Genomic DNA, 57,671 nt, shown 5'->3' with positions numbered 1-57,671 from the left:
GTTTTGCCGGGGATGTTGATGGCAATGACGGCTTTTACAAGAATCATTATTGTACTTTCTATATTACGCCAAGCTATAGGCTTGGCGCAGACTCCTACGAACCAAATCTTAATTGGTATTGCGTTATTCATGACTTATTTTGTGATGAATCCTGTTTTTAATAAGATCAATGATACAGCAGTGCAGCCTTATCTTGCAGAGACTATGAAATTCCCACAAGCTTTGGCAAATGCACAGGTTCCTTTGCGTGAGTTTATGTTAAATCAAACTCGAAAAAATGATTTGTCGTTGTTTGAAAAATTTGCTCAAAAAAATCCGGCGAACCTTAACGAAGTGCCAATGAGTGTAGTGATTCCCGCATTCATTACCAGTGAATTAAAAACAGCGTTCCAGATTGGCTTTATTTTGTTTTTACCTTTTTTAATTATTGATATGGTGGTATCCAGTGTTCTGATGGCTATGGGTATGATGATGCTTTCACCTTTGATTATTTCATTACCCTTTAAGATCATGCTTTTTGTTATGGTTGATGGGTGGACACTTATTTTGGGATCGCTGGCGTCGAGTTTTGCTATGAGTTAAATGCCTCATTTTGCGTCCAGATTAGGAATTATAGGGAAATAAAAATTATAGGGAAATAATATGACCCCAGAGTCTATAACTTCTATATTTAGCGAAGGTGTGTATTTGATGTTGTTATTGATCATGGTACTCATTCTTCCTGGCTTGATTGTTGGTGTGATTGTTTCGATGTTTCAGGCAGCGACACAGATTAATGAAACGAGTTTAAGCTTTATACCTAAATTATTTATTACTTTTTTAATGCTCGTATTTGCCGGTCCTTGGTTATTGAAGACTATGGTGAATTACACTGATTCTTTAATTACCAATATTCCTTATTTAATCGGTTAACTGAATATGAAACTGGATTATCCAACCATAATACATATGATAAGCCAGGTTATTTGGCCAATGGGGCGCATTGGTGGGTTACTGCTTACCGTACCTGTTTTTTCTTCTGTCTTATTACCTGCCCGTATTAAAATTATTTTACTGTTTGTTTTAAGTTGTGTCTGTGCCTTTATGGTTCCGAAAGAGCTTTCTTTTCTGAATTTTAATGGACTGTTCTTAGCTTATATCATTCAGGAAGTACTCTTTGGACTATTAATGGGATTTGTTTTGCAGCTTGTGTTTCAGGTTTTTGTTTTGGGCGGACAAATTATTGCAATGCAGGCAGGTCTTGGTTTTGCGGTGATGGTGGATCCTGCAAGCCGGGCAAGTGTTCCCTTGGTTAGTCAGTTTTATTCAATGATGATGACCTTAATATTTTTGGCGCTTAATGGACATTTAACTGTTTTTGAAACTTTATTAGATAGTTTTACAGTTATGCCTGTAGGACAGTTATCTGTAACTCAATCGATGGTCTGGAATGTTGTTTTATTTTCGGGATGGATGTTTAAACAGGCACTATTGATTTCAATCCCTGCTTTATTGTCTTTGCTTATTGTGAGCCTTGCATTCGGAATTATGTCTCGAGCAGCCCCACAATTAAACATTTTTTCTCTAGGATTTCCCATTACCTTAATTATGGGGATAGTAGTGATTAAGGTAGGTTTGTCGAGTATTGCGGTACAAATGACAGATCTTATCAAAGAAGGAGTGCGCTTTATGATAGGGATGTTACCCCGATGAGTGATCAAGAACAGGCTCAAGAAAAAACGGAACAGCCCTCGGCCAAGCGCCTTAGAGACGCGCGTAAAAAAGGTCAGGTTGCACGATCAAGGGATTTCAATAGCACAGTAACGTTACTTTTTACGGCGGTAGGATTCCTTATTTTTGGAAAGCAATTGGCGCTGCAATTAGCAGTCATGATGCGCCATGCTTTTGAATTCGACACGCGAGTTATACTTACTTCTGCTGTGGGCGTGGAGCGTTTATATTTTCTAGTTAAGATGGGATTTTGGTCCTTAATGCCTTTGTTGGTGATTATATTTCTCGTTACCCTGGCAGCACCCCTGCTTATGGGAGGCTGGGTGTTTAGTGGCCAAGTGTTACAGCCTAAATTTTCGCGACTCAATTTCTTTCAAGGAATCAAACGTATGGTTTCGTTGAAAGGTTTTGTCGAGATGTTCAAATCATTGTTTAAGTTTCTCTTGGTCGCAGTGGTGGCCATAGTAGTACTTAAAGCACAAATTCCTGCATTACTCAATTTGGCACATGTTCCTATAGAAACAGCGATTAGTACCGGCAGTCTGGTCGTAGTGAAATCTTTTGTATTGATTGCTGCTAGTTTGATTTTGATCGCTGCTTTTGATGTACCTTTTCAATTGTATGAGCATCATAAAAACATGAAAATGACGATGCAAGAATTGCGAGATGAATACAAAGAAATGGAAGGTAAACCCGAAGTAAAAAGCGCTATTCGTCGTGCTCAGCAAGAGATATCGAGACGACGCATGATGAATGAAATACCTAAGGCAAATGTGGTTCTAACAAACCCTACCCATTATGCTGTAGCGATCAGTTATAAAGAAAAGAGCCATAAAGCACCGATAGTTGTGGCAAAGGGTAAAGATTTGATTGCTTTTCAAATAAATAAAATTGCGACATCACATAAAATTCCCATTATTTCAGTACCGCCTTTGGCACGAGCGCTTTATTTTTCTACAAAGTTAAATGCAGAAATACCGAGAGGGCTTTATGTCGCTGTAGCTCAGGTTTTAGCTTATGTATTTCAACTGCGTGACAAGGAACGTTATGACTATAAACCTTCTGTATTACAGAATGTTCCTATTCCAGCAGAGTTAGTGCGTGATGCAGAGGAGGCTGCTAATGAATAAAGCATTACAGTATATGCAATATTGGATGCATCAAGGTTTGGGTACCCCCTTGGTACTAATCATCATGCTCGGCATGATGATGTTACCTATGCCACCATTTTTATTGGATATGTTCTTTACTTTTAATATCGCTTTGTCACTTGTAGTCTTGTTAGCGGTGATTTATAGCGAACGACCTTTGGATTTTGCTGTATTTCCAACCGTTATATTACTCGCAACGTTACTACGTTTGTCGTTAAACGTAGCCTCAACGCGAGTCGTTTTATTAAATGGTCATAAAGGTACTGATGCAGCTGGGCATGTGATTCAATCCTTTGGTGAGGTCGTTATTGGCGGAAACTATGCTGTAGGTCTCGTCGTATTTATGATTTTAGTAGTCATCAATTTTGTTGTAGTAACCAAGGGTGCTGGGCGTGTATCAGAAGTAAGTGCTCGCTTCACTTTAGATTCTTTGCCTGGAAAGCAAATGGCGATCGATGCGGATTTGAATGCCGGTTTAATTAACCAGGAGCAGGCGGTAAAACGTCGATTGGAAGTGGCACAAGAAGCAGATTTCTATGGTTCGATGGATGGTGCTAGCAAATTCGTTCGTGGTGATGCAATTGCCGGGATTTTAATTCTGGTTGTTAACATTATCGGTGGATTGATTATTGGGGTTTTTCAGCATGGGATGAGTATTTCTGATGCATTGCATAACTATATTTTATTAACTATAGGTGATGGTTTGGTAGCGCAAGTACCCTCGTTAGTTTTATCAACCGCAGCGGCCATCATTGTTACTCGAGTTTCAAGTGCACAAAATATGGGACATGCGGTGATTTCTCAGTTACTTGCTAATCCACGTTCATTAATTATTGCATCAGGTATTATTGGATTGATTGGTATTATTCCTGGAATGCCTCATGTAGCATTTATTCTCCTTTCTGCTGGTTTAGCAGGAATTGCTTATTTGTTTCTTCAGCAAGATAAAGCAAAACAGAAAGAACAGATTAACCAGGAAAATGAATCTCTGGCAGTTCAAAATCCAAATATCTCCACGGAATTGTCATGGGATGATGTGAATCCTGTTGATGTAATAAGTCTTGAAGTAGGATATCGCTTAATTCCTTTAGTGGATCAAGCACAAGGAGGACTTTTACTTGCTCGAATTAAAGGGGTGCGAAAGAAAATATCACAAGAATTGGGTTTTCTAATTCCTTCAGTACATGTCCGTGATAATTTGGATTTAAAACCTAACCATTATCGAATTAGTTTGGCAGGGGTAGTAATGGGGGAAGCGGCGATTCATCTTGATCGTTGCTTGGCTATAAATCCTGGGCAAATTTTTGGCGAAATTGAGGGGATAAGAACTCGTGATCCAGCTTTTGGTATGGAAGCCGTTTGGATTAATGAAAGTCAAAGAGAGCAAGCACATACCTTAGGTTATACGGTGGTCGACTCTTCGACGGTTGTTGCCACACATTTAAGCCAAATATTAGAGCAAAACAGCCAGCAATTGTTAGGTTATGAAGAAACTCAACAGCTTTTAGACAAGCTTGCAGTTAGCTCACCTAAACTAGTGAAAGAATTAGTACCCGATGGTCTTTCTTTAGGAATGGTTAGTAAAGTGTTACAAGGTTTATTAACGGAGCATATCCCTCTAACAGATATTCGCACTATAGTCGAAACTTTGGCGGAATTAGCGCCAAAATCTAAGGATACGGAGTATTTAATCAGTCAAGTCCGTATTGCTTTATCTCGATTAATTACCCAAAAAATCAGTGGTGTTCATGAGGAGCTACCAATTATTACGTTAAAACCTGAGTTGGAACAATTATTGCAAAACATTATTCAAAGTAGTGGATCTGGAGGCGTAAATTTCGAGCCTGGAATGGCAGATAAAATACAACATTCTTTGACACAATTAGCAATGCAACAACAGGCGAAACAAGAAAGTTCAGTATTAGTAGTACAGCCAGGAATTCGAGCAGTATTGGCACGATTTGTGCGTAATATATCTCATGACTTTCATGTTTTGTCTTATCAGGAGATCCCTGATAATAAACAAATAAGAATAGTAGGCACAGTAGGATAAAAATGATAACTGAAGACAAACTTCTCAGTTTTCTTACAAGCGAGCTACAATTTCTAAAGAGGCATTGCGTGAATAGTGACAAATTTCTTCATAAGCAGGAGGCTTTATGAAATTAAAACGTTTTGTTGCGGCCGATACACGCAGCGCTATGAAACAAATTAAAGAGACACTTGGTGCCGATGCCGTCATTTTGTCCAGCCATCATATTGATGGTGGTGTAGAAGTCGTGGCTGCAATTGATTTTGATGAAACAATTCTTTCAACTTCAGCAGCAGTGGCATGTGCTGAGCCAACCAGTCAGACTAATAAATTTCAAATGCAAACACCGCTTGATGATATGCGTCAGGAAATTCAAACACTAAGAGGTATGCTTGAAGCACAATTAAGAGGAAATGTTGGAGTCTATGAACCTTTACATACTATTTTGCTCCAAAAACTTTTGTATCTAGGGGTAAGCCACACCACCGCTGCGACTTGGGCGTGTTCTGTGCGCTCTGATTTAAATCAACAAAGAGGCTGGGAATCTGTATTGAATCTTATTTCGGATCAATTAGCCATTTGTGATACACGTCGAATAGAAGAGGGTGGGGTTTATGCTTTTGTTGGACCAACTGGTGTTGGAAAAACGACAACGTTGGCTAAAATTGCAGCGAGATTTGCTTTGAGGTTTGGAGCAGATAAGTTAGGTCTAGTCACAATGGATACTTATCGAATAGCGGCACAAGAACAACTCATGATGTATGGAAAAATCTTGGGGGTTAAGGTGTGTGTTGCTCAAGATGAGGTTTCTTTGGCACGCGTGTTACGGCAATTAAATGATAAAAAATTAATTTTGATTGATACAGCGGGAATGAATCCAGCAGATGAGCGAGTTGTAAAACAAATGCATGTATTAGGCACTTATTTGCAATCGATTTCCAAGGTTTTGGTTTTACCTGCAACAAGTCATTACCAAGTGTTAATTGATGCTATAAGACGTTATGAAGCAAATCAAATTGATCAGTGTATTTTGACAAAACTGGACGAGTCGCTCGCTGTGGGTGGTGCACTAAGTGCACTTATTGAGTCGGGTTTAGGTGTGAGCTATTTGACGCACGGGCAACGTGTACCTGAAGACATTAAAATGGCAACACGCCATCAGCTTGTTGAATTATTTGCTGAACAGGAAGCACAACTGTTTCGGACAGATAATGTTAGGAAAGCACATCAAAGTGCTGGGAGAGAATATCATGTCTAAAGTGAGACGAAATATAAGTGATCAAGCTTCAGGTCTGAGAAGTCTATCGCGTGCGAAGCCGATCAAGGTAATTGCAGTCTCTGCCGGAAAGGGCGGGGTTGGCAAGAGCAATGTTTCTGTTAATTTGGCAGTTGGTTTGGCTCAACTCAATAAAAAAGTAATGCTACTTGATGCTGATTTGGGATTGGCAAATATCGATATCATGCTAGGATTACATACTAAATATAATCTGTCGCATGTAACTCAGGGAATTTGTCATTTAAGTGACATTATTTTGCCAGGACCTAATGGTATCAGTGTCATTCCTGCAGCTTCCGGAACCGAGTTTATGACTCAACTCTCTCCAACAGAGTTGGCTGGGATTATTGATGCATTTAATGAGCTTACTGATGATTTGGACTACATGATTATTGATACCGCTGCTGGCATATCTGACACGGTTTTGAGTTTTACTCGTTCATCTCAAGAATTAATTGTAGTTGTATGCGATGAACCTACCTCATTAACCGATGCATATGCTTTAATTAAAGTAATGAGTAAGCGTTATGAATGGACACGTTTTCATATTTTAGCCAATATGGTAAGAAATGAGCGAGATGGACGAGAATTATTTAACAAATTATTTAAAGTTTCCGAGCAATTTCTTGAGGTTCAGCTAGACTATTTAGGAGCAGTTCCTTTTGATGAACACATACACAGGGCAGTGAAAATGCAAAAACCCGTATTAATTGCTTATCCTGATTCTGCCGCTGCACTGGCGATGAGGCAGTTAGCAGACGAAGTATCTGAATGGCCACCTAGTTCTCTACTGGGGGGTAATACCAGTTTCTTTTTAGAGCGTTTAGTCGCGGGTGAATTTTAAGGAGATTAATGTGGATGCTTTGGCTGCCTATAGCAAAGTGAACCAGCAAATTCAAGAAACGCTGGTAAAAACTCACGCCTTGTTGGTTAAGCGCATAGCACATCATTTATTGGGGCGTTTGCCACAAAGCGTACAACTAGATGACTTAATACAAGCGGGAATGCTTGGTTTGCTGGAAGCAACAAGACATTACGACTCTTCCAAGGGGGCTTCATTTGAAACCTATGCGGGGATCCGAATCAGAGGATATATGCTTGATGAAGTAAGGCGTAATGATTGGGTACCTCGTTCGGTGTATCGTAATGCAAGAATGATTTCTGAAGCAGTAAAAATTGTTGAGCATCGATTAGGAAGAGAGGCCAAAGATTCAGAAATAGCAGCTGAACTTGGAATATCACTTAATGAATACCATGAAATGTTACAAGACTCAGTGAGCAGTCATTTATATGGTTTTGAAGATTTGGGTGTTACTGATGATGCTTTACAGGTCGAAGATGGATACGCCTCTACCGAGCCTCATGTTAACGTATTTCATAATGATTTGATGCGACGTTTATCTGAGGTAATTCGTGGATTGCCCCATAAAGAGCGAATGGTGCTCTCTTTATATTACGAACAAGATTTAAACCTAAAAGAAATTGGAGAGGTTATTGGCGTTAGTGAGTCACGTGTTTCACAGATCCTCAGTCAGGCAACACATCGTATTAAATCACGATTACCGGAATAACAAGAATGGATGCTTTAACTTTAATAGGGATGTTAACCAGTTTTTTAGCTATTACTTTAGGTCAAATGTTAGAGGGTGGAAGCATGCAGACCCTACTGAACTTTTCTGCATTGCTCATTGTGCTGGGAGGAACTATCGGTGCTGTTATGGTGCAAACACCACTAAGTACCTTTAAACGTGCATTTAAAATCTTGCCCTGGGTTGTTGTCCCTCCCAAACTCGATTTTGAACCCTGCCGCAACAAGATGTTCGAGCTGGCGCGAAAAGCCCGTCAGCTGGGTTTACTTTCCTTGGAAGAGCATTTAGAAGTTGAAAAAAATCCACTTATTAATAAGGGATTAGAGTTGTTAGTTATTGGTGTAGATAAACTGACGATAAGACAAGTTCTTGAGGATGAGATTGATCGTGTCGAAGCACTTGACTCTCATGCCGCACAGGTTTTTGAAAGTATGGGGGGATACAGTCCAACCATAGGAATTTTGGGTGCGGTATTGGGATTGATTCAAGTGATGCGCCATTTATCAGAGCCAAGCGAATTAGGTTTAGGTATTGCAGTAGCGTTCGTAGCTACTATTTATGGAGTTGGAATGGCTAATCTTATTTTTTTACCGGTGGCGAATAAATTAAAAAGTTGTATCGCTCGCCAAGTGCATTATGACGAAATGATTGTAGAAGGGGTAGTTGCCATCGCATCCGGAGAAAGTCCAGGAATTTTGCTGTTAAAACTTAATAATTTTGGCCAACAGAAGAAAGATGAAACAAAGAAAAAAAAGAAATGAACAGCAGAACGATCATCATCGTTGGGTTGTCTCTTATGCAGATTTTATTACCTTGCTATTTGCATTCTTTGTAGTGATGTATGCTATCTCCTCCGTAAATATTTCAAAGTACAAATCCCTTTCAGAGGGAATGAAATCAGCGTTCAATAAAAAAGATGAGGCTCGGGCACTCACATCAACGAAAAGTATAAAAGACGGACCGCAAACCAAACAATTTAAAGGACCTTTTAATGATGGACTTGATGAATTAAATCAATCATTGGCTGATTTGGAAGATGGAAATTACAAGATCAATCGACAAGAAGGTTGGGTTGAATTGGATATTAACTCAGGTGCTTTATTTGACTCAGGTGAATCAGATTTAAAACCAGAAGCTTTTGTTAAATTAATGCGATTAGCCACAAAAATTAAAAAATCATCTTCTATTGTTGCCGTAGAGGGCTATACAGACAATATTCCTATAGAGACGCCACAATTTCCCTCAAATTGGGAGCTTTCAGCTATGCGTGCAGCAGTTGTTGGGCGTATTCTAAATTCCTTTGGAATTGAAACACAGCGCATTTTAGTGACGGGTTATGGAGAACAATATCCGGTTGCTGATAATGTTACAGAACAAGGGCGAGCTGCAAATCGTAGGGTGACAATCATAATTGCGTTAAATCGTAATATTCCTCGTCTTTTAAATCCATCGCTAAGTCAACCAGCAGCCCATCGTGTAGTCATCGGGGATAAGGATATAAAATGATAACTTTTCTTTTAAGTTTAAATGTGCTTATTTTTGTATTCGTACTGAATTACTTATTTAATCAGCGGAAGAAATTAATTGATTTTCAAGAAAAATTGGATATCCAGCAAAAATTAATAGAGCAAATCACAAAAGATCATCCTGTGTTGATTCATGCTGATTTATTATTTTCTAAACAATTAAAAGAGATAAATACTCAATTGATTAGTATGGATAATCAAATCCAGGATTTGGAAAATAAACGAGCTAATGATGGCGGATATCGCCATGCTTTGCGTATTTTAGAAATGGGGGGTAATCGAGATGAAATTGTTGAAAGTTGTCATTTATCTCCTGCAGAAGCTGATTTATTAATGAACTTGCAAGCCTATCGGACCGCAATGAAGACTTCATAGTCTGTTTTTTTGCCTACTTTCACGGTAAAATCGCAAACTTATTTTTTTACATAGTCGCGCTTTAGTTGAATTTAGCTCGAGTGCAGCGTAGTCACTCTGCTTTTAAGTTAAGCGAAATTCCCTTCTCCCCAAAAGGGAGAAAGTGCTCGTTAGGACGGATGAGGATATTTATTAGCTCATTCTCCCCCTAACCCCCCTCCCAGTAATGGGAGAGGGGAGTTTATTACTAACTTAAAAGCAGAGTGACTACGCTGCATCCAGACTACATTGAGATTAGGGCTGGGATCTAATTACTAATTTTAAAGAGACACTTATGTTAGAAGTAAACCAAATTAATCTTAATCTGGTGGATCTTATTAAGCGAGTAGACGCGCTTAGGGGGTATCTTTGACTTTGACGCTAAGAATGAGCGTTTAGAAGAAGTCGTTCGAGAATTGGAGTCATCTACAGTTTGGGATAATCCGGAGGTTGCTCAAGCCCTGGGTCGTGAACGAACACAGTTGGAAGCAGTTGTTTCAACTTTAACTCAATTAGGTCAATCCATTACTGATTTAAATGAATTATTTGAAATCGCGCGTGAAGAAGGCGACGAACAAACCATTAATGAAATTGGTGAAGAGTTAATTTCTATTGAGAAAAAAGTCGCTGATTTAGAGTTTCGTCGGATGTTTTCTGGGAAAATGGATGACTCAAATGCTTACTTAGATATTCAATCAGGTTCTGGTGGTACTGAAGCTCAGGATTGGGCCGAGATGTTATTGCGTATGTACTTACGTTGGGGTGAGCAACATGGATTTACTACGGAGCTGATTGAGTGTTCTCCGGGTGAAGTTGCTGGTATTAAAAGTGCTACTATTTATTTTAAGGGAGAGTATGCTTTTGGATGGTTGCGTACAGAAAGCGGAGTGCACCGTTTAGTGCGAAAATCTCCTTTTGATTCAGGAAATCGACGACATACTTCTTTTGCAGCAGTATTTGTTTCACCTGAAATCGATGATGATATTGATATAGAAATTAATCCTGCTGATTTACGTATTGATACGTACAGGGCTTCCGGGGCCGGAGGGCAGCATGTTAACCGAACTGACTCAGCAGTGCGTATTACTCATGCACCAAGTGGAATTGTAGTACAATGTCAGAATGATAGAAGTCAGCATCGTAATAAAGATCAGGCAATGAAACAGCTGCGTGCTAAGTTGTATGAGCTGGAAATGCAAAAGAAAAATGCAGAGCAGCAAGCGTTAGAAGCCAGTAAATCAGATATAGGTTGGGGATCCCAAATTCGTTCATACGTTTTGGATCAATCTCGTATTAAAGATCTGCGAACCAGTGTTGAAACAAGCAATACACAAGCAGTTTTGGATGGGGCGTTGGATCAATTTATTGAAGCCAGTTTAAAGGCAGGAGTAGGGCAGCATGAGTGAAGAACATATTGAACATATAGATGAAAGCGAAGTTTATTATATTCGTAAACAAAAATTGGCTGAATTACGTACAAAAGGTTTTAATTTTCCAAACCAATTTCGTCGTGAAAATTTAGCTCAAGAAGTCATAAAACATTATGACTCATTAGATAAAGAAACTTTAGCACAACAACATATTAAGGTTACTGTTGCCGGCCGCATCGTATTGAGGCGTATTATGGGCAAGGCCAGTTTTTTCCATATTCAAGATTTTTCTGGACGGATTCAAGTATATATCCGAGCTAATGATCTTCCCGAGCAATATGAGGAATTCAAGCATTGGGATTTAGGTGATATTGTTGGGGTTCAAGGTGAGTTATTCAAGACAAATACGGGTGAGCTTACCGTAAATGCGGAGCATATTGAGTTATTGACGAAATCATTGCGCCCCTTACCTGATAAATTTCATGGGTTAGCCGACCAAGAAGTTAAGTACCGTAAACGCTATGTGGATTTAATTGCTAATGATGAAAGTCGCCTTACATTTTTAACACGTTCGCGATTAATTCAAGCCTTTAGACAATTTATGGATCAACACTATTTTCTGGAAGTAGAAACACCCATGATGCATCCCATCCCGGGTGGGGCTATGGCACGTCCTTTTGTTACGCACCATCATACTTTGGATATGACCATGTATTTGCGCATCGCGCCTGAGCTTTATTTAAAACGTCTCGTTGTAGGCGGATTTGAGCGCGTTTATGAAATTAATCGTAATTTCCGTAATGAAGGAATTTCAACGCGTCATAATCCAGAATTTACTATGGTTGAATTTTACCAAGCCTATGCAGACTATCAAGACTTGATGAATTTTACCGAGGAATTATTGCGTTACCTCTGTGATACGGTTATGGAAAAACGGCAGGTGGAGTATCAAGGTCAAATGATTGATTTTAATAAGCCATTTGCACGCATGACGGTTAAAGAAGCAATTTTATATTATCATCCAGAAATCAATGCTCAACAGTTAGAAAGTGTAGCAAGTTGTCGTGAGATATTGCAGAAAAAAGGGTTTCCTTTTAAAGAAACGGATGGCTTAGGCAAACTGCAAATCATATTGTTTGAAGAAACTGTTGAACATCAATTATTTCAGCCTACTTTTATTACGAGTTATCCTACTGAAATTTCTCCTTTGGCACGCCGTAGTGATCATGATTCAGATGTTACGGATCGGTTTGAGTTCTTTATTGCTGGTCGAGAAATTGCTAATGGATTTTCTGAGTTAAATGATGCAGAAGATCAGGCAGAACGTTTTCGTAAGCAAGTTGAAGAAAAGGATGCAGGTGATCTAGAGGCTATGCACTTTGATAGTGACTACATCGAAGCACTGGAATATGGATTGCCTCCTACAGCAGGAGAGGGTATAGGTATTGATCGCTTGGTCATGTTGTTTACCAACTCTCAGTCAATTCGAGACGTTATTTTGTTCCCACATTTGCGCCAATAATAAGAGCAATATACCAGAGATATAGCCTGACTATCGTGGAACCATAACCCAGTTTTTTGTGACGATCACAAACACCGGTATGGTTTCGCGATAGCCGGGCTATGTTTTAAGAATTCATATTGGGTATTGAGCCCAATCTAAGGAATAATAATAATTTATCAGGTGGCTTATGTTTGTTACTCACTTCCAGAAGGCGATTACATACATTAGAGAAACTCAGGAAATAGCTTTATTTGCTACAATGGCTGATGCAAGACTATCAGCGGCATTTAGTGCATCCCCTTTGTTTTATATCATTTTGCCTTTTATTGGTTTCTTATTGACGGTAAATGCCTTAATTAATGGATTCCAACTTGCAAAAGCCAGCAATCGCAATGTTGATCGATGGTTACTTTTTGCTACTTCTGCGATTTGTGCTGCTTTAGCAAGTGTATCACTTTATGGAGCTGCACTATCAAAGATTCTTGGTTTTAGCTTTGCTGCAGGCCCTTGGTTTTTTTTTAGTAGTTTACTTGTGGCATTGACTCATCAGTTCATGATGTTTGGAATCAATTTATATAGAGCCTTTGAATCCCCCAAAGACAGTATTCAACGTATGCATTATATGCAGGCAGCTTTAAGTAACGCCTTTGCCATGGCCTTTTTAGCCTCAGCTTTAGGTGCCGTTGTTTTTGTTTTACTTTTTCCTATGGCTCCAGTTCTAGGTGCTGGATTTTCAATTACTGCAGTATTATTTACTGGTGTTGATTTATTATGGCGTATGGCTCCTTATTCTGTAAAACAACTCATCAAAGGTTGGCTCCACTTGAGCAAGCCAGATGTAACGCAGGATGCAGTGGTGAATCAGGCGGCCATTTTTAACTCTAAAACTAATGAAGAAGAGCCTAAACATCACAGGATGTTTACGTGTTGTGATTACAGTGCAGTGATTCGGAAAATGGATAGTGCAGCAGTTAAAGCTTATCTTTTAGAGCTGATTCAGAACAAATTGAAGCTGTTAGAGTCAAAATTTGATCCTAAAAATGAAAAAATAAATGATAAGATTTCATTATTAAAAACACTATTAAAAGCAATTGAAAATCCTCAAAAAATTTCCAAAAAGAATGTTAGAGCTACATATCCTTTAGCTTTTCAAAGTTTTTGGGCAGACAAAGGCGATGTGGAGCAGATATTGGATGCTGTTATTGCGTTTCAGGATAAGGACCGACTTGAAAAGCATACTCGATTGAGTCTAGACATGGGATAAAAATCTATCAACTGAGTGAAGTTGATTGCAATATAAAAGTTTCACTCTTAATCGAGTAAGAAGTGGGGAGGGCAGAAAGTAGATTGTTCCATGGTTATCCTATAATTTTATCTCACCTTGCTATGGTCTATATTAATCGATATATATTTACAAAATGATCCATCAATGTGTTGTGAAGAGATTTTTCTAAATTATGATGAGAGTAATCTACTCTAAATAAATATAAATTATTAGGTTAAAAGATATGGTTTGGGAAAACACCCTAAAAAAAATCAGCAATAAAACAGCTTTGAAAGCCGCTTTGCAATGGGTAGATAATCCAGTTAATTTACAACTGGTTAACAACCAAATCAATTGTGTTTATCGTTTTGAGTCTGAGGGTAAAGGATTCTATTTACGCATAACGCATGAGAAAATTCGGCCACAAAAAGAATTAATTGCTGCCATCGATTTTCAGCAACATTTGTTTCAAATGGATGCGCCAGTTTGTGACGTGCTTATATCGAAAAATGGATGTTATATTGAAACTGTAGTGCAAGAAGAACTCCATTTTTTAACCCAGGTATGTTCTGAAGTACCGGGAACTATTATGCATTTTGGATATCAGGATAAAAATGTATACGTACACTGGGGGCAAGCATTGGCTCGTTTACATCGTGCTGCAGGAAGTTATCAAGCGGATGGCCATCATTTTAGAAGCTGGAACGATTTATGGAACGAAACGGCAGACTACCTTGCTCATGAGGATTCTGCTATTCAGGATTTATTCCACACCATTGATGAGCACTTCAAAGTTTTTACAATAAATAACATTAATTTTGGTTTGACACACGGGGATCATCGTCCAGGAAATGTGCTGTTTGACGGCAAACTAATTCACTTTATTGACTTTGATGAACCGGTTTATCATTGGTTTATGGCTGATATTGCCAAACCTTTTTTAGATTTATGCGGCAGTCCATATTCCGAATGGGCCACGAAATTTGCCTGGATGATAGAGGGATATCAGCGTATTTTAGCTATTGATGAACAGTTATTACATGCGATCAATGATTTTAGCCAAATGAAAAGCCTGGATATCTATCTTTGGTGTAAAAATAATTGGCATGAACCTACAGCACCAGGTGGAAAACCAAGGGAACAGTGGCTTAATGAGTTAAGGCATATGGCATTTACACCACTATTTCAATTTTAAACTACATGGCTTCCCAAGAAGAATTAATTAATAAGCCTGGGTACAGTGCAGCGAAGCCTAGGATCTAAGAGGATATTTTTAAGCTACCATTATCTATGGATGTGAACCATAATAGCCTTCGAGCCAAGCCAGTTGTCCGCAAGCACATATTCAAACATCACCTTATTGGTAATGGCCTGGGCAATATATTGATTTATGTGTTCGTATTGAAGTTCCTTTAGATGTTTCTTTGTGCTGAAGAGTGTTACGAGATTTTAAAGAGGAAAAAAGAGGGAAAAGGAGCTTATGAACGAGTTGGAGTTTTATTTAGAAAAAGTGAGGCCTTTATTTTCTTTAGTCAAAGGAAAAGCAGATAATGCAATCAAATCCTATTATTGAACTGAATCTTTGGTTGGCAAGAGAACGGGAGACTGGGGCACCTAACCCAAGTCACGCTGTTTTATCGTCTATTTCATTAGATGGTGTCCCGCATAGCCGAGTCGTTGCTGTTCGTGAAATTTCAGATGAAGGGATTTTATTTTTTACGCAAAAAAGGACTCGTAAGGTAAATGAATTAAAAAACAATCCTCGAGTAAGTCTTGTTTTTTGGCTGGAGCTTTTGCAGCGAGAAGTGATTATTGAAGGTAACGCTCTATTTCTAAATCATGCTGAGAATAAAAAATATTGGGATAATTATCCTCAATGGGCTCAAATTCGCTTTTTAAGCTATGCTCCGAATTCAATGCAATTAATTGAGAGTAAAGAATTTCTCGAAAAAAAACGTCAGAAGTTAGAGGAGTCATTTTTGAATAAACTAATCCCTCTAAGCCCTGAATATTGCGGTTTCCGTATCAAGCCGGAACGCATGGTATTCTATGCATACCGGCAAGATGAACTGTCCGATGTTTGGGAGTATGTTTTAAAAAATAATGAATGGAATTTACAACGTTTATCGCCCTAAAAATATCTGAGTAAAGTGGATGCATAAACGAATTCAATTATTCTTTACACTAAGTGTAAAAATTTACCGTTAGCAATAGAAGACAATAGTTGGTTTTTATTACTCCTACCTCCAATAAGTCACACATTTTGATATTTATTTGATCTCATGGGGCGTTCTCAACTACACTTTCCCAGTTTTTATAATTTAAGGAAGAGCATTATGAAAAAACATCCTGAAAGCAAATCCCTGCCGTCATCTCCGCGCAAGTATGAACCGCCCAAGCCTCCTAAAAGCAAATCTGGACCAGCATCTCCGCGAGAAATTAATGTGCCTGATTCTCAAGGGGAAATAAGGGTAGGGGACCCTCCGTTTACTGACAAATCAAGTAATGAGAAGAACGGGCACACAGAGACGCCCACAGGCAAAGGTTCAATTACCCAAGCTTTAAAGTTTTTCCGAAGTGGAAAATCCACATCCTTCCCAATCCTACCAACCGCTCCAGCGACTCCACCTGCAACTCCTCGAGCAACTTCTTCTAATGCGCCACCAGGTATTTCTCTAGCACTAAGTAGTGAAACTATAAAAATCAAGAAAAAAACTGCTAAAGTTGCAGAAGCCAAAGAAGCAGAAGAACCAATATTAAAAAGAGCTGAATCTCATAGAACTATGTTTGGTGTGCTTTGTCTGGATAATTTAATTTCTGAAACAAAGCATCCAGAATTATATCGTCGAACGATTGCATGTACTGTTTTGGCGCAACATTATAATACCTATATCGACTTGCTGGTTAAGTCCAAGTGGCATACAGCAGGCAGTTTAAAGTCTCTTCACACTGAAAAAGCGCAAAAGCTGCTTCAACACACGCAAGGAGAGCAGGTTAAACTAATGAAAGAGCTTTGCCAAATCCTAGATAAAGCATTAACTGTTTATTTAATAGAGACAAGTGATGACGCAGGACAAGTTGATAAACTCTGTGAATTCCTAAGAGAACGCATCGATGCAGTAATGGGGATCACCCAATTTGATAATTACCCATTTGTTAAGGGGCTTTCTTATAAAGACAAACGTCATTTTTTTCCTAAAGAGATAAATTGTAATTTAATGACGATGAAGAGGATACAAAAGAAAGAGTATGAATTAAGAGCTGAAATTCAAACAGCGGCTTTGGACTTCTTGCAAACAGAAAAATTTAATGAACCACTGGCAATAGTTTTGCCGTTTTTGGCGCATTATGTGAACGTTTATCATGGGCGAGAATACGGTGAAACCTTAGAAAAATTAGGTCATACAATAGTTCAAGTATATGGTTATCTGGAAGAATTGCGAATCATGGAAGCTAATTTTGATTCTGCTATTAAAAATAAGTTTACTCCTCCAGGATTCATTAGTTTCAACTCCTTGTTACCTGATCATGCTGAATTTCGTAGACTTCTGGTAAGTCAAATAAGTTGGGTCTTAAAACAAAAAAACTCTAAACCTTCATGCAATCCTTCTGAGTCAGATTTTTTCATTTGTGATGGCAGTGAATTACTTTCAGCAATAAAGATGGAAATTTCTTCTTTTACGAAAGGATTTAAAAAAATATCCAAGGAGGTTCCAAAGGATTTACCAAAATTAGCGAAAAGGTTGGCTGAAAAGATGTTGGAAGCGAATCTAGCATTAGAGTCTGAAGAAACCCACGATAAGGTAGAATCTCGAGCTTTTGGTTATTAACTAATTGATTTAGAGATTAATAATCAGAAGTTATGTGGGTGAAACGAAGTGCGCTAAGTGAACTTAACCAGATGAGTAAATGTCCACTTCGTTTCACCAACTTCAGGAATTAGTTGATATAGCTATACTGTGAAATGAAATTCAGCAGCATTTTGCTCAACTAGCTTGTCATGCGCTTGTACTAGACCATCAACAAAGAATTCTGTTACTTTTTCATAATCATCAGCCGGTAATACTGTTTCAAAATGTTTAAATAATTTTTCGACTATTTCATGGATTTCTAAGCCTCGAAATGAAATATTAGAAGGCGCTTCAGAAGCAAATTGCATTCTTAAGTGGCTAATGAATTTTTCCGGTGGAACATGAAGAAATGAACGAATAAACGGTTTCAAAAGAGGAGAGTAAGTATTTGCTAATAAGCTTTGTTTTTTTAATGCTTCAAGCTCTGATTGTGTTCCTATTCCACAAATAAATAAAAGGAACTGCACCGCGACTTGAGCTACGGGATTGAATTGTTCATCCTTAAATATAGCGCTTTCTTTTTTTAATCCTACGGCGGCTAACAATAATGAGTGAGCGATTTTCTCGAGAGATTTGTCATTTATTTGCTGTTTTGAATAATTGCTATGAAGAGCAAAATATACTTTAGACCATTCTTGAAACTTGTTCAGAAAGGTTTTACTGTCTTCTACAAATCGAGGCAGAGAAGGTTGAGGCATGTATGGAAAAATTATCTCATGCGGCTTATGAACTTCCATCGGGCCTGTATCAGCCACAACAGCGGTTAACGCCGCCAAGTCATCCCACTCAGACCTGGAGTTTCCATTATCTAAATTTATTTGTTGTGATTGTGTTGAACTTACTTGTGTTGATGTACTATTGTTTACTTCGGCGCGCTTCATTTTTTTTCTTTTCGGCGTATCTTGAGTACTTTTCTGCTCAGCAGAGTTACTTTCCGAAATAGTTTCAGAGAAACGACGTTTGGGGGCTTGTTGTGGTAATTTTTTTAATAAATCATTTGCCAGTTCAAGTCCCGTTTCAATAGAATCCAAGAGGTTGTTATTTATTGAGAGTTGAGCTCTAAGAGTCCTATCTTTATATTTACTCTCTAATATTCCTTTAAAATTAGTGTATTCATCAATAATATTTGTTAGTTCTTTTCTTATTAAAGCTGCATTTGGCATATTATTCTTTTCTTCTTTTTCAATATAAAAAAGCCGCATTTCAGCCTTAAGTAATTTAATTTTATGCAACTGAAAGTTGGCTTTCAGTATGTGTCCTGAGTGTATTTCATTCAAATGAGAAGGATGGAGTAATGTATGCGAATGAATAATTTTCTGAAAACAATCATTCGCTTTGTCTAACATAATAAGCGAGTTTTCCAGAGTTGTATTTTCTTTATTTTCATAAGAGTAATGGATATAGCTATAGGCAATAACTAATAGAGCGTCGTTATTTTTTGCATAATCAAAGGCAGACATATTATTATAGAGTTTTTTCAAATAGCGAGCTGGTATTTGTTCAAACAGCTTAATATTTTCAGCTAATAACTGGAATTGATTTGTGTCTGATACATAATCATTAAAATTGGCAAGCACTTTTTTATGTATTTTTGTTAATCTGGACATAGGTACCCTTTAATGTGATTTCATTGTCAATAAATAGCCTGAGGCTTTTTCGAGGGCGAATTATGATAGAGAATGATTAAAAAAACACTAATAAAATGGCATTTTTTTGAAAGAATGCTCAAAAAATGAGTAAAGCAGGTTGAGTTGTAAACACAACCTGCTTCGGTTGTTACATCCCGGAATAATTTGGTCCACCGCCACCTTCTGGGGCATGCCAAACAATATTTTGTCGAGGGTCTTTGATATCACAAGTTTTACAATGAATGCAGTTTTGAGCATTAATTTGTAATTTGGGGCCATGTTCTTCTTCAATAATTTCATAGACCCCTGCAGGACAATATCGACCTTCAGGGAATGCATAGGTTTTTAAATTAATATCTATTGCCGATTGAGGTTTTTTCAATACGAGATGGCAGGGTTGATTTTCTTCATGATAGGTATTTGACAAAAAGACAGATGACAGCCTGTCAAAAGTAAGCACGCCATCGGGTTTGGGATAATCTATTTTCTTTGCTTCATTGGCCGGAAGCAATGCATTGTGATCCGCATGATTTGACAGTGTCCATGGGGAGTATCCACGTGTAATGTATGTTTCAAAAGCCGCATTGAGCAAGCCTGGAATTAAACCGTATTTAAATCCTGGTCTTATATTGCGAACAGCGTAGAGTTCCTTTTCTAGCCAGGATTTTTTGACTTTTTCCGGATAACTAGTTAATTCAAATTGGGCTTCGCTTTCTTGTTGTAGCGCCTCAAAGCATGCTTCTGCTGCAAGCATACCCGATTGCATTGCTGTATGTATTCCTTTGATTTTAGGGACATTAAGGAAGCCTGCGGCATCACCAATTAAAGCGCCACCTGGAAATGTAAGCTTTGGTAAAGATTGCCACCCACCTTCATTAAGCGCACGTGCACCATAACTGATTCGTTCGCCTCCCGTTAAAACAGGTTGAACTAATGGGTGCGTTTTGAAACGTTGAAACTCTGCAAAAGGATTTAACCAGGGATTTTTATAATCCAAACCAACTACAAAACCAATGGCAACACGTTGTTTAGATAAATGATATATAAATGAACCGCCGTAGGTTGCGAAATCCATGGGCCATCCCACAGTATGAATTACTTGTCCGGGTTTATGATGTTCTTCTTTGATCTGCCATATTTCCTTTATCCCCAATCCATAAGTTTGCGGATTTGCTTTATCCCTGAGGTGATAGCGTACCATCAGGCTTTGGCTAAGTTGTCCACGACACCCTTCAGCAAGCAATGTCTGCTTAGCAAGTAAATGCATTCCAGGTTGATAGTTGTTCGTTTTCTCTTTATTTTTATCGAGGCCTACATTCCCGGTTGCAACGCCAATAACTTGATTTTTATCGTTATAAAGGGCCTTAACTGCAGCAAAGCCAGGATAAATTTCGCAACCCAGAGATTCTGCTTGTTGGGCAAGAAACATGCAAAGCTCGCCCAGACTAATAATATAATTACCTTTATTATGCATGGGTTTGGGGGTGGGAAGTTTATAGAAATTTTTTTGAGTTAAAAAATAGAATAAATCTTCAGTTACCGCAGTATCAAGAGGCGCATCTTGCCAGGTATCAGGGAGTAGTTCTTTAAGGCTTTTCGGCTCCAGAACCGCTCCAGAAAGAATATGAGCACCAACTTGAGCTCCTTTTTCTAAGATACAAACAGATAATTCTTTTTTTGCAGCCAAAGCCAGCTGCTTCAATTTAATCGCGGCAGATAACCCCGCCGGTCCAGCACCGACGATGATTACATCAAATTCCATGGTCTCGTGTTCCACACGCGCTCCTAACTGTGATTATAAAAAGATAAAATAATCGCTTTTCCAGGCGCTAATATCAAGATTTATATTGAAAATTATGTTTTGGAGCCTGAGTGAAGCGTATCAGAGCGCGGCATCGATTATATTACTTTCTTGGGTTCCGCCATATAGCTTAAAATGAATTGCTAAATTGATAATTGTCATCACAGCCACCAGTTGTTGCTGAAATAGCGGTGGCACTGAAACGAGTACAAGGTGAGATAATGCTGTGTGGAATGCTGAGAAGAGTCAACAACAGACCTGCTGCAGTTCCAAGAAGCGTTAAACCCGTTAGTGCAAGACTGTTTGTGGCTCCCTCTAATGCTATATTACGATATTCTGCATTCATCATTACAATCGATAAAAGACCGAGTAACATGAATCCTACGAAGTAACACGCAGCAACAACTGCAGTAATTGCCATAAAAGCCGTACCAAGTGTAGATATTAAAGGATACCAGATTGGCGCCAACAATTCGCCTGCAAACTCCTGGCCATCTCGGTATGGAGTAAAAAAACCGGGGCGCTCTCGATATTTGCTCATCGTTCGCTCAATGATTCCCGAAAGATAGTTTTCATCTCCTTCTTCATTTTTTAAATCGAGTATTTCACTAATTTCATCCCAGCCAATTAAATTTAACATAAAATCCTCACGGTGATTGAGCTTTGTGCAGATTATCCAATTTAATTAATAGAGTCAAATAGTTAACTTTCATTTAGAGCATTTACAATGTGGATTATTTTAGTGAGTTATGTTTTGAGAAGCTTTTGGGTTGAATGAAGTGAATAACGTAACAGAAACCGACGAAATAGACTAAACTGATTGTAGAATATACAAAAGGAGTTGGTTAATGAAATCCGTACTAAGTTTATTGCTTCTTGGCTTTTCAACGATAATCCATGCAAATAATAATTTATCCATGAATGTTAATGTTAATGTTAATGATCCAAGTTTTGTTGTAACGTTACCTGCAAATCCAACTACAGGATTTCAATGGTCGATTGTACGCTTCGATAAAGATTTATTGACACTCCGTAGTAGTACTTATGAAAGACCAAAAACTAATCTTATTGGCGCTGGCGGGCAAATGCATTTCACCTTTGCGAGACAGAAGGGGAAAAACTATCCCGAAAGTACGGTAATTGTACTTAAATATGCTCGATCTTGGGAGCCTGATACTGCAACTTTGAAAAGTATTACAGTAAATTTTGTAAACACTGATGGGAAATAATTGTGGTGTAGCCTGGGATAAGAAGTTTATTTTTAATGCAGGATTTACTATATTCCGCGCATAATGTGCGGAATATAGGCTAATGAAGCAATTGTCAACAGACCCTAGAAAGCCCGGGTTTCGCTGCGCTGGCCCAGGCTACTGATTATCATCCTTTTTTATATTTAAATGGCAAATATCTTGGTTCCCAAAACATGTCCTCTATTAGTTTTTCTAAATCAGCATCATTATTTTTTTGCGCGAGCCCTGAATCGATAGCGCAGCGTGCTATGGCAACCGCAATTTCTTTGGCGACGGTTTGTGCATTATCCAAAGAGGGTAATAAAGGTAAGTAACTTTCTTTTTTACTTGGTGCAAACTTGCATAAAGCATGAGCTGCAGCCAGGATCATTTCTTTTGTTAGTTTTGTTGCGTTAACCGCGAGGACTCCTAGTCCTATGCCAGGAAAAACTAATGCATTATTGCATTGAGCAATTTGTACCATTCGATTATGGTATTCAACCTCAGGGAATGCTGTACCTGTAGCAATTAACGCTCTACCTTGACTCCAGGTTAATATATCTGCTGGTTTTGCTTCGCATTTCTCATCTGGATTAGACAAGGGGAAAATAATGGGACGTTCGCAATTAACTGACATGGTTTCAATGATGTCTTGTGAGAAAGCTCCTGGTTGCGCAGAACAACCTATAAGGACTGTGGGTTTTACATGTCTAACAGTATCAGTAAGTGAGGGATGCTGTTTTTCATTGATGGCCCATTTATTTATTTCTTTAGGATCTCGTGCATAGCACTTTTGTGCTTCAGTAAGATCGGGATCGGTGTTGAGCAACAGTCCTTGTCGATCGATTAACCAAAATCGTTGATATGCTTCTTCTGGACTAATTCCTTCACGTACCATCGCGTCGATAATTTGATCGCTAATACCAGTTCCGGCTGATCCTGCACCAAAAACAACAATACGTTGTTCATGCAGTTTTGAACCCGTTACATCACAGGCCGCTAATAAGGCAGCTAATGTGACGGCACCGGTACCTTGAATGTCATCATTGAAGGTACACAATTGATCTTGAAATTTTTCCAAAATGCGTCGTGCATTACCTCGACCAAAATCTTCCCAGTGTAAAAAAGCATTGGGAAACTGTTTGTGAATCTCATGAACAAAAGTGGAGATAAATTCATCATATGCTGCCGGGTTGATGCGAGGATGACGACAACCTAGGTACATAGGATCATTGAGCAGATCCTGATTGTTTGTGCCTACATCAAGAAATATCGGTAAGGTGCGAGTCGGCTCAATGCCGCCGCATAAACAGTAGACCATTAGTTTGGCAACGGGAATATCCATTCCTCCGATCCCTTGATCACCAATACCCAAGACTCCTTCTCCATCGGTAACGACAATCACATCAATTTCTGGATTAGAACGATTTTTTAATATTTCTTCTATTTGATTCTTATCAGAATGCGAAATATATAAACCGCGAGGTTGTCTATACTCATGACTGAATCGTTTTACCGCAGTTCCAACAATAGGGGTATATATTGTAGGTAACATTTCACCTAAATGACGATTGATTAATTTATAGAATAAGATCTGATTTTTATCGTGCAAATTATTTAAATAAATATTTTGTTGTAATCGTGTTGTATAACTGGAATATTGCAAATAAGCTCGTTTGACTTGTTCATCCAAAGTTTCAACTCGATGGGGTAGCTTGCCTAATAGGCCAAACTCTTTTCTTTCTTCATTTGTGAACGCCGTTCCTTTGTTCAACTGAGGGGTGGTAAGAAGGGGTTTGCCACAAAGAGAAGTTTCAATATATTGTTCTCCAGTTTGTGGCTCACGTAGCAATTTAAAATCAAGCATGGTTATCTCATAAGATGGCGTTAGCAGTTGTGTAATGATAATATCGGTTTTTTGTAGTTTACAATAGGTTGAGTATGAATAAATGTTTGGTAGCGCTATTTGTCATTTTAGGATTAGCATCTTGCTCAGCGAAAAATGAACATTATTACAAATCACATCCCAATGAATTACAACAAGCGATAAAATCTTGTCCTGAAAAACAACCGCAGGGTATGAGCTGTGAGCAATTGGAAGCTCTTGCCAATCGTATGAATAAACTGGCATATCAATTACAACTCAGTCCCCAAGGCTTTGGAAAAAAAATCATGGCGTTGCAAGAGATGATTGCTAAAGATCAAGCGCAATTAAAAGCTGAGAAAAATAATGCAAATTTACAAGCCAATTTAACTCAAAACATAAGTGACTTAGCTGATCATTTAGCTGTGGTTAGATGGTTTGAATCACCTATGAGTTAAAAAATGAGAGTATTAATAAGTAATGATGACGGTGTTTTTGCACCTGGAATTAATAGACTGGCAAACGAGCTGTCTACTTTTGTCGATATTGACGTAGTTGCCCCGGATAGAAACAGAAGCGGAGCAAGTAATTCTTTGACTTTATCACGTCCCATAAAAGTCAAAAAATTGGATAATGGCTATTATAGTGTTGAAGGTACCCCAACTGATTGTGTGCACTTGGCTGTAACCGGTTTTTTAGATACTGAATTTGATATGGTTGTTTCCGGAATTAATGAAGGTGCAAACTTAGGAGACGATATTCTTTATTCAGGGACTGTCGCTGCTGCAATGGAGGGTCGTTATTTAGGGTTGCCTGCTCTTGCGATTTCTATGGTTGGAGATAATATTCAGCATTATGATACAGCCGCATCGATTGCGAAACAATTGGTGATGCAATTAAGTATACATCGCCTGCCTTCCCAAACTATTTTAAATGTTAATGTACCTAATCTTCCTTTGGATCAAATTAAGGGGATGCAAGTAACCCGTTTGGGAACAAGACATGGTGCTGAGCCTGTAGTAAAAGATCAGGATCCTAGAGGACGGCCCATCTATTGGATCGGTTTGCCTGGAGCAGAGGCTGATGCTGGTCCTGGAACAGATTTTAATGCGATAAGCGAAGGGTATGTTTCAATTACACCACTTCATTTGGATATGACGAATTACAAAATGTTCGATCAATTGGCCAACTGGCTTGATGGGATCCACATTCAATAAAACAATTTGCTTGAGGTAATAAATGATAGTCACATTTTGCAAAAGATTTTTATGTCTTTTCCTCATAATGACTTTAGTAGGGTGCGGAAATAACTTAGCTCCTGTTATGGAATCCAGATGGAATCCTTATTGGCGCCATCAAAAAGTGTATGTTGTAAAACGCGGAGACACCCTTTTTTCCATTGCATTTCGTTATGATACTGATTATCAAACACTGGCTCGCTTGAATCGTATTAATCCACCTTATTCTTTGAGAGTAGGGCAGGTTATCAATTTGCGAGGCATTACTCCAAGACATAGACAAACAGCACGTCGACCCGTCATAAAACGAAATTATTATGTTGCACCAAAAACCCAAGCAAGACCCACTGTAATTTACTCACCAGCAAATCGATTTGCTCGCTCTGCTTCGGGATGGATGTGGCCTGTAAGTGGGCATGTTGTTACATCATTTGTTCCTGAACAAGGTAAAAAAGGCATAAATATTGCATGTAAAAAGGGTGAGCGAGTGATTGCTGCAGCAAGTGGTGTGGTCGCTTATGCTGGAAGTGGATTAGCAGGTTATGGTAACTTGATTATTATTAAACATAATCAGGGATATTTAACTGCTTATGGATATAACGCACGAATTATGGTTTCCGAAGGACAACATGTGAAGGCCGGTCAAACGATTGCAATTGCGGGTGTTATAGATCGCAAATATACAGGTGTTCATTTTGAAATCAGAAGGTCAGGTGTACCAGTCAATCCTTTGAATTATCTACAAAAAGGTTGACAGATTACTTATAGTTATAGCAACAATAATGTTTTTATGAAGTATAATGTAGTTATGAAATAAATTTCGCAACATGACTAGAGTCTGTATGCATTTCGCTAGCTTGAGCCAAACTGGATTGATTTTCGAGTACCGAAGCGCAGCACACGTAGTATGTGAGCATCGAAACGTAGAAAATCAGGTCAGTTTGGCTCAAGATAGTAGAAATGAAGACAGGCTATAACACTATAGGTGAAAAATAATGCACGAAGACGATGAGTCAATTAAAGAACCGGAACTTAAGGATGAAGATTGGTCTGAACCAGACGATGAATCGCTCTTAATAGAGGAGGACATTGATTCGCTTCTTGAAAAAGATGCAGAAGATGAGGGTTCTGAATTTCCTGATTTTTCGGATGATAATGCGTTTCCTTCATTTCGTGGTAAAAATGCACAAAAGATGATGGATGCGACCCAGCTTTATTTGGGGGAAATTGGATTTTCTCCTCTGCTTAGTGCTGAAGAGGAAGTGCATTATGCAACTCTTGCTTTAAAAGGAGACGTTGCGGCTCGTAAAAAGATGATCGAATCCAATTTACGGCTTGTAGTTAAAATTTCACGTCGTTATCTTAATCGCGGTTTACCTCTTCTTGATTTAATCGAAGAAGGAAATTTAGGCCTAATGAAATCGGTCGAAAAATTTGATCCTAAACGAGGTTTTCGATTTTCAACCTATGCTACATGGTGGATTAGACAAACGATTGAGCGTGCGATTATGAATCAAACGCGGACAATTCGTTTACCGATACACGTGGTTAAAGAGTTGAATGTGTACCTTAGAGCCGCAAGACAACTCACGCAAAAACTAGATCATGAGCCTTCACCTGAAGAAATTGCTGAAATGGTTGATAAACCATTAGAAGATGTACAAAAGTTACTGGGTTTGAATGATAAAGTAACTTCTGTTGATACACCAATTGGCTTTGATGAGAATAAATCATTATTGGATACTATTGCTGATGAAAACAGCGTGAATCCTGCAGAGCTCTTAACTAATGAAAATTTACGTTTACATATAGAATCTTTATTGGATAAGTTGACTGAGAATCAACAACAAGTTATTGCAAGAAGATTTGGTTTAAGAGGTTTTGAAAAAGCCACGCTTGAGGATGTTGGCAAAGAAATTGATTTGACACGAGAGCGTGTACGTCAAATCCAAGTTGAAGCATTAAAAACATTGCGTGGCTTATTGGAAAAAATGGGATTAACGCAGGAAGATTTGTTTTAAATTAACTGCAAAAATCTCTATGTCCAACTTATTTTGCCTGGTTGAAATGAAGGGACTTGGGGTATCTCATCGTTCCACTTCGTTTTATCCAGGCTATGACTAACCACAATGTTATGGACATTTAAAATTTACTTTAAGTCCTTTCCAGCAATCAGCATAATCTTTCTGCATTTGGGGAATACGCATTGCCTGCTCAGTAACCTGCCATGCATCCCTGGTTTCAAACATAAAAGCTAAGGTATTTAAATACAATTCAGGCTCTAATTTTTGATTTACCGCTTGTTCATAACTTACTTGATCCGGTCCATGCGGTGTCATGCAATTATGAATACTCACTCCGCCAGGAGAGAATCCTTCCTTTTTAGCATCATATTCACCACGAACAAGCCCCATGAGCTCATTCATATAATTACGGTGGTAATAAGGCGGTCTAAATGTATGTTCGGCAACCATCCACCGCGGAGGAAAAATTACAAAGTCTAAATTAGATACACCTGGTGTATCACTTTCGGAAGTTAACACGGTAAAGATAGAAGGATCAGGATGATCAAAGCTTACTGTATTAATTGTATTAAACAAGCTTAAATCGTAACAATAGGGTGCATAATTACCATGCCAGGCTACTACATTAAGTGGCGAGTGATCACATTTCGCTGTCCATAATTTGTTTTGGTATTTGCAAATAAGAGTTGCATGTGTAACACCTTGTTCAAACGCTGCAATTGGATATTGAAAATGTCGTGGATTCGCTAAGCCGTTTGCGCCTATGACTCCTAAAGGAGGCAGGGTAAGTGGGCTGCCACTATTTTCACATAGATATCCTTTTGATTCGGTACCAATGAGCTCCATTTTGAATTTAACACCACGAGGGATAACAGCTATCATGCCGGGACATATATTTAATTTTCCAAACTCCGTGTGTAGATTCGTTTCACCCAGGTATGGAACAAAAAGCATTTCTCCATCGTTATTGGCAAAATATTTATTGTGCATGGAACGAGTACAATGATAAACATATGCATTCACATGCTGGCTGCCAGCAAGATGAAACATGCCTTCAACAAAATCAAAATCCTCTTCTTTAAATAGATCTATCGGAGACCAGCGTAAAGGATTTGGAGATTGTTCTGCATGATGAGGTTTAAAGAGTTCCATTTCATAGGCTTGATAAGTGCCTTGAACAACGGAAGGTAATATGCGGTAAAGCCAGCTATGTAAGTTATTCTGTCTTGGACGAGTAAAAGCTGTCCCACTTAATTGTTCGGCATAAAGACCTAAGCTACAGTGTTGGGGTGAATTTTGGCTACTAGGTAAAGCGCCTGGTACTGCTTCAGTTTGATGATGATTACCAAATCCCTGCAAATACACTGTTATCTCCTTTAGTGTTTATGGTTTTTTGAGCAGCCAGGGTAGAGCGCAGCGGAACCCGAGGAAAAATATACTGCGTCATTAAACCAGGGTTCACTGCGCTTCACCCGGGCAACATTTATTTACAATAAATTAAAAAACTTGATGATGATGGCTACTATAGTCTAAAAAAGTTAAAAATGTCGAGTCCAAAAGTAAGTTAAGTTATTCTTTTTAACAAAAGAGCATGTATAATTTATACAAAATTAAATATGGTTTTGAGGTAGCATTATGGCAGGTCATAGTAAGTGGGCAAATATTAAATTCCGTAAAGGAGTTCAAGACGCAAAACGTGGAAAAATATTCACCAAGTTAATTCGTGAGATTACGGTAGCTGCTCGTATGGGGGGAGGAGAGGAGTCTTCTAATCCAAGATTAAGAGATGCGGTTAAAAAAGCGCTTGCTGCAAATATGAAGCGCGACACAGTTGATAATGCCATCAAACGCGGTGTTGGTGGACTTGAAGGCGAGGCAATGGTTGCCATGCGTTATGAGGGTTATGGACCAGGAGGGGTTGCCGTCCTTGTTGATTGTTTATCGGATAATAAAAACCGAACTGTATCTGAAGTGCGTCATGCATTCACGAAATGCGGCGGCAATTTGGGGACTGATGGCTCAGTATCTTATCTCTTTAACAATCAAGGAGAGATTCTTATGGCACCAGGGCAGTCTGAAGAACAGGTTATGGAAATCGCTTTAGATGCGGGCGCCAATGATGTTTCTGTAGATGAAAACCAGATTGAAGTGATTACTCCCGTGGAAGCATATCATAGTGTATTAAATGCGCTTACAGAAGCAGGTCTCGATATTGAGCAATCTCATTTAACCATGCGCGCACAAACTTTAGTTCCTATTGATGATGAATCGGCGGAAAGTCTCTTGAAGTTAATCGATATGTTGGAAGATTTAGATGATGTTCAAGAAGTGTATAGTAATGCTGATTTTTCAGAAAAAATATTAGAATCAATTAGTTAATGGCTATTATTTTAGGGATAGACCCCGGATCAAGGATTACTGGATACGGTCTGATAAAAGAATCAGACCGTAAAATTGAGTACGTTGATAGTGGCTGCATACGTACAACTCCAGATAGTGAGCTTAGTCAAAAATTATTGCAAATATATGATGGCATTTGTCAATTAATGGACCATTATTCCCCTGATGAAGTAGCGATTGAACAAGTATTTATGCATGAAAATCCAAACTCAGCTCTAAAATTAGGGCATGCACGTGGTGTGGCTATGGTTGCTGCAGCATCACATCGTGTTAAAGTAAGCGAATATTCACCACGAGAAATAAAGCAAATGGTTGTTGGTTATGGGGCTGCCGAAAAAGCCCAAGTAAGTCACATGGTCGTGCATTTGCTAGCCTTGAATAAAGCGCCGCAGAAAGATGCTGCAGATGCATTGGCAATAGCGATTTGCCATAGTCATATGCGTCATAATTTATCATCCGTAATTGGCAGGCGAGGATTAAGGAGAAGAAAGAGATGATTGGTTGGTTGAATGGACAAGTTATTGATAAACATCAACCCGGAAAATTGGTCCTTGATGTCCATGGAGTTGGATATGATGTGGAAACCTCATTAAATACCTTTTTTCAGCTGGATAGCTTAAATGGCTCGGTAGGGTTGCACATACATACTGTTGTTCGAGAAGATGCTTTACTGTTGTATGGTTTTTTGGAGAGAGAAGAGAGAGAGCTATTCAGAGCGTTGATTAAAGTGAATGGTATTGGTCCAAAACTCGCGATGTCGATTCTTTCTAGTATTACTCCGAATGAGTTTATTCAATGCATCCAACAAGAAAACGCTTCCATTTTAATGAAATTACCTGGTATAGGTAAAAAAACAGCGGAGCGTTTAGTTGTTGAAATGCGTGATAGCATGAAGCAATTTTCTGTATCTTCTTCTGCCTCTCTAAATAAATCGATTCCTATAATGAGTGGCCAAGATGAGGCTGTTTGTGCTTTAGAAGCATTGGGGTATAAGCCTCAGGAAGCATTGAAAGCTGTCAATAAAGTGAATGATAATTCTAAAAGCTGCGAGCAACTTATCCGCGACGCGTTACAAATTTTAGCCGCTCGATAATTAAATGCAAGCCTGGGAGAAGTGTAACGAAACTCAGCGATTCTATTATATTTCTCCCAGTTCGCTATATTACCTGGTTGTTATATTATTATGTTCTTGAACAGGTATAAAGAATCTTACAATTAAACCCGTACTGTCTTTGGGAGTATCGAGCATAAGCCTTCCGCCATGTAATTCGGAAATTTGCTGAACTATTGCTAAGCCAAGACCGCTTCCTGGACTTTTGTTTCCTAGCACACGGAAAAAACGCTCAAAAACACGTGATTGTAATTCAGCTGGAATACCCGGTCCGTTATCACTGACTTCGAGCATTATCTCATCCTTTAATTTAGCCAGTCGTACAATAATTCGACCGTTGGCATTACAGTATCGTATGGAGTTATCTACAAGGTTACGAATTAATATTCCCAGAGCAGTGGCATTGCCATACACAGTTAGATTTTCTGCATCACTTTCAAATTCAAGATCAATTTGCTTTTCTACCGCAGCAGGTGCAAGCATTGCTAGTATTTCGCGAGTTAATCGGCTTAAATTGACCTCATCTTTCTCATCCATGTGCGCTGCTTCGGGAACAAGTCGGCTCATAGTAAGTAACTGTTGGACTATGTGAGTGCTGCGATTAACACTTGCAATAAGCTTTTGTAATGCCTGATTTTTTTCCTCTATATCATTTGAATGTAACGCAACTTGTGCTTGTGTTTTTAGTGCGGCAAGTGGGGTGCGTAGTTCATGCGCTGCATCGGCCGCAAAACGTTTTTCTCGTTCAAATCCTTCTTTTAGCCTGAAAAACAACTTATTCAATTCGTCAATTACGGGTTTAATTTCTTCTGGAACTTCATGTAAATCAACTGGTTCAAGATGACTGGGAGCGCGGTTAGCTACTTCCTCAGCAACCTTATCCAGGCTATCCAAGCCACGACCAATAATAATCCATATTAATAAGCCAGATAATGGAAATGTTAAGAGCATAATATAAAGGTCATCTTGAGCGATTCTATGACCTAGTTCATTTCGTGTATCGTAACGTTCAGCTAAAACGGTACGGATTCCTGCTTTATCATTGTAAGTAGTGAAAACACGCCAATCTTGGGTAGATATTTTTTTATCACTAAATCCATCAACTTCTGAAGTTAAAGGAATTTTGGGGGCTGAAGATGAATGCAATAATAATTTTCCACCATTGGTCCAAACCTGAAAATTAAACTTATCAAGATAGTTTTCCGGGGGTTCTTCATTGAGAAATCTTTTTTGATAGTATGTATCAATCTTTTGAGGAATTGTTTCGAGTGCCTCTTGAATTTTCGAAAGAGGGCGCTGATGAAGATCATCACCTAGTAATGCCTGATAAGAAAGTGCAGAAACGGCCATTAAACTATCCAAGTGGTCTTGGATATCCTTTTGATCAAGATAATAGTTACCTATAGCAGTTAATGTGGTCGTTATAGTAATGGCCAGCAATAAATTGATTAAAAGAAACTTTCTTATAGAAGATTTCACGATACAGCAATACCATCATTTTTTTCTGCCATATATCCCACACCTCTAATTGTTCGAATAAAATTGGCATTAAGTTTTTTACGTAAATTATGTATATGTACTTCTAGTGCATTACTATCTACATCTTCTTCCCAACCATAAATACTTTGCATAAGTTGTTCGCGTGATAAAACCTGACCGCTGTTTTCTAGAAGCTTCTGCAGTAATGCAAATTCTCTACGTGGGACATTAACTAAAATATCATCAACAAATACAGAGTGGGCCGCTGGGTCTAGAGTAATATTTCTATATTGCAGAACTGAGTCTGCACGGCCTTGTGAGCGTCTGACCAGGGCTCTGATTCTTGCGCTAAGTTCGTTGAGATCGAACGGTTTTATCAAGTAATCATCTGCGCCACTGTCCAACCCTTTTACACGGTCTTCAACTGATTCTCGGGCTGTTAAAATAATAACTGGAGTAGGATTGCCATCATGACGTATATTTTGTAATAATCCGAGACCAGACAACTTAGGTAAACCCAAATCGAGAATAATCAGCTCAAATGATTCGGATTTTAAAGCAGCACGAGCCGCTTCACCATCTTTAAGCCAATCTACAATATAACCAAATTGAGTTAAGCCCGTTTTAACCGCATCACCAAGTAATTCGTCGTCTTCAACTAGCAATAGTCTCATTCTCGCTCCTATTGTTTTTCAAGTCCAGTCTCATCCATGTGTTTTGTTAGATAAAAAGCTTGAATTAATACAAAAAGCAGAGTAAAACCAACCCCACCAAATAACTTAAAGTTAACCCAGGCATCAGTATTAAAATTATAGGCAACGTAAATATTTACTGCGCCCATTAAAATAAAAAACAATACCCATGCTGTATTCAGTCTATACCAGATTTTTCCTGGTAGCGTCACATTAGCTTCCATCATTTTTTGGATCAAAGGTTTGCTACCAATGTAACCTGAACTAAAAAAGACTAAGGCGGAGAGCCAATAAATACCGGTAGGCTTCCATTTAATAAACCAGGGATTATGGAAAAAGAGAGTGGCCCCTCCCAGAATCATGATTATTGCAAGGCTGATTAAATGCATTTTTTCATAATGCTGAAATTTTAATCTAAAAAAAGCAACTTGACTTAAAGATGCTATCATCGCAATAGCTGTCGCGGTATAGATACCAAAAAATTTGTATACTATAAAAAATAAAACTATAGGAAAAAAATCAAATAGTAATTTCATACACTTTAATGCAATAAAATAAGTTACTTTGAGTATAACACAAGTTTTTGTGCTCACCTCCTTGCTTTATACGAGAAATGAAAAATAATTGTTAATATTAGGGCATTATGAGTTCATAAAGACGGTTGGTTCGGTTCTCGAGCAAAGTGAGCGGTTATAAGCTTCATCAACTCATTTGAAATTACAAAAGTAAATTAATTAACCAACCAATAACTTTTGCCCACGATATAAAGGTTCATTTCGCTTAAGGCCAGGGTTTAATGCAATGATGCGTTCTATTTTCGTTTTATGTTGTTGGGCTATAGCACTAAGGCTGTCACCTTGTTTTACAATATACTGAATGGGTTGAGTTACCTTTTTCCAGATCACGAGTTGCTGACCTTTTTGTAACTGTTGATTGCTTGCTAATTTGTTCCATATCTGTATGTCTTTAGCACTGACGTTATAAGTTCTTATCAGCGTCTGATATGTCTCATTGTCTTGCACGATATGAATAACACGTTGATTTTGTGGCATAACTATTTGATGTCCTAATGGTAGGGCAGACGTAACAGGTTCCTTTTTAACTACAACTGGAGTATTTCGCGTACTCGGAATTAAAAGGAATTGATTGGGTTCAACATGATTTGTCTGGAGTTGATTTAGCTGTTTTATTAAATTCACCGTAGTGTGATATCTAACAGCAATACTATCCAAGTTATCACCGGGTTGTACTATGTGCTTTTCCCAACTAACACGTTTTTCTGCCGGTAAGTTAGCAAGATTTAAATTGAATTGATGTACTTTTTCAGCAGGGATAAGTAATTTAATGGGTTTATCAGGGGCTGTAGTCCAGCGATTAAAACCAGGATTTAATTTGATTAATTCTTTATAACTAATTCCTGCCATTTTTGCAGCATGGTTTAAATCAATTGGACTCCCAATATTAACTTCCACAAAATAAGGTAGATAAGGTATTTCAGGTAGCGTTAATTTATATTGTGATGGACTTTTAATTATTTCTGCTAAGGCGAGCAGGCGAGGCACGTAAACCTGAGTTTCTCTTGGTACTGCCAAATCCCAAAAACTTTGAGCACGCCCACCTGTTGCTTTGATTGCCCGATCTATAGTTCCTTCTCCCGCATCATAGGCAGCAATGGCTAGAATCCAATTGCCATTAAAGAATTTATTGAGATAAAGAAGATAGTTGAGCGCGGCATCGGTTGAGGAGCTAATGCTGCGTCGTGCATCAAACCACCAATCTTGCTTTAATCCTAAACCTGCACCTGTTTGTGGCATTAATTGCCATAATCCAGCGGCACCAGCTACAGAATATGCAAAGGGGTCATAAGCACTTTCAATCATGGGTAACAGGGCCAATTCACCAGGTAGGTTTCTTTTTTTTACCTCATAAATGATATGATAAAGATAGGGTTCAGATTGACGGCATACTTTATTAAGAAAGCCTGGGTGAGCTATAAACCAGCGGATTTGCTCCTGCACTTCAGCGCGCGATGTTTCATGATTTAGGGTGAATTGCGTGCGCAATACTTCCCATGAATCAGTAGCAGTGTATGCTAAAGTCTCATTAGTAATGCCCAAAAAAATGAGTAAACAGAATAAAAAAATCTTTATTTTGAAAAACTTAAATTTCAATGGTAATTACCTATGAATATAATTGGCTACTGAGTTTACTAAAATTAGTCATATGATTAAACCCTCGTTGTGTTTGATTAACTCATAAAGACTTAAATTGATTCTATCTGGGTGATTATTTAAATGAGTTTTTTTCTTCCCTTAAAACCCTAAATACTTCTAATGAGCTATTTGATGTTGCTCCATGTGATAATGCATATTGTTGTACATCGGGTTCACCGGTTCGTAAAAAAGGATTAATTAATAATTCGAGTTCCAGGGTCGATGGAAGTGTGCAAGATTGGGGTGAGCTATGTAATTTTTTTAAGTATTGTTGAATAACCAGGTTATTAGGTTCTACTGTTTGCGCGAAGCGCAAATTTTGTTCTGTGTATTCATGAGTACAAAATATTTTTGTGGTAGGGGGTAATGTTTTGAAAAGATGCAACGATTGATGCAGTTGTTCCATTGTCCCGTCAAGAACACGACCACAACCTGCGGAAAAAAGCGTATCCCCACAAAATAATAATTCGTTCCGAGGCTCATAATAACTAATATGACTTGAGGTATGTCCTGGATTAAATAATATTTCGAAAACACATGTTCCGACTCGAATGGATTGATGTTCTTGTACCGCATTATTTACGCAAGGAATGCGCGGATCACTTGGACCATAAACAGTGCATGAGTGATAGGTTTTAAGTAATTGACTCACTCCTCCAATATGATCTTGATGATGATGAGTTAATAAGATAGAGCGCAAGCTGAGTTGGTTTGTATGAGCAAATTGCACTACTGGTTCTGCATCACCAGGATCGACACAATCAAATGTGCCTGCGACTTTATCAATAATTACCCAAATGTAATTATCTGAAAAAGCAGGAATGGGGTAAATAGTCATGAATAAGCCTCAATAATGTAGGAAGAACTACCTGGATTAAAATAAGTTTTAAGGGTATTTAATACAGTTTTCATTTCTTCTGCTAAAGTAAAGGGTGGATTAATTATCCAAAGACCACAACCTGACATCCCCTCCATTGGAGTAGATGTCAGATTAAATTCAATACGTAACGCATTTTTGGCATTGATTTCTTTCATGCCTTTGTTGAGTTTATCAGTTAATTTTTTATCGACCAGCGGATACCAAAGACAAAATACACCTGTAGCAAAACGAGAATAAGCTTGTTTGATTGCAAGAGGAATTTCTTTATATTCTTCTTTTATTTCAAATGAAGGATCAATGAAAACTAATCCTCTTTTTTCTGGTGGTGGAAGTAGTGCTTTCATCGCTGCGATACCGTCAGTATTACTGAAATGTACTTTCTTATTCATACGCTGAAGCTGACTGAGGGCTTCAAATTCCCTTGGATGGAGTTCGCAAAAATACATCCTGTCCTGCATTCGTAGCGTGTTGATCGCGAGAAACGGTGAGCCGGGATAATATCTTAATGAATCAGTAGAATTGAGTTGGTTAATCAACTGAAGGTAGTTTTGAAAAACAGAGGGTAGGGTGTTTCTGTTAGACCAAATCAGTTGAATGCCTTGTTTGTATTCCTGGGTCTTTTCAGCTTGTTTATTCTTTAAGTCATATAAACCTTTACCTGAATGGGTCTCAAGATATAAGAGAGCTTTATCTTTACGTGTTAAGTAATTTAGAAGATGGGTTAAAGCAATATGTTTGATGACATCCGCAAAATTACCTGCATGATATCCGTGTTGATAACTGAGCATGGTGTTCCTAAAGCATTTTTATAATTGTCTACTATACTCTTTTTAAGAGAGTATAAAAGGGGAAAGCTATGGATCTTCACGAAGATTATGATGACCAATCATTCTCTGATTATAATTATGATGATGATATCGAGTCTTCAGCCCATCGAAAAAACGTCAGACGTATGCTTGAGGAGAAGCTGGAGCGTAAACGTCTAAAAGAGGAATTTAAAGATGATTTCGATGAGTTGAGCGGAGATTTTGATTGGGATATTTTAGATAAGTAACTGAGCCTCTTTAAAAGAGGTCAGTTAATAATTGTTTTGGAACAAAAGGCAATGATTTCTTATTGTTCTTACACTATGCCTATTGATTCGCTAAGGTGGCTGCTTTTAGTGTATTCTCAAGTAATGTGACTATAGTCATTGGCCCTACGCCACCAGGTACGGGGGTGATCCATGAAACTTTGTTTACCGCATTTTTAAAATCTATATCACCCCTAATACTGCCATCTGCTAATCGATGGATGCCTACATCGATAACGATCTGTTCTTTACTAAGCCATTCGCAATCAACAACATCCATTTTTCCTGTAGCGATGATGACAATATCAGCAGTGCGCACAAATTTTTCTAATTGTTGGGTGAATTTATGAGCAATGGTTACTGTTGCTCCAGCAAGGAGCAATTCTAAACTCATAGGTCGACCGACAATATTTGATGCACCAATAACGAGAGCATGTTTCCTTTTGACTTCAATATGATAATGTTTTAATAAATGCATTATGCCAAGAGGAGTACATGGACGTAATAATGGGTTACGCTGAGCAAGTCGTCCCAAATTATAAGGATGGAAGCCATCAACATCTTTTTCCGGTTTGATATGCTCAATAATGACACGTTCATTTATGTGCTTGGGTAATGGCAATTGGATGAGAATCCCATCAATTTGATTGGAACAATTTAAATCATCAATCAGATTGATCAATTCTTCCTGTGTTGTTTTTTCAGATAGATCATAGGAATGAGAGGTAATACCTACCTCGGCACACGCTTTACGCTTATTGGCTACGTAGACCGTAGAAGCAGGATCATTGCCAATAAGAACAACAGCAAGGCCGGGTGCGCGATGATTTATTTGTACAAAATCATGCACATGGTGTTTTAATTCTTCTCGACGAAGAGAGGCGACAACCTTTCCATCAATCAATGATGCTGACATAGCTACCCATAAGAAAAGCAAGGTAATAAATTATGAATTAGAGGTTGGGGTAATGCAATAGAATTAATGGTGTCTATAGTAATTATCCAGAATTTTAAGTTACCCCCAAACGTTTCATTGAACTGATGTATTAGAGGTTTAAACCCGTTTTCTTAAAGTATTATAGATCCAGGCGATGAGAAAGCTACTAATGAAGGTACTAACAAATACTCCAACTCCACCAAGGACGCATTGGAGTAAAGAAAGATCATAAGTCATGTAGATGGTTCCCATCATCCCTGCAAAGGGTTTCCCTTTATTAAAAATTAAAACCATCAACCCCATGAAGAATGTCGATATTCCTGATAGAGCGCCAAGAGATAGTCCTAAAGCAATCGGATCTATTTTGCCGAATTTCATGATAATTACCTATTATTTTCATAATAATTCATTCCATTATTATTTATTATGATAGTTATGGGAAGTATCTAATCTTCATGCAAGATAAATTAAGAAAAATTACATTTATTTTATTCAGTAAAGAGGGGAGTAAAAATTGCTAAATGTTTTGCTATAGAGCATGATTGACTCATACGCTTGCTATGTCTATACTGAAAAATCTTTGATTTTATGGTAAATATCGTGGAAGAACTTACTGAATTGCTTAGACCATCTTGGGGTGCAGAAAAATGGATTTTAGAGGGATGGAACAAGATTACCGTAGAAGAGAAACAACTCATTAAAAATAGAATAAATGAGTTATTTTGCGATGGTTTACCTTTTGAACTTCAATCTGACAAGCTTTTTTATATTTATACGTTTTCACTTTTAGCACAGCTCGAAGTATTGGCAGTGCAAATTCCTCTTAAATTTGAATCAAAAATGTCCACTGTTGAATACAGAAAACGTATGCGTCAACAATTGCTTGATGAAATATTTCATGGTTTAGTATTTACTAAAATTGTTTATATGCTTTGTGCTCCTTATGCTTCTCCACCACCTTATAGTCCTCATATTGAAATCATTTGTAACTTTATTCGGGCAGAAAGTTGCCCTAAAGTAGCAATTATGTTGCTTAATCTTATTGGTGAGGGATGGATTGAGGAAATATTTGAAAGTTTACATCGCTATGGTGTTGCGCCCAAAGTATTCAAGACAATTCTTGAAGACGAGCATCGTCATGTATGCGAAGCAGAGTTATATCGCGATATTGGCATGCCAGATGTTGAGCAAATAAAACCGAAAATTGCTTATCTGGAAGAACAATTAATAACCAATATTTTTATGCAATATAAATATATGTCTTCTGTTAGTGCTTTATTGGGAGTTGAAGGAGTGATGCATTTTAAGGAATCACTCAATGAAAAGCATACCCAGCAGCTCCGTAAAGTCAATCTTGATCCCAGTGAAAATTGGAAAAATTTCATGGGGTTTGCGGATGAGCTATTACCTAGAGTTCGAAATTATACTGAGTCCAATCGAGAAGTTGAAATGACTCCGATTCGAAAAGTACTCATGACCCAGTGGGATAATCCTAGCGATCCAACTATGACTGGACAGTTTAGTATCGATATCTCATGCCTTGATTTTTTTAATAAAAAATTTGCCTCAGAGACCTTGACCACATTGATGTTGCAGGCAGTTAGTTCCTGGATGACATTATCGGATTCTTTTAGAAATTATTTGAGTTTTAGAAAAATTTTTCAAACGAAAGAAGCATATGTCGGTCTTGTTGTATTGCTACCAGGATGTGGCGATCATCTTGGAACAATTGTTTTCGAAAATTGTCATAATCTTAGCTTTTATGAGTTGTCAGCAAAAATTCGAACCATAGTAGGCATGATGGTTTATTGCTATAAAAAACGTGAACAATTGGAAAAAACAAATCCACGTGTACAGCAACTTATGAAGGATATGGTTTATGAATATGCATATAACACTTATCCTTATCCCCTCGCAGGAACACCGTACATTTCATTAAGTAATATAGGTGTTTTTGGCTATACTCAATCGATGGCACCTCTTCGTAAAACTGAGTCCATGCGCTTTACTATCATGGAAGTTGACCGAAAACCTGTGTGGCAACATGAAACTCAATCATTTGTACCTAAAGATATGTTGCCTGTATCAATCAGTGCGGATCATCGTATTTTTGATGGTAATTCGACAGTTCCTAAAATGGTTGAAGAAAGGTTCCAGGCTATGTTTGCTAAAATGTGCAAGGAAAAGCCGAAATCAAAACAAGCATTGCATCAGCATGAACAATTAGAGTTACTTATAGATCAATTGATTGAAACTAATATTGAATTGGGGTACAAGACTTTGATGTTACTTCAAACCTGTTGGTTTGATTTTATTTCTATTGAAGATTGCTATACTGCATCCCATTATCATGGGATGCAAGATTTCACTCAGGAGTCAACTCTTATCTAACGTAATCAAGTAGAAAGTTGTATACCCAGGCAGCAATATAACTACTAACAAAAGTGTTCATAAGTACTATGGCCGCACCAAGGCCGGCATTAGCCAAGGAGGGAGTATATGAAAGATATATACTCCCAACCATGGCGACAAAGGGTTTTCCAGTGTAAAAAACAAATGCCGCTAAGCCCATAAAAAAAGAAGCGAGGGCTGATAGAACACTAATAGATATTCCTAAAGCAAGCGGATTTATTTTGCTGAATTCCATGACTTTTATCCTATTTTCAATATTAATTCATGTTATTATCAATTATTCCTATTGAGATGGGAAGCTCATTTTTGTTAGAAATTTTATAGAGATAACGATGGACTCTTGCCTTCATTGCAAGTACAGTTATCTAGTCAAAGTACTATTTTGTAATCGAATAGTTCTATATAAGATGTTCATGTGAACCCTAATTACTTGAATGGATTAGTAAAGAATGCTAATTTTTTTAAAAACTAATTTCCTGCTTGCAAATCCAATGGGCATGGAGCGCTGATTGAAAAAAAAGGTTTTATTCTCATCTCTATTTTCACTTACTTTGCCAATGAGCGCCTACTCTCTAGGATTAGGTGAAATGAAAGTAGAATCAGCATTAGACCAGCCTTTTCTCGCTGAAATTGAGTTACTCGATGTACAGGACGTTTCTTTGTCTGGTATTAAAGTGGGGCTAGCTGAACCGCAAAGCTACCGAAGTTTAGGTATTGAGCGCTCTGAAGAAGTTAATTCTCTTTCTTTCGATATTAGAAAAAATGAGAAGGGAAAATTCGTTGTAGAAGTTCACTCTACAGAACGAATGACGGATCCTTATGTGCAACTAATTGTTGATTTGATCTGGCCAAAAGGACAAATCTATAAAGTTTATACGGTATTGTTGGATCCACCAGGCTATAAATTAGCGAATGCAACTGCACAAAGCGGTTTAACATATCAGAGAAAATTCGCTAATCATCAAAATGTAACGGATTCGACTAAAAAATATCATAAAGTGAATCATGCTGGTCAAAAGAAAATTGCAGTTTATGGTCCTACAATATTTAATGAAAATGTATGGCAAATTGCGCAAAGATATAAAACTTCTGAAGCAATTTTACCACAAATTGTTCTTGCAATTGTGGGAGCAAATCCTGAAGCATTTGTTGATGGAAATTTAAATGGATTGAAAACCGGTGTTCGCCTTAAAATTCCTTCTGATAAAGAGTTTCAGGAGGTTCCCGCTGACTTAGCTACAGTTGAAGTAATGGCTCATGATAAAGCATGGAATGAAAAAGCATCAATTAATCATGTAATAGCTCCACCCTATATAACAGGTCAAGCATCTAGTGCTGACTCTGTTGAGTACTCGCAAATACCTCCTGTGCCAAAATTTTCTGATGTTTCGACTTTGGTACCGAATCAAACGTTCTCGAGATTTACTTTGCCAAGTCCAATCCCGTCACTGGAGACTCAAAAACAAGTAAGTCCAGAGCAAAATAGGACACTGAAGGCTGAAATATCAATTACAACTGCTGCTGTAGATTCTTTGCGAGAGTCTAATGCACTATTAACAGAACAATTAAGCTTATTACAAACGCAAAATAAAAAATTACAAAACCAATTGGATATGCGGGATCAGGAGCTTCAATTAATCCGTAATCAAATTCAAACGATGATGAAAGAGCGGATAGCAATTGCAGGGCAAGCCAACTCCAAGAGCAATTCTGATCAACCCTATGAGTCTTGGATTCTATTCCTATTATTGCTGGTTGCTGGTGGAGCTAGTGGCGTCGTTGCATATTATTATTTTAAATGGCGTGATCAAGGAAAGAAAGGATCGCCTACAGAGAAGAGCAATACACTTCATCGGGCTTCAACTCGACCCATTATTAGTTCAGATGATGGGCTAATTACGAAAGATCCCCTACAGGAAAGAAAATCTGAGCCCCAAGTAAAATCTGAGCCTGAGGTAAAATCTGTGCCTGAAGTAAAATTTAAATCTGAATTAAAGCCTGAACCTAAATTAGAAGATGCCGGTGATCTTGGAGAACATACTTCTGCTGCTATTGAGCCTCAATTGCTGATAACAGATGAAGGGCAATTGCTGGAAATTATACCTACTGAAGAAAAAATTGAATCATCCAAGCAAACTGATGAAAGCAAAAAAGATAAACATCAAGAGGATAATTTACTAGAGTTTGAATCGGGTTTACATCATAAACTTACAACAAAGCCCACCCTAGATGAAGATAATTCTCAAGAGCTCGTAGAAGATGACAATGGTTTGGATTTTACTCCTTCTTCATCTGTTGAGGTCATTCAAACACAGAAAGAAGAGGAGAGTAGAGGTCTTTCCCAGTTAAAGAACAAAAAGGCATTAGATACTCTGTTGGCTCTTGCAAGAACGTATATTGGAATGGAAGATATAGAATCTGCATTGCATTCTCTAAATGAAGTAATGGAGCATGGTACCAAGTCACAAAAAGAAGAAGCTCAACGCTTAATTGATGAGATTCAAGGGAAGTCATAATGTTTTTAATTCTAGCCAGGGCGAAGGCAAAGACGTAACCCCGGATCCATTATCAAATTAACCCGGGCTGTGCTATGCCCAGGCAATGATGTTTTCCTTTCTTTATTTGACAAAGTTTTTTTCAGTACCAAAAAGATAGGTAGCTGTGATTAAGACTTCGTTTGAACGATAGGAACCAAGATTTAATGATTCTCCAGTCCATGCATTAACTCCGTGACCAGAGGAGAGGGGGCCTAAATCCTGATAAATATAACCAACTGAGAGGAACAATTGCGGAAGGATTTGCACATCAACCCCGGCACCTACATTGTAAGCGAATTCACTTGTATTAGAATTTCTATACCCAGCACTAACTCGTGGGGTAACTCCTGCAAATGCTGTTTCACTATAGTTAGAAATATTGTTGAAAGAGGTGCCTATCCCTCCGTTAATATACGGTGAAAAAATTCCATATCGCATCAGATTAATTTTTCCAGAGGCTAATAAGAGATTGGAAGTAAAATCCAGATTGTAATTGTAGTTGGTAAATTGCGGTAAGGAATATTGTGTTATTTCACCGCTGATATGTGTTTTGAAAAAGTACTGCCAAAAGATACTCAATGAATAAGAAGGAAACCAGATGCTATCATTATGCCAACGTCGGCCCATAGAGGCTGCAATAACTCCTCCATTATCATTCGTGATTGAGTAACGATCAGCACCATAAGGAGCTGGAAATCCCGAGCCATTATTTACTTTCGTATGGGAATTTAACTCAGGAAATTGCGCGCCTCCTCCAAGTGATGTAAACCAATTGCCTTGAGCGTTGGAAATAGATTGATGTAAGGAACTTTGTATGTTTTCGATATTCTTAGAGTAAGAGGGGCTATGGAAGACAAATAATAAAGTGGTAATACCTAAGTAAAATAAATTCCTTTTCATAATGAGTCTCAATTTAATGATTAAGATATGCACCAATAAATGGCGCTAATTAATTGCGGCATGAGAAAGTATCATAATTGAATGAATCAAATCAATAAGATAGTTTGAAGATGCTTTTTGAAGAAGGGATTTTATCTGTAAATTTATAGTGTGCAAAATTCTTTAATTACTAAAAATCAGAATCTAGACAAAAGAAATTACTATAATATCTAATAAACTTGTAAATCAATCATATTAAGGTATAGACAAAACATATACTGTATTATAAATTGACCCTTTTATCAGGAATATTCAATGCGTATTGCCTTAGTGCTTGAGTACGATGGTAGCCAGTATCATGGCTGGCAAGCACAAACAGGCTTGCATACTGTGCAACAAGCCATAGAACATGCTTTATCAAAGGTAGCAGATGGCCCTATTTCTGTCGTTTGTGCAGGCAGGACAGATACTGGTGTGCATGCTACAAATCAAGTAATTCATTTTGACTGTGATAAAGTGCGCAGCATTCGTGCATGGATCCATGGAGTGAACTCTTTTCTGCCTAAAGACATTTGTGTTAAATGGGGGAAGGAATTAACAGAAGAATTTCATGCGAGATATTCTGCTACTGCAAGAAGATATCGTTATGTCATTTATAATGGAGCCATTCGACCTGCTTTATTTCGAAGCAATATAACTTGGCAATACAGGCAATTAGATCATCGTCTGATGCATCAAGCGGCCCAGGTTTTATTAGGCGAGAATGATTTTACTTCATTTCGTTCTGTTGAATGCCAGTCAAACACGCCTATGCGGAATATCCATAAATTACAGGTTAGTCGCACAGGTGATTTGGTTATAATTGATATAACTGCTAATGCTTTTTTACATCATATGGTGCGTAATATCGCTGGTGTGCTAATTGCAGTCGGTTCGGGAAAACATCCTGTATCTTGGGTTGATGAGGTACTAAAAGCAAAAGACAGGAGACTAGGTGCAGAAACAGCACCCGCGTATGGATTGTATTTAGTGCAAGTGACTTATCCTCAGACGTTTTCAATATTACAGAATAATCCGGGACCTTCTTTTCTTGTGGAGAAATAATGAATCTGGGACGCATGCGAGTCAAAATGTGTGGAATGACACGTAGCGAAGATATCGCACATGCCATTAATCTGGGTGTTGATGCTATAGGTTTGATTTTTTATCCAAAAAGTTCTCGTTATGTTTCAATAGATCAGGCAAAAGCCTTATTAAAAGATTTGCCTGCATTTGTAGATTCGGTTGCTGTTTTGGTGAATCCTGAGCGAGATTTAGTCTATAAAATAGTAGAAGAACTGCCAATTCAGTTATTGCAGTTTCATGGTGATGAATCAGCTGAGTTTTGTAAGCAATTTAATAAGCCTTTTATAAAAGCCATACATTGTAATTCAACCGCATATATTCATCAGACAGTACAGGAGTTTGAAACCGCAAGCGCGTTGTTGTTAGATACACCTTCAGATGTAGCGCGAGGCGGCACTGGATGCGCTTTTGATTGGAAAATTATTCCACAAAAGGTGGAAAAGCCTTACATATTGGCTGGTGGATTAGATGAGTTTAATGTACTCGAAGCAATTAAATCATGTCATCCTTATGCCGTAGATCTGTGTAGTGGTATTGAGGTATCACCTGGGATTAAAGAGCATGGCAAAATGAGTCGATTTATGCAGAAATTGTTAAATTGGTAATATAGTAGCCTGGGTGAAGCGCAGCGTAACCTGGGAAATTGGATCGCGGATCTCGGGTTATGCTGCGCTTCACCCAGGCTACATTTTTAAGAAGTTAATGAAGGTAGAAATGAACAAAAAAGAGCTTCCTGACGAGCACGGGCACTTTGGTCCCTACGGTGGTATTTTCGTAGCAGATACTTTGATGTATGCATTAAAACAATTAGAAGAAGCGTATGCAAAATATCGAAAAGATCCCGATTTTTTAGCAGAGCTAAATGCTGAATTAAAAGATTATGTAGGACGACCTAATCCACTTTATCATGCACAACGTTTAAGCAGGGAAATTGGTGGGGCACAAATCTATTTAAAACGAGAGGATTTGAATCATACCGGAGCGCACAAAATTAATAATACGGTAGGGCAAGCGCTCCTTGCTACACGTATGGGAAAAACCAGGGTAATTGCCGAAACAGGCGCAGGCCAACATGGGGTGGCTTCAGCAACAGTAGCGGCTAAATTAGGTTTGGAATGCGTGGTATATATGGGGGCTGAGGATATAAAACGTCAGTCATCTAATGTTTATCGCATGAAATTGTTAGGCGCGGAAGTTGTCCCAGTCACATCAGGGTCGCAAACGTTAAAAGATGCATTAAATGAGGCGATGCGCGATTGGGTCAGCCATGTTGATGATACCTTTTATATTATTGGGACAGTCGCAGGCCCACATCCTTATCCACAGATGGTTAGAGATTTTCAATCTGTTATTGGCATTGAAGCTAGAGCCCAATTTCTGGAAAAGACTGGACGTTTACCCGATGCATTAGTTGCTTGCGTAGGTGGAGGCTCTAATGCAATTGGTTTATTTTACCCCTTTTTGAATGATTCAACAGTTGCCATTTATGGAGTTGAAGCGGGAGGAAAAGGTTTAGAAAGTGGCGAACATTCTGCTTCATTGATTGCCGGAAAACCAGGGGTTTTACATGGTAACCGAACTTATTTGCTCTGTGATGAATACGGTCAAATTAAAGATACACATTCGGTCTCTGCAGGCCTTGACTACCCTGGGGTAGGACCGGAACATGCTTATTTAAAAGATACTGGGCGTGTAATTTATGAAGCCATTAATGATGATGAAGCGCTGCACGCTTTTCGTACTTTAACACGGGTTGAAGGAATTATTCCTGCTCTTGAGTCCAGTCATGCAGTTGCCTATGCAATGAAACTCGCCAAGAACATGTCTGCGGACCAAAGTATTATCGTGAATTTATCGGGTCGCGGTGATAAAGATATGCACACTGTGGCTCAAATTGATGGGATTACCGTATGAATCGAATTGACAAAACATTAAAGCGTCTTCACGCGAGTGGCAAAAAAATGCTTAGCCCTTACATTACTGCCGGAGATCCTTATCCAGAAATCACGGTAAAACTGATGCATGAGTTGGTTAGAGCCGGAGCAGATATTTTAGAACTCGGAATTCCATTTTCTGATCCCATGGCTGAAGGACCTGTTATCCAAAAAGCAATGGAGCGAGCGCTTGCTCAGGACGTGCATTGCCAAACTGTTTTGAATATGGTGAAAGAATTTCGTTTGCAGGATCAAGAAACGCCAGTTGTTATAATGGGGTATTTAAATCCTATTGAGCATTTTGGTTATGAACTTTTTGCACAACAGGCATTAGAATCCGGCGTGGATGGAACGATATTGGTAGATTTACCTCCAGAAGAAAGTGAGGAAGTAGCCAAGATCTGGCAAAAATATGGCTTATACAGTATCTTTCTTTGTTCTCCTACGACATCAGATGAGCGAATGGCATTAATTAACCATTTCGCCAAGGGATATTTGTACTATGTGTCTTTAAAAGGTGTTACTGGTTCTGATGCATTGGATATATCGTCTTTAAAATCGCAGTATCAACACCGTAAAGCACAAACCAATCTTCCATTAATGGTAGGCTTTGGTATAAAAACACCAGAAATGGCTGCAGAAGTTGCCAGATTTGCAGATGGTGTTATTGTTGGAGCTGCCCTGATTACGCGAATTCTGGATGCTTATAACGCGAATAGAGATATGTTGGAAGCTGGGGCAGATTTACTTTACTCTATGCGACATGCTATGGATAAAATTTAAAATAATGGCAAAGCTTATACCATTATTATTCCTGCTAATGAGATATAGAGAACATGGCCTTTTGTAAACAGGCTTGGATGAACGCAATGGCGTGACCTGGGAATCCGGTATTATAAGATACCGGTATTATGAGATAAATCGAGTTATAGCTTATTTTTACTGAGGCTACATAGTAATAACAGTGACGGAAAAATCCCAATGATAGAATTAACTGAAAAACGAGCTCATTTTATAAGGCAACTGATTACTGATGAACTGGCGAGTGGCAAACATAAGTCTGTAGTGACTCGTTTTCCTCCCGAACCTAATGGATATTTGCATGTAGGGCATGCTAAATCTATTTGTTTGAATTTTGGTTTGGCGCAAGAGTTTGGTGGTATCTGTTATCTACGTTTTGACGATACTAATCCAATTAAAGAAGAGGAAGAATATGTCAACGCCATTATTGAGGATGTACGCTGGTTAGGTTTTGAATGGTATGACATGACACACTCCTCAGACTATTACCATGAGCTCTATGATTTTGCAGTATTACTTATAAAAAAAGATTTGGCTTATGTCGATAGTTTAAGCATGGAAGAAATTCGTGCTTATCGTGGAACCTTGCAAGAGCCTGGACGTGAAAGCCCTTACAGAAATAGACCAATAGAAGAAAGTTTGGATTTATTCTCACGCATGAAAGCAGGGGAGTTTCCTGATGGTGCTCATGTATTAAGAGCAAAAATTGACATGCAATCAGGTAACTTGAATATGCGTGATCCGGTAATCTACCGCATTCGACATGCACATCATCAACGCACAGGCGATGAATGGTGTATTTATCCGATGTATGATTATGCACATCCTATTTCTGATGCTTTAGAAAAAATTACTCATTCATTGTGTACTTTAGAGTTTCAAGATCACCGTCCACTTTATGACTGGTGCGTTGACAATTTGCCTTTACCTGCAAAGCCTATACAAACAGAGTTTGCTCGTTTAAATTTATCACATACAGTTACTTCAAAGCGTAAATTGCGTGAACTGGTTGAACAAAAGGCGGTTTCTGGATGGGATGATCCACGAATGCCTACTATACGTGGTATGAGAAAACGTGGTTACCCGGCAGCTGCAATTCGTCAGTTTTGCGAAGTAATAGGGATATCACGTAGTGATTCTGTAATTGATATGTCCATACTCGAAGAATGTGTTCGTGATGAGTTAAATAGAACAGCGAAACGTGCTTTATGCGTTATGGATCCTATAAAAGTAGTTATAGAAAATTATCCTGAAGGCAAAGTAGAAGTATTAAAGCCAGCTTATAATCAGCAAGATCCAAATTCGGAGCGACGTGATTTACCATTCACTCGAGAGCTTTTTATTGAACGATCAGATTTTATGGAAGAGCCACCCAAAAAATACTTCCGTTTGTCTCCTGGGGCTGAGGTACGTTTACGTCATGCTTATGTAATCAAATGTCACGAAGTGATTCATGATGAGCAGGGTAACATTGTTGAGTTACGCTGTACCTATGATGAAAAAACTTTAGGAAAAAATCCTGAGGATAGAAAAGTAAAAGGCGTCATTCATTGGGTATCTTGTGCACATGCTTATCCTGTAACTGTATTGGAATATGACCGTTTATTTAATGATCCCAACCCTGGTCGAGAGGACGATTTTTTTCAATTTTTAAATCATAATTCATTACAAATAAAGCAAGCCTATTGTGAACCGGCTTTAGCAAATCAACAATTAGGCGAGGTGTTTCAATTTGAACGCTTGGGATACTATGGTGTTAATGAATTAAAAGATGGACGTGTTAACACATTTCATCGTGTAGTTGACTTGAAAGATACTTGGGGAAAACTAGGGTAAGCTAAAGGGGCAGATATGTTGCATTTATATAATTCTTTAACCAGAACAAAAGAACCATTTGTTTCTATTTCACCTGGAAAAATTGGTATCTATGTTTGTGGGATTACTGTATATGATCATTGTCATATAGGCCATGCTCGCTCTATGGTAGCTTTTGACGTTATGGTTCGTTATTTGCGTTCCCAGGGATATGAGGTGAAATATGTGCGTAATATTACGGACATTGACGACAAAATTATCGCACGCGCACATGAACGTGCAATACCAATAGATGAATTGACTGCTCAATATATTGCAGCAATGAATGAGGATACACAAGCGTTAAATATTTTACCGCCGGATGTAGAACCAAGAGCTACGGAACATATAAACAGTATTATTCGATTAATTGAGCGTTTGCTTGCGAAAGGAAATGCATATCTTAGTGATAATGGTGATGTATGTTATCAAGTCAACTCGTTTGCTGATTATGGTAAATTATCACACAAGGATTTAGAAGGATTAGTCGCTGGAGCACGTGTTGAAATTGTGAAAGAAAAACGTTCTCCATTGGATTTTGTTTTATGGAAAAAAGCAAAACAAGGCGAGCCCAGCTGGCCTTCTCCTTGGGGGGAAGGACGTCCAGGCTGGCATATTGAATGTTCTGCCATGGCAATGAGTGAGTTAGGTGAGCAATTCGATATTCATGGAGGAGGATTGGATTTACAATTCCCTCACCATGAGAATGAGATCGCTCAGAGTGAAGCGGCTACTGAAAAAACATTTGCAAATTACTGGTTGCATGTAGGAATGTTGCAAGTTAATAACGAAAAAATGTCAAAGTCATTGGGTAATTTTTTCACTATTGCTGATGTTTTGGCTAAGCACCATCCTGAAGTTGTTCGTTATTTTCTATTAAGCAGTCATTACCGTAGTTCATTGAATTATTCTGAAGAGAATTTGACTAATGCAAAAAAAGCATTAACTCGTTTATATCAAACCATAAAAGACAATAATACTATCGTAGACGGGGAATTAGATAATCATTGGATTAATGAATTTAACCAGGCAATGAATGATGATTTTAATACTCCAGTTGCATTATCTGTTTTGTTTCAGCTTAGCCATGAAGTAAATAAGAATAACTCACCGACTCTAACTGCTACATTGAAGCATTTAGCAGGTATTATGGGGTTATTGCAGGCCGATCCAGCTTCTTTCTTGCAGTCAGGGTTTGCTGAAGAGGATAAGGTAGAAATAGAGCAATTAATTGCAGAACGACTTCAAGCACGTGCCGATCGCAATTGGGAGCGCGCTGACCAGATAAGAGCAGACTTATTAAGTCGTGGAATCGAGTTAGAGGATGGAGTGAATGGAACTACTTGGCGTAGGGTAGAATAGGACATTATTTATTTTAATTCTAGGCTATTGTAGCCCGAGTTTAGCGCAACGAAACTCGGGCTTTTTTTCTGGATGTTTTATGCCTCAATCATAAAGATTCATGGCTTTGAGAAAGACAAAGGTTACTTTTTTTTGCTATATAAGATCTCAATTTCATCCATCCTAACTTAGTTTGTTGATTTGGGCTGAATTGTTTTCCAGATAAGCTTTATTTTCAAAGTGATTTATTATTGAGTCATGCGATCTTTCTATGTACGAATTGCGGTGAAAATACTCTATGTGTTGCTACGCGGAACACATGCATTTTGGTAATAGGCTTAAATGCCGTTTTCAATTAACTCATGTTTACTCTATAATCACGCTGATTATTTTTAATAACCAGTTCAAGATCCACTTTGTATAGTATGGCTGTGAAACCTTTATTTTTTTTAATATTTTTTTTTTCAGCAATTTGTCATTCAGAAATAGCTGATTTAGTCTTAGATAACTATAAATCAAATCTTTATAAATTGCCTATAGTGAAACAAGAGCACTTTTCAATAAGAATGTATCGAATCACCGGCAATAAAGAACATTTGAATTCTGTTATTGATTATGTTTTCTTTTTGAGCAATAAATATCACTATCTTTTCTCAAGTTTCGATCAACCGGAGCTCATCCTTAAAAAATCAAATAATTTATTATTAGATGCTCACCAAAATCCTATGCAAAAATACAAGTTACGTATCAGAAAAATATCACAATATGGAGATCTATTTTTTTATCTTTACTTATTAGAGATAACCAATAAAATTTTTTCATATCATTTGGAAAATACGTCTCTGTTTCCACAAACCAATATCGTTATCGACGTATTAAAAACTCAAATTACTCGGTTGGAGGAATTTATCTTAAATGAGGAAAACATTAAAATTTATGGGGCTCAATTAGTTAATTACGTTTATTACTTACATGATTTGCACATAGTTGATTTAAGAAAATCCTATACCAAACTATTTCAGCATACTTTTCCAGATTATAAGGATAGTCAACTATCAGAATTGGAATATGAAGCAAAAATTTATGGTATGACCCATTTTGTTACAGCAGCGAGCCATTATTATCAGAGTTCAGTTAATGACGATGCTTTTCGTTGGATAAGTGAATATTTTGAGCGCAATATACAACAAATAATGGAGCGAACTGAAAATGATGTTATCGCCGAAGTAGGGGTTTGTTTGTTGTTATTAAATAAAAAAGATTCTCCAGCAATTAAAATAATAAGGGATCATTTAGAACGAGTATATAACATACAACATCAGATGATTCCTACTCGTTCTAGATCCGTAGATTTTATATTTGGTGAACATCGTAATATTCTTACCGTAATGCTTTTTAAATGGCCAGAAAAACTTATGGATGGTCCTTTTTTTACAGAAGAATTAAGATTAATTAATTGATGTTTGTCTTTTGCCAATGAAGATGGGCAGGAACGGGTAGGGAAATCCAGTTTTAAGATCTTTGTTCTAAAATACTATTATCTAATAGTGGACTCTTATCTTTTTTTGTTGAATTTATTGTATTACGAAATAAAAAAATAAGGATTAAAAAAAACAGCAATAAGAGTGCTATCCAACCCATAAGGTAAAAGCAATCATCGAGAGCTAAAGCAGTAGCCTGTCGCGTAAGATAGAAGTTTAATTGTGCCGAAGCATGTTTACCCTGAAGATGTAATAATTTGGCCTGCGCTAGAAACCGTTGTGTTTCTGGAGAAAATGCAGTCAAACTACTCCCTAATCGAAGATGAAAAAATACTTCTCGTCTATGCCATAAAATAAGAAACAAAGCCACTCCTAATCCACTGCCCAGCAAGCGCGAAACATGAAAAAAGCAAATGCATTCAGCAAGTTTTGTTTCAGGAAAAGTGTACACTGCTAGATGAAAAAGAGGGGATAAAAATAGTGCAAGGCCTACGCCTGCTAATCCTCGTGAAAATGCAATCCGATTAAAATTAATATCCACATTAAAGTAGGCCGTATAGAAACAGGAAATCGCAAAAAAAAGTAAGGCAATGAGCAATGGATAAAATGGTTCATATTTCCTTTTATTGATGAGTACTGGAATCCATCCACAAAAGGCCATTGTTCCTATGATGAGGGCAATCCAATCAGGAGTATAATTAACGTAAAGTTTTAGCCATAAAGACAATAAGATAACCATGCCAAAATAGAGTGCGAAAAATAATGCGATATAAATCATCGCGAATGAAAAATAAAAATTTTTTAGTAATTTCAAATCAATCACAGGATGTTGGACTGACCAACTTCGTAAAATAAAAAAAACAAGACTGATTACACCAGAAACAAGCAAAAAAGTAATTAAAGAAGAACGAAACCAATCTAACTCTTGGCCAGTAGTTAAAGCTGTTCCAATAAAAATCATGCTGATGCAATAGTACAAATATCCAACTCTATCAAAATAGTTCTTTTTTACGGGCTCATGATATTTTCTATAACCATAACCTACATAAAAAATTAGAAAGATACATAAAGGTATATTAGAGAAAAAAAGGAATCGCCAATGGTAGTCGTAAGCAATCCAAGCACCATAAGAAGCACCTATTACGGGAATTATTGAAAGACAAATCAATACTAAAGAAACAATATAGACTTTATCCTTATTAGGAGAGAGCAAAGGAATAAGGGTACATGTAATAAGAAGAAACATTGGTCCTGAAGCAAAACCTTCTAAAAACCTGAATAAGATAAACGTAAAGAAATCACTGGCAGTAGCACATCCCCACGAACATAAGGCAGTAAGACTGAGACAAACAACAAAAAGTTGAATAGGGCTTAATCGCGTTACATCAGGTTTTCCCAAAGGTACGCCTAAAAGATTTCCAATACAAAAAAAACTGACTGTATACGAAGTCATATAGGGACTGCCACCCAGATCGCTTACAATATATAAACCTGCCATTATAGGTAAGGTGAGATTGAAGATTACTGCAGCAAGTGATAAGAGTAAAATATAGAGAATCATCGTTTACTCATTCCATTTAAAGCAATTTTATTTAGAGTAAGTGGCGTATTGGCGTATTTCTGGAGATTAGGATCCAAATTAGTATTTATAATATCTGCGATAAGTTGTTCATCACCTTTTTCTTCTTTTTGATAAATGTCAGTAACATAATGGGGGGATCCGGAATTTGATGTGGGTACTAAAGGGCCGCTTTGATCGGATAGATCGGTAGTTACTTCTAAAGAAAGGCCAATTCGCAGAGGATGTTTTTTTAATTCCTCCGGTTCTAAAGCAACTCGAACTGGCAATCTTTGAACTATTTTAATCCAGTTTCCTGAAAGATTTTCGGGGGGTAATAGGGAAAAAGCATTCCCGGCACCACCTGGTAAACCAACAATTTTACCGTGAAATACAACATCAGAACCATAAAGATCTGAAGTAAACGTAACGCTCTGCCCAATGCGCATTTTTTTCAGCTGGGTTTCCTTATAATTAGCGTTTACCCATATTTGATCCAGAGGAATAATAGACATCAGTGGTTCTTTAGGCGAAAGCCACATGCCTACCTGAATGGTTCTTTGGGCTACAAGTCCATCTACCGGCGCATATATTTTACACCGATATAACTGTACCCAGGCATCACGTACTTCCTGCGCTGCTGCTTGTACCCAAGGATGTTCGATTATGGATGTGCCTTGTACAAAAGCGAGCATTTTTTGATAGTTGTTTTCAGTGCTTTTTAATGAGGCAATTGAAGCTTTTAGATCATCTTGTGCATTTTGATAATCTTCTAAAGAAACTCCTTTGACATCAATTACGTCATAGCGATGTTTCAGGTTTTGTCGTGCTTTTAGAAGTTGTGCTTTCTTTACTTCGATCTCTGCAGCCAGGATAAATACATCATGAAATGCCTGGCATACATCGCGTACTGTACTTGCAAGTTTCTTCTTGGCTTTTTCCAGGGCTATACGTGAGTCTGTTTCATTTAGTGAAACAATGAGCTGTCCTTTTTTTACCAGAAAACTATCGTCGGTATAGATACCTGTTACGAATCCAGGGCGTAAGGACTTGATATAGACCTGATTCCCTTGCACATAGGCATCATTGGTATAAACTTGGTTTCGCCACACAAAAAGCCAATATAAAAAAAGGAAAATAAAAAGAGCAATAAGAATGACGGTAAAATAAAAAGAGGCGGATCGTTCTTTCATGAGTTTTTCACCAACGGTATCGTTTTTTGATAGTAACCTCCTCCCAAAGCTCTGGTTAATTTTATAGAGGCTAAGTATTGGTTATAAAGTAGAGTAACATCTACGAGTTCTTTTTGAATGACTTCTTCTTGTAAAAAATAAAGATCAAATAAACTATCCAAGCCTTTTTGTTGGCGCAAATAACTTAATTGATAACGTTGTTTTGCAAACTCCACTACTTGTTTTTGTTCTAACTTTTGCTGATAGACATCCTCCGCGAAAGCTAATACATCAAGAACTTCTTGAGTACTGAATAAGAGTAAATTATTGTATGCATCTATTGCTGCATCAAATTGTGCTTTAGTTGCATTGATATTCGCTCTTATTGCTCCTGCGGTGAAAATAGGTAATTGCAAGGCAGGTCTAATTGCTGCAGTACCACTCGATAAGTCCAAAAACTTTCTCCAACTGGTGCTTTCCAGACCAATCAGACCAGCCAGATTGATATTGGGATAATATTCTGCCATTGCGGCTCCTGTTTTATAGGCTAGGGCTTTGGCTCGCCAAATTTGCGCCATAAGATCGGGTCTGCGAGCTAAGAAATCCAATGGCAGTATTTTGGGAATATTTAGAGTCTTAGGTAATGAGGGAAGTGTGGATTTAATTAACAAAGGAGTATCTGGCCCACGTCCTGCTAAAGTATTAATCAGGTGTTTATCGGCTGTTAACTCATCAGTAATACTTGAAAGTAATTTTTGAGATTCAAGCAGCTTTTCTGAGGTTTCTAATGCAGGCAATTTTGATGAAAGTCCTTTTTGTACCAATATGTTTTGTAATTTTGCAGTTTTTTGTCGTACTTCAATTAATTGCGTAAATAATTTTTTTCTGACCAGATTCGTTTTATATGCAAAAAAGGCTTGAGCAATTGCAGTACTTGTAATTAACTCCACTTCTGCGGCTTCCGCTTCTCGAACTTTTGCCTCTCCTAAAGCGGAATAAAAAAGATTACGGTTTTTGCCCCAAAAATCAAACTCATAAGTAAACGAAAGAGAAAGATCCAAGAGTCTGGCGTTTAAAGGAAATGTATGATTGAATGCGCGATATAAACCGTTTTCACTTACATATTGTCGATTTTCATCTGCATTAAAAAAAACTAAAGGAGCTAATAACGAGCGTGTAACAATGGCTTGCTGCTTAGCAACTTTAATACGATTTTTGATTTCATGAATTGAAGGATTATTCGCTAAAGCTTCTGTAACCAGGGCGTTGAGTTCGGGATTATTATAAGATAACCACCATTGTTTGTTAGGCCATTTGCCTTCAGAAAAAATCTCTTTTTTTTGTAAACTTTTGTTAATGGAGTGTTCCATGGCTGGAACGGTTTTTAGATTTTTAATTTGGCTTTGTTGCGGTAGAGAAACAGTACAGGATACTAATGTATATAAACTGAAACAAGTAAATCCCCTGATCCAAAGCCGCATCACACTTCCTTTTTATTTGGCAACACATCTTAATCATTAAATGTAACTTCATTCCATATTATCATAAGCTGTTTTTGCATGGGATCGAAGCTATCTTATATAGTAACCATTAACATCTGATTTTCATAGGAATTTTCTATTGTGCAATAGGAAACAAATTGTTTGAAGAATTAAAGTATTCTAGCTCGGTTCGTCACTTTCTAGGTAATGGGTTACTATTACCAAATCACTTCAATCGTCATGGTTTATCACTTTGATTCCGAGCTAGAGTGTGTACTATGTTGTTTTATGAGTTACTGGCCCATAGGCTGCATTTCTATTTCTATTTCTTTTTTCTCTTCCGGGATCAACGCTGCTATGCTATCTATTATTGATGCTAAAAATTCGAGGCAAAAGCTTTGAATAGGATTAAATGGGGCGTTTTGCTCAATATTTTCAAGCGCCATGTACGTACCGAATTCAGTAAAATGCAGTAAGGTCTTAAATATATTACTTGCATTATTTAGCCAAGTATCGAACGAATCAACCTTGTCAACTTTAGGTATAGGTATTGCCATGGGCTGTTTAAAAAACGGATCTTGAAACTTATAAATAGAACTTACTCTCGTTAAGTCAAGATATGCTTCATTAGTTTTCTCGCGAAAATATTGTTTTTGCTTTCCAGATGGCATGGCTCATTTTCCTTCTATAATCAACATTTAAAAATTAATTTAAACACAACTTTGCTGTGTAAAATATATTCAAATTATACAGGAGAAAGATTAAATTAACATTAATATTATTCAATATGTATTTATTTCGCAGGGCGATTTCATCAAAGTTTAAAAACCAATCACTTTTCTTAAGTATTGAGTAGAAAGAG

General features: G+C 37.9%; 54 protein-coding genes (1 of these 54 running past the window's edge). 35 read left to right on the top strand and 19 right to left on the bottom strand.

All coding sequences use genetic code 11. The features are described 5' to 3' along the window. The 17 genes from fliP to DGG96_RS06235 form a co-directional block, all read left to right on the top strand. Positions 1–582, top strand: partial view of a flagellar type III secretion system pore protein FliP gene (gene fliP, locus DGG96_RS06315; protein ID WP_233590483.1) — the 3' portion only. Its footprint begins 237 nt before the window's first position; 582 of the gene's 819 nt are visible here — the last part of the coding sequence; its start codon lies beyond the left edge, outside the window; it ends in the stop codon at positions 580–582. A 60-nt stretch (positions 583–642) separates the two neighbouring features. Further along, the gene (fliQ, locus tag DGG96_RS06310; protein ID WP_110141513.1) at positions 643–912 is read left to right on the top strand and encodes a flagellar biosynthesis protein FliQ; all 270 of its coding nucleotides are present in this window, start codon (positions 643–645) and stop codon (positions 910–912) included. A gap of 6 nt (positions 913–918) precedes the next feature. Further along, positions 919–1,692, top strand: a complete 774-nt coding sequence (fliR, locus tag DGG96_RS06305; protein ID WP_110141514.1) for a flagellar biosynthetic protein FliR — start codon at positions 919–921, stop codon at positions 1,690–1,692. Beyond that, the gene (flhB, locus tag DGG96_RS06300; protein WP_110141515.1) at positions 1,689–2,840 is read left to right on the top strand and encodes a flagellar biosynthesis protein FlhB; all 1,152 of its coding nucleotides are present in this window, start codon (positions 1,689–1,691) and stop codon (positions 2,838–2,840) included. Before fliR ends, flhB begins: the two co-directional genes overlap by 4 nt. Then, positions 2,833–4,914 (top strand): flagellar biosynthesis protein FlhA, encoded by a 2,082-nt coding sequence (gene flhA, locus DGG96_RS06295; protein ID WP_110141516.1) that lies wholly within the window; start codon positions 2,833–2,835, stop codon positions 4,912–4,914. The genes flhB and flhA overlap by 8 nt, the downstream gene beginning before the upstream one ends. A 106-nt stretch (positions 4,915–5,020) precedes the next feature. Next, positions 5,021–6,151 carry a flagellar biosynthesis GTPase FlhF gene (gene flhF, locus DGG96_RS06290; protein ID WP_110141517.1) on the top strand — a complete coding sequence of 377 codons (1,131 nt, stop codon included), beginning with the start codon at positions 5,021–5,023 and terminating at the stop codon, positions 6,149–6,151. Next, the gene (locus DGG96_RS06285) at positions 6,144–7,013 is read left to right on the top strand and encodes a MinD/ParA family protein (RefSeq protein WP_110141518.1); all 870 of its coding nucleotides are present in this window, start codon (positions 6,144–6,146) and stop codon (positions 7,011–7,013) included. Before flhF ends, DGG96_RS06285 begins: the two co-directional genes overlap by 8 nt. A 10-nt stretch (positions 7,014–7,023) precedes the next feature. After that, on the top strand, positions 7,024–7,740 hold the full coding sequence (locus DGG96_RS06280) for an RNA polymerase sigma factor FliA (protein ID WP_110141519.1): 717 nt from the start codon (positions 7,024–7,026) through the stop codon (positions 7,738–7,740). A 5-nt stretch (positions 7,741–7,745) separates the two neighbouring features. Next, a complete protein-coding gene (locus tag DGG96_RS06275; RefSeq protein WP_110141520.1) occupies positions 7,746–8,519 on the top strand; it encodes a flagellar motor protein in 774 nt (257 codons plus the stop codon). Beyond that, entirely contained in the window at positions 8,494–9,264 is a 771-nt protein-coding gene (locus tag DGG96_RS06270) for a flagellar motor protein MotB (RefSeq protein WP_110141521.1), read from the top strand. The genes DGG96_RS06275 and DGG96_RS06270 overlap by 26 nt, the downstream gene beginning before the upstream one ends. Beyond that, positions 9,261–9,659, top strand: a complete 399-nt coding sequence (locus tag DGG96_RS06265) for a DUF2802 domain-containing protein (RefSeq protein ID WP_110141522.1) — start codon at positions 9,261–9,263, stop codon at positions 9,657–9,659. The genes DGG96_RS06270 and DGG96_RS06265 overlap by 4 nt, the downstream gene beginning before the upstream one ends. Positions 9,660–9,972: 313 nt before the next feature. Next, positions 9,973–11,083 (top strand): peptide chain release factor 2 gene (gene prfB / locus DGG96_RS06260; protein WP_110141523.1). Its coding sequence is split into 2 segments (ribosomal slippage): positions 9,973–10,047 and positions 10,049–11,083, totalling 1,110 coding nucleotides; the frame shifts between segments, so codons are not numbered across the junction. Continuing rightward, positions 11,076–12,569 carry a lysine--tRNA ligase gene (gene lysS / locus DGG96_RS06255; RefSeq protein ID WP_110141524.1) on the top strand — a complete coding sequence of 498 codons (1,494 nt, stop codon included), beginning with the start codon at positions 11,076–11,078 and terminating at the stop codon, positions 12,567–12,569. Before prfB ends, lysS begins: the two co-directional genes overlap by 8 nt. 169 nt (positions 12,570–12,738) lie before the next feature. Further along, positions 12,739–13,815 (top strand): hypothetical protein, encoded by a 1,077-nt coding sequence (locus DGG96_RS06250; RefSeq protein ID WP_110141525.1) that lies wholly within the window; start codon positions 12,739–12,741, stop codon positions 13,813–13,815. A 244-nt stretch (positions 13,816–14,059) separates the two neighbouring features. After that, the gene (locus tag DGG96_RS06245; RefSeq protein ID WP_110141526.1) at positions 14,060–15,010 is read left to right on the top strand and encodes a phosphotransferase enzyme family protein; all 951 of its coding nucleotides are present in this window, start codon (positions 14,060–14,062) and stop codon (positions 15,008–15,010) included. Between the two features lie 355 nt (positions 15,011–15,365). Further along, positions 15,366–15,950, top strand: coding sequence for a pyridoxine/pyridoxamine 5'-phosphate oxidase (locus DGG96_RS06240; RefSeq protein ID WP_110141527.1), 585 nt, complete (start codon positions 15,366–15,368; stop codon positions 15,948–15,950). Positions 15,951–16,151: 201 nt separating this feature from the next. Further along, on the top strand, positions 16,152–17,645 hold the full coding sequence (locus DGG96_RS06235) for a hypothetical protein (RefSeq protein WP_110141528.1): 1,494 nt from the start codon (positions 16,152–16,154) through the stop codon (positions 17,643–17,645). A 122-nt stretch (positions 17,646–17,767) separates the two neighbouring features. Here DGG96_RS06235 and DGG96_RS06230 read toward each other — a convergent pair whose 3' ends face one another. The 3 genes from DGG96_RS06230 to DGG96_RS06220 form a co-directional block, all read right to left on the bottom strand. Further along, a complete protein-coding gene (locus DGG96_RS06230) occupies positions 17,768–19,273 on the bottom strand; it encodes a hypothetical protein (protein WP_110141529.1) in 1,506 nt (501 codons plus the stop codon). Between the two features lie 169 nt (positions 19,274–19,442). Beyond that, positions 19,443–21,071 (bottom strand): electron transfer flavoprotein-ubiquinone oxidoreductase, encoded by a 1,629-nt coding sequence (locus tag DGG96_RS06225; RefSeq protein WP_110141530.1) that lies wholly within the window; start codon positions 21,069–21,071, stop codon positions 19,443–19,445. 154 nt (positions 21,072–21,225) lie between these two features. After that, positions 21,226–21,735, bottom strand: a complete 510-nt coding sequence (locus DGG96_RS06220; protein WP_110141531.1) for a hypothetical protein — start codon at positions 21,733–21,735, stop codon at positions 21,226–21,228. Positions 21,736–21,943: 208 nt separating this feature from the next. Between DGG96_RS06220 and DGG96_RS06215 the strand changes: the two genes are divergently transcribed. Further along, positions 21,944–22,324, top strand: a complete 381-nt coding sequence (locus DGG96_RS06215; RefSeq protein ID WP_110141532.1) for a protease inhibitor I42 family protein — start codon at positions 21,944–21,946, stop codon at positions 22,322–22,324. 148 nt (positions 22,325–22,472) lie between these two features. On the opposite strand, the gene DGG96_RS06210 is transcribed toward DGG96_RS06215, so the two are convergent. Then, on the bottom strand, positions 22,473–24,191 hold the full coding sequence (locus DGG96_RS06210; RefSeq protein WP_110141533.1) for an NAD-dependent malic enzyme: 1,719 nt from the start codon (positions 24,189–24,191) through the stop codon (positions 22,473–22,475). Positions 24,192–24,265: 74 nt separating this feature from the next. On the opposite strand from DGG96_RS06210, the gene DGG96_RS06205 reads away from it, so the two are divergent. The 4 genes from DGG96_RS06205 to rpoS all read left to right on the top strand — a co-directional run bounded on the left by DGG96_RS06205 (position 24,266) and on the right by rpoS (position 27,447). Continuing rightward, the gene (locus DGG96_RS06205) at positions 24,266–24,646 is read left to right on the top strand and encodes a hypothetical protein (RefSeq protein WP_110141534.1); all 381 of its coding nucleotides are present in this window, start codon (positions 24,266–24,268) and stop codon (positions 24,644–24,646) included. A gap of 3 nt (positions 24,647–24,649) precedes the next feature. After that, complete coding sequence (surE, locus tag DGG96_RS06200) at positions 24,650–25,405, top strand: 5'/3'-nucleotidase SurE (protein WP_110141535.1); 756 nt, start codon at positions 24,650–24,652, stop codon at positions 25,403–25,405. Between the two features lie 22 nt (positions 25,406–25,427). Then, a complete protein-coding gene (locus tag DGG96_RS06195) occupies positions 25,428–26,180 on the top strand; it encodes a peptidoglycan DD-metalloendopeptidase family protein (protein WP_110141536.1) in 753 nt (250 codons plus the stop codon). 241 nt (positions 26,181–26,421) lie between these two features. Then, entirely contained in the window at positions 26,422–27,447 is a 1,026-nt protein-coding gene (gene rpoS, locus DGG96_RS06190) for an RNA polymerase sigma factor RpoS (RefSeq protein ID WP_110141537.1), read from the top strand. Positions 27,448–27,558: 111 nt separating this feature from the next. Here rpoS and hmgA read toward each other — a convergent pair whose 3' ends face one another. Beyond that, positions 27,559–28,815 (bottom strand): homogentisate 1,2-dioxygenase, encoded by a 1,257-nt coding sequence (gene hmgA / locus DGG96_RS06185; RefSeq protein WP_110141538.1) that lies wholly within the window; start codon positions 28,813–28,815, stop codon positions 27,559–27,561. Between the two features lie 270 nt (positions 28,816–29,085). Between hmgA and DGG96_RS06180 the strand changes: the two genes are divergently transcribed. From DGG96_RS06180 to ruvA, 3 genes are read left to right on the top strand one after another with little or no spacing between them, the layout of a single operon-like run. Next, positions 29,086–29,829 carry a YebC/PmpR family DNA-binding transcriptional regulator gene (locus DGG96_RS06180; protein ID WP_110141539.1) on the top strand — a complete coding sequence of 248 codons (744 nt, stop codon included), beginning with the start codon at positions 29,086–29,088 and terminating at the stop codon, positions 29,827–29,829. Then, complete coding sequence (gene ruvC / locus DGG96_RS06175; protein ID WP_110141540.1) at positions 29,829–30,347, top strand: crossover junction endodeoxyribonuclease RuvC; 519 nt, start codon at positions 29,829–29,831, stop codon at positions 30,345–30,347. Before DGG96_RS06180 ends, ruvC begins: the two co-directional genes overlap by 1 nt. Beyond that, positions 30,344–30,943 (top strand): Holliday junction branch migration protein RuvA, encoded by a 600-nt coding sequence (gene ruvA, locus DGG96_RS06170; protein WP_110141541.1) that lies wholly within the window; start codon positions 30,344–30,346, stop codon positions 30,941–30,943. Before ruvC ends, ruvA begins: the two co-directional genes overlap by 4 nt. A 69-nt stretch (positions 30,944–31,012) precedes the next feature. Here the strand turns inward: ruvA and DGG96_RS06165 are convergent, their stop codons facing one another. The 6 genes from DGG96_RS06165 to DGG96_RS06140 all read right to left on the bottom strand — a co-directional run bounded on the left by DGG96_RS06165 (position 31,013) and on the right by DGG96_RS06140 (position 37,013). Further along, on the bottom strand, positions 31,013–32,440 hold the full coding sequence (locus DGG96_RS06165) for an ATP-binding protein (protein ID WP_110141542.1): 1,428 nt from the start codon (positions 32,438–32,440) through the stop codon (positions 31,013–31,015). Next, positions 32,437–33,114 carry a response regulator gene (locus DGG96_RS06160; RefSeq protein ID WP_110141543.1) on the bottom strand — a complete coding sequence of 226 codons (678 nt, stop codon included), beginning with the start codon at positions 33,112–33,114 and terminating at the stop codon, positions 32,437–32,439. Before DGG96_RS06160 ends, DGG96_RS06165 begins: the two co-directional genes overlap by 4 nt. An 8-nt stretch (positions 33,115–33,122) precedes the next feature. Further along, complete coding sequence (locus DGG96_RS06155) at positions 33,123–33,668, bottom strand: septation protein A (protein WP_110141571.1); 546 nt, start codon at positions 33,666–33,668, stop codon at positions 33,123–33,125. A 198-nt stretch (positions 33,669–33,866) separates the two neighbouring features. Beyond that, positions 33,867–35,303: a lytic transglycosylase gene (locus DGG96_RS06150; RefSeq protein ID WP_110141544.1), complete on the bottom strand. Its 1,437-nt coding sequence runs from the start codon at positions 35,301–35,303 to the stop codon at positions 33,867–33,869. 115 nt (positions 35,304–35,418) lie between these two features. Then, on the bottom strand, positions 35,419–36,183 hold the full coding sequence (gene gloB, locus DGG96_RS06145; protein ID WP_110141545.1) for a hydroxyacylglutathione hydrolase: 765 nt from the start codon (positions 36,181–36,183) through the stop codon (positions 35,419–35,421). Beyond that, on the bottom strand, positions 36,180–37,013 hold the full coding sequence (locus tag DGG96_RS06140; RefSeq protein WP_110141546.1) for a 23S rRNA (adenine(2030)-N(6))-methyltransferase RlmJ: 834 nt from the start codon (positions 37,011–37,013) through the stop codon (positions 36,180–36,182). The genes gloB and DGG96_RS06140 overlap by 4 nt, the downstream gene beginning before the upstream one ends. A gap of 68 nt (positions 37,014–37,081) precedes the next feature. Here DGG96_RS06140 and DGG96_RS06135 point away from each other — a divergent pair, with 68 nt between their 5' ends. Then, positions 37,082–37,279, top strand: a complete 198-nt coding sequence (locus DGG96_RS06135; protein ID WP_110141547.1) for a PA3496 family putative envelope integrity protein — start codon at positions 37,082–37,084, stop codon at positions 37,277–37,279. 79 nt (positions 37,280–37,358) lie between these two features. Here DGG96_RS06135 and folD read toward each other — a convergent pair whose 3' ends face one another. Both folD and DGG96_RS06125 read right to left on the bottom strand, forming a co-directional pair. Then, on the bottom strand, positions 37,359–38,213 hold the full coding sequence (gene folD / locus DGG96_RS06130; protein WP_110141548.1) for a bifunctional methylenetetrahydrofolate dehydrogenase/methenyltetrahydrofolate cyclohydrolase FolD: 855 nt from the start codon (positions 38,211–38,213) through the stop codon (positions 37,359–37,361). A 138-nt stretch (positions 38,214–38,351) separates the two neighbouring features. Next, positions 38,352–38,612, bottom strand: a complete 261-nt coding sequence (locus DGG96_RS06125) for a hypothetical protein (protein WP_110141549.1) — start codon at positions 38,610–38,612, stop codon at positions 38,352–38,354. A 222-nt stretch (positions 38,613–38,834) separates the two neighbouring features. Here DGG96_RS06125 and DGG96_RS06120 point away from each other — a divergent pair, with 222 nt between their 5' ends. Beyond that, positions 38,835–40,625: a 2-oxo acid dehydrogenase subunit E2 gene (locus tag DGG96_RS06120; protein ID WP_110141550.1), complete on the top strand. Its 1,791-nt coding sequence runs from the start codon at positions 38,835–38,837 to the stop codon at positions 40,623–40,625. On the opposite strand, the gene DGG96_RS06115 is transcribed toward DGG96_RS06120, so the two are convergent. Continuing rightward, on the bottom strand, positions 40,618–40,881 hold the full coding sequence (locus DGG96_RS06115; protein WP_110141551.1) for a hypothetical protein: 264 nt from the start codon (positions 40,879–40,881) through the stop codon (positions 40,618–40,620). The genes DGG96_RS06120 and DGG96_RS06115 overlap by 8 nt on opposite strands. A gap of 274 nt (positions 40,882–41,155) precedes the next feature. Here DGG96_RS06115 and DGG96_RS06110 point away from each other — a divergent pair, with 274 nt between their 5' ends. Next, positions 41,156–43,162 carry a motility hub landmark protein FimV gene (locus DGG96_RS06110; RefSeq protein ID WP_110141552.1) on the top strand — a complete coding sequence of 669 codons (2,007 nt, stop codon included), beginning with the start codon at positions 41,156–41,158 and terminating at the stop codon, positions 43,160–43,162. Positions 43,163–43,264: 102 nt separating this feature from the next. Here the strand turns inward: DGG96_RS06110 and DGG96_RS06105 are convergent, their stop codons facing one another. Continuing rightward, a complete protein-coding gene (locus DGG96_RS06105) occupies positions 43,265–44,083 on the bottom strand; it encodes an outer membrane protein (protein WP_110141553.1) in 819 nt (272 codons plus the stop codon). A 294-nt stretch (positions 44,084–44,377) separates the two neighbouring features. Between DGG96_RS06105 and truA the strand changes: the two genes are divergently transcribed. The 7 genes from truA (at position 44,378) to DGG96_RS06070 (ending at position 52,577) form a co-directional block, all read left to right on the top strand. Beyond that, on the top strand, positions 44,378–45,166 hold the full coding sequence (truA, locus tag DGG96_RS06100) for a tRNA pseudouridine(38-40) synthase TruA (RefSeq protein WP_110141554.1): 789 nt from the start codon (positions 44,378–44,380) through the stop codon (positions 45,164–45,166). Next, positions 45,166–45,792 carry a phosphoribosylanthranilate isomerase gene (locus tag DGG96_RS06095; protein ID WP_110141555.1) on the top strand — a complete coding sequence of 209 codons (627 nt, stop codon included), beginning with the start codon at positions 45,166–45,168 and terminating at the stop codon, positions 45,790–45,792. Before truA ends, DGG96_RS06095 begins: the two co-directional genes overlap by 1 nt. Positions 45,793–45,901: 109 nt before the next feature. Further along, positions 45,902–47,101 (top strand): tryptophan synthase subunit beta, encoded by a 1,200-nt coding sequence (gene trpB / locus DGG96_RS06090; protein ID WP_110141572.1) that lies wholly within the window; start codon positions 45,902–45,904, stop codon positions 47,099–47,101. Then, complete coding sequence (trpA, locus tag DGG96_RS06085) at positions 47,098–47,904, top strand: tryptophan synthase subunit alpha (RefSeq protein WP_110141556.1); 807 nt, start codon at positions 47,098–47,100, stop codon at positions 47,902–47,904. The genes trpB and trpA overlap by 4 nt, the downstream gene beginning before the upstream one ends. 198 nt (positions 47,905–48,102) lie before the next feature. After that, a complete protein-coding gene (locus DGG96_RS06080) occupies positions 48,103–49,758 on the top strand; it encodes a glutamine--tRNA ligase/YqeY domain fusion protein (RefSeq protein WP_110141557.1) in 1,656 nt (551 codons plus the stop codon). A gap of 15 nt (positions 49,759–49,773) precedes the next feature. Beyond that, positions 49,774–51,138 carry a cysteine--tRNA ligase gene (cysS, locus tag DGG96_RS06075; protein WP_110141558.1) on the top strand — a complete coding sequence of 455 codons (1,365 nt, stop codon included), beginning with the start codon at positions 49,774–49,776 and terminating at the stop codon, positions 51,136–51,138. Between the two features lie 410 nt (positions 51,139–51,548). Then, a complete protein-coding gene (locus tag DGG96_RS06070; RefSeq protein WP_158618858.1) occupies positions 51,549–52,577 on the top strand; it encodes a DUF3541 domain-containing protein in 1,029 nt (342 codons plus the stop codon). 52 nt (positions 52,578–52,629) lie between these two features. Here DGG96_RS06070 and DGG96_RS06065 read toward each other — a convergent pair whose 3' ends face one another. From DGG96_RS06065 to DGG96_RS06050, 4 genes are all read right to left on the bottom strand, one after another. After that, positions 52,630–54,159 carry an MFS transporter gene (locus DGG96_RS06065; protein WP_110141560.1) on the bottom strand — a complete coding sequence of 510 codons (1,530 nt, stop codon included), beginning with the start codon at positions 54,157–54,159 and terminating at the stop codon, positions 52,630–52,632. Continuing rightward, the gene (locus DGG96_RS06060; protein ID WP_110141561.1) at positions 54,156–55,349 is read right to left on the bottom strand and encodes an HlyD/EmrA/EmrK family protein; all 1,194 of its coding nucleotides are present in this window, start codon (positions 55,347–55,349) and stop codon (positions 54,156–54,158) included. Before DGG96_RS06060 ends, DGG96_RS06065 begins: the two co-directional genes overlap by 4 nt. After that, the gene (locus tag DGG96_RS06055; protein ID WP_110141562.1) at positions 55,346–56,809 is read right to left on the bottom strand and encodes an efflux transporter outer membrane subunit; all 1,464 of its coding nucleotides are present in this window, start codon (positions 56,807–56,809) and stop codon (positions 55,346–55,348) included. Before DGG96_RS06055 ends, DGG96_RS06060 begins: the two co-directional genes overlap by 4 nt. 293 nt (positions 56,810–57,102) lie before the next feature. Beyond that, a complete protein-coding gene (locus DGG96_RS06050; protein ID WP_110141563.1) occupies positions 57,103–57,480 on the bottom strand; it encodes a hypothetical protein in 378 nt (125 codons plus the stop codon). Positions 57,481–57,671 lie beyond the last annotated feature (191 nt).

Source organism: Legionella qingyii, from assembly GCF_003184185.1.
Note: the sequence above shows the minus strand (reverse complement) of the source record. Positions and strands in the feature narration are given on the sequence as shown.

Excerpts from the sequence above, each read along its gene's own strand:
- fliQ (WP_110141513.1), top strand. The coding sequence starts at position 643 with ATGACCCCAGAGTCTATAACTTCTATATTTAGCGAAGGTGTGTATTTG.
- fliR (WP_110141514.1), top strand. The coding sequence starts at position 919 with ATGAAACTGGATTATCCAACCATAATACATATGATAAGCCAGGTTATT.
- flhB (WP_110141515.1), top strand. The coding sequence starts at position 1,689 with ATGAGTGATCAAGAACAGGCTCAAGAAAAAACGGAACAGCCCTCGGCC.
- flhA (WP_110141516.1), top strand. The coding sequence starts at position 2,833 with ATGAATAAAGCATTACAGTATATGCAATATTGGATGCATCAAGGTTTG.
- flhF (WP_110141517.1), top strand. The coding sequence starts at position 5,021 with ATGAAATTAAAACGTTTTGTTGCGGCCGATACACGCAGCGCTATGAAA.
- DGG96_RS06285 (WP_110141518.1), top strand. The coding sequence starts at position 6,144 with ATGTCTAAAGTGAGACGAAATATAAGTGATCAAGCTTCAGGTCTGAGA.
- DGG96_RS06275 (WP_110141520.1), top strand. The coding sequence starts at position 7,746 with ATGGATGCTTTAACTTTAATAGGGATGTTAACCAGTTTTTTAGCTATT.
- DGG96_RS06270 (WP_110141521.1), top strand. The coding sequence starts at position 8,494 with ATGAAACAAAGAAAAAAAAGAAATGAACAGCAGAACGATCATCATCGT.
- DGG96_RS06265 (WP_110141522.1), top strand. The coding sequence starts at position 9,261 with ATGATAACTTTTCTTTTAAGTTTAAATGTGCTTATTTTTGTATTCGTA.
- lysS (WP_110141524.1), top strand. The coding sequence starts at position 11,076 with ATGAGTGAAGAACATATTGAACATATAGATGAAAGCGAAGTTTATTAT.
- DGG96_RS06250 (WP_110141525.1), top strand. The coding sequence starts at position 12,739 with ATGTTTGTTACTCACTTCCAGAAGGCGATTACATACATTAGAGAAACT.
- DGG96_RS06245 (WP_110141526.1), top strand. The coding sequence starts at position 14,060 with ATGGTTTGGGAAAACACCCTAAAAAAAATCAGCAATAAAACAGCTTTG.
- DGG96_RS06240 (WP_110141527.1), top strand. The coding sequence starts at position 15,366 with ATGCAATCAAATCCTATTATTGAACTGAATCTTTGGTTGGCAAGAGAA.
- DGG96_RS06235 (WP_110141528.1), top strand. The coding sequence starts at position 16,152 with ATGAAAAAACATCCTGAAAGCAAATCCCTGCCGTCATCTCCGCGCAAG.
- DGG96_RS06230 (WP_110141529.1), bottom strand. The coding sequence starts at position 19,273 with ATGTCCAGATTAACAAAAATACATAAAAAAGTGCTTGCCAATTTTAAT.
- DGG96_RS06220 (WP_110141531.1), bottom strand. The coding sequence starts at position 21,735 with ATGTTAAATTTAATTGGCTGGGATGAAATTAGTGAAATACTCGATTTA.
- DGG96_RS06215 (WP_110141532.1), top strand. The coding sequence starts at position 21,944 with ATGAAATCCGTACTAAGTTTATTGCTTCTTGGCTTTTCAACGATAATC.
- DGG96_RS06210 (WP_110141533.1), bottom strand. The coding sequence starts at position 24,191 with ATGCTTGATTTTAAATTGCTACGTGAGCCACAAACTGGAGAACAATAT.
- DGG96_RS06205 (WP_110141534.1), top strand. The coding sequence starts at position 24,266 with ATGAATAAATGTTTGGTAGCGCTATTTGTCATTTTAGGATTAGCATCT.
- surE (WP_110141535.1), top strand. The coding sequence starts at position 24,650 with ATGAGAGTATTAATAAGTAATGATGACGGTGTTTTTGCACCTGGAATT.
- DGG96_RS06195 (WP_110141536.1), top strand. The coding sequence starts at position 25,428 with ATGATAGTCACATTTTGCAAAAGATTTTTATGTCTTTTCCTCATAATG.
- rpoS (WP_110141537.1), top strand. The coding sequence starts at position 26,422 with ATGCACGAAGACGATGAGTCAATTAAAGAACCGGAACTTAAGGATGAA.
- DGG96_RS06180 (WP_110141539.1), top strand. The coding sequence starts at position 29,086 with ATGGCAGGTCATAGTAAGTGGGCAAATATTAAATTCCGTAAAGGAGTT.
- ruvC (WP_110141540.1), top strand. The coding sequence starts at position 29,829 with ATGGCTATTATTTTAGGGATAGACCCCGGATCAAGGATTACTGGATAC.
- ruvA (WP_110141541.1), top strand. The coding sequence starts at position 30,344 with ATGATTGGTTGGTTGAATGGACAAGTTATTGATAAACATCAACCCGGA.
- DGG96_RS06160 (WP_110141543.1), bottom strand. The coding sequence starts at position 33,114 with ATGAGACTATTGCTAGTTGAAGACGACGAATTACTTGGTGATGCGGTT.
- DGG96_RS06155 (WP_110141571.1), bottom strand. The coding sequence starts at position 33,668 with ATGAAATTACTATTTGATTTTTTTCCTATAGTTTTATTTTTTATAGTA.
- gloB (WP_110141545.1), bottom strand. The coding sequence starts at position 36,183 with ATGACTATTTACCCCATTCCTGCTTTTTCAGATAATTACATTTGGGTA.
- DGG96_RS06140 (WP_110141546.1), bottom strand. The coding sequence starts at position 37,013 with ATGCTCAGTTATCAACACGGATATCATGCAGGTAATTTTGCGGATGTC.
- DGG96_RS06135 (WP_110141547.1), top strand. The coding sequence starts at position 37,082 with ATGGATCTTCACGAAGATTATGATGACCAATCATTCTCTGATTATAAT.
- folD (WP_110141548.1), bottom strand. The coding sequence starts at position 38,213 with ATGTCAGCATCATTGATTGATGGAAAGGTTGTCGCCTCTCTTCGTCGA.
- DGG96_RS06125 (WP_110141549.1), bottom strand. The coding sequence starts at position 38,612 with ATGAAATTCGGCAAAATAGATCCGATTGCTTTAGGACTATCTCTTGGC.
- DGG96_RS06115 (WP_110141551.1), bottom strand. The coding sequence starts at position 40,881 with ATGGAATTCAGCAAAATAAATCCGCTTGCTTTAGGAATATCTATTAGT.
- DGG96_RS06105 (WP_110141553.1), bottom strand. The coding sequence starts at position 44,083 with ATGAAAAGGAATTTATTTTACTTAGGTATTACCACTTTATTATTTGTC.
- truA (WP_110141554.1), top strand. The coding sequence starts at position 44,378 with ATGCGTATTGCCTTAGTGCTTGAGTACGATGGTAGCCAGTATCATGGC.
- DGG96_RS06095 (WP_110141555.1), top strand. The coding sequence starts at position 45,166 with ATGAATCTGGGACGCATGCGAGTCAAAATGTGTGGAATGACACGTAGC.
- trpB (WP_110141572.1), top strand. The coding sequence starts at position 45,902 with ATGAACAAAAAAGAGCTTCCTGACGAGCACGGGCACTTTGGTCCCTAC.
- trpA (WP_110141556.1), top strand. The coding sequence starts at position 47,098 with ATGAATCGAATTGACAAAACATTAAAGCGTCTTCACGCGAGTGGCAAA.
- DGG96_RS06080 (WP_110141557.1), top strand. The coding sequence starts at position 48,103 with ATGATAGAATTAACTGAAAAACGAGCTCATTTTATAAGGCAACTGATT.
- cysS (WP_110141558.1), top strand. The coding sequence starts at position 49,774 with ATGTTGCATTTATATAATTCTTTAACCAGAACAAAAGAACCATTTGTT.
- DGG96_RS06065 (WP_110141560.1), bottom strand. The coding sequence starts at position 54,159 with ATGATTCTCTATATTTTACTCTTATCACTTGCTGCAGTAATCTTCAAT.
- DGG96_RS06060 (WP_110141561.1), bottom strand. The coding sequence starts at position 55,349 with ATGAAAGAACGATCCGCCTCTTTTTATTTTACCGTCATTCTTATTGCT.
- DGG96_RS06055 (WP_110141562.1), bottom strand. The coding sequence starts at position 56,809 with ATGCGGCTTTGGATCAGGGGATTTACTTGTTTCAGTTTATATACATTA.
- DGG96_RS06050 (WP_110141563.1), bottom strand. The coding sequence starts at position 57,480 with ATGCCATCTGGAAAGCAAAAACAATATTTTCGCGAGAAAACTAATGAA.